General features: G+C 64.9%; 52 protein-coding genes and 1 pseudogene (2 of these 53 cut by a window edge). 11 read left to right on the top strand and 42 right to left on the bottom strand.

Annotated features, from left to right (window positions below; genetic code table 11):
* Positions 1-608, top strand: the 3' end of a protein-coding gene (locus tag U873_RS0106080; protein WP_025127392.1) for a RimK family protein. Its footprint begins 979 nt before the window's first position; only the last 608 of its 1,587 coding nucleotides appear in the window; the start codon falls outside the window, past its left edge; its stop codon occupies positions 606-608.
* An 84-nt stretch (positions 609-692) separates the two neighbouring features.
* Here U873_RS0106080 and map read toward each other — a convergent pair whose 3' ends face one another.
* Both map and U873_RS0106070 read right to left on the bottom strand, forming a co-directional pair.
* Positions 693-1,457, bottom strand: a complete 765-nt coding sequence (gene map / locus U873_RS0106075) for a type I methionyl aminopeptidase (protein WP_029978193.1) — start codon at positions 1,455-1,457, stop codon at positions 693-695.
* Positions 1,454-1,654: a ParD-like family protein gene (locus U873_RS0106070; protein ID WP_025127390.1), complete on the bottom strand. Its 201-nt coding sequence runs from the start codon at positions 1,652-1,654 to the stop codon at positions 1,454-1,456. Before U873_RS0106070 ends, map begins: the two co-directional genes overlap by 4 nt.
* A gap of 274 nt (positions 1,655-1,928) precedes the next feature.
* Between U873_RS0106070 and ilvA the strand changes: the two are divergent.
* A pseudogene (gene ilvA / locus U873_RS0106065) lies at positions 1,929-2,966 on the top strand (threonine ammonia-lyase, biosynthetic); the annotation flags it as partial.
* A 144-nt stretch (positions 2,967-3,110) separates the two neighbouring features.
* Here the strand turns inward: ilvA and U873_RS0106060 are convergent.
* Positions 3,111-3,416 (bottom strand): NIPSNAP family protein, encoded by a 306-nt coding sequence (locus U873_RS0106060; RefSeq protein WP_025127388.1) that lies wholly within the window; start codon positions 3,414-3,416, stop codon positions 3,111-3,113.
* A 26-nt stretch (positions 3,417-3,442) separates the two neighbouring features.
* A complete protein-coding gene (gene eco / locus U873_RS0106055) occupies positions 3,443-3,919 on the bottom strand; it encodes a serine protease inhibitor ecotin (protein ID WP_025127387.1) in 477 nt (158 codons plus the stop codon).
* Positions 3,920-4,453: 534 nt separating this feature from the next.
* Here eco and U873_RS0106050 point away from each other — a divergent pair.
* Complete coding sequence (locus U873_RS0106050) at positions 4,454-4,717, top strand: DUF1652 domain-containing protein (protein WP_025127386.1); 264 nt, start codon at positions 4,454-4,456, stop codon at positions 4,715-4,717.
* A 174-nt stretch (positions 4,718-4,891) separates the two neighbouring features.
* Here the strand turns inward: U873_RS0106050 and U873_RS0106045 are convergent, their stop codons facing one another.
* The 17 genes from U873_RS0106045 to U873_RS0105965 all read right to left on the bottom strand — a co-directional run bounded on the left by U873_RS0106045 (position 4,892) and on the right by U873_RS0105965 (position 23,381).
* Positions 4,892-5,146 carry a DUF2790 domain-containing protein gene (locus tag U873_RS0106045; RefSeq protein ID WP_025127385.1) on the bottom strand — a complete coding sequence of 85 codons (255 nt, stop codon included), beginning with the start codon at positions 5,144-5,146 and terminating at the stop codon, positions 4,892-4,894.
* A gap of 179 nt (positions 5,147-5,325) precedes the next feature.
* Positions 5,326-6,105, bottom strand: coding sequence for a ChbG/HpnK family deacetylase (locus tag U873_RS0106040; protein ID WP_025127384.1), 780 nt, complete (start codon positions 6,103-6,105; stop codon positions 5,326-5,328).
* Positions 6,102-7,229: a GNAT family N-acetyltransferase gene (locus U873_RS0106035; protein WP_025127383.1), complete on the bottom strand. Its 1,128-nt coding sequence runs from the start codon at positions 7,227-7,229 to the stop codon at positions 6,102-6,104. The genes U873_RS0106040 and U873_RS0106035 overlap by 4 nt, the downstream gene beginning before the upstream one ends.
* Entirely contained in the window at positions 7,226-7,930 is a 705-nt protein-coding gene (locus U873_RS0106030; RefSeq protein ID WP_025127382.1) for a hypothetical protein, read from the bottom strand. The genes U873_RS0106035 and U873_RS0106030 overlap by 4 nt, the downstream gene beginning before the upstream one ends.
* Complete coding sequence (locus U873_RS0106025) at positions 7,927-9,855, bottom strand: hypothetical protein (protein WP_025127381.1); 1,929 nt, start codon at positions 9,853-9,855, stop codon at positions 7,927-7,929. Before U873_RS0106025 ends, U873_RS0106030 begins: the two co-directional genes overlap by 4 nt.
* The gene (locus tag U873_RS0106020) at positions 9,852-11,162 is read right to left on the bottom strand and encodes an oligosaccharide flippase family protein (protein WP_025127380.1); all 1,311 of its coding nucleotides are present in this window, start codon (positions 11,160-11,162) and stop codon (positions 9,852-9,854) included. The genes U873_RS0106025 and U873_RS0106020 overlap by 4 nt, the downstream gene beginning before the upstream one ends.
* A complete protein-coding gene (locus U873_RS0106015; RefSeq protein WP_025127379.1) occupies positions 11,159-12,157 on the bottom strand; it encodes a polysaccharide deacetylase family protein in 999 nt (332 codons plus the stop codon). The genes U873_RS0106020 and U873_RS0106015 overlap by 4 nt, the downstream gene beginning before the upstream one ends.
* 1 nt (position 12,158) lies before the next feature.
* Positions 12,159-13,295, bottom strand: a complete 1,137-nt coding sequence (locus U873_RS0106010) for a glycosyltransferase (RefSeq protein ID WP_025127378.1) — start codon at positions 13,293-13,295, stop codon at positions 12,159-12,161.
* Positions 13,288-14,253: a glycosyltransferase family 2 protein gene (locus tag U873_RS0106005; RefSeq protein ID WP_025127377.1), complete on the bottom strand. Its 966-nt coding sequence runs from the start codon at positions 14,251-14,253 to the stop codon at positions 13,288-13,290. The genes U873_RS0106010 and U873_RS0106005 overlap by 8 nt, the downstream gene beginning before the upstream one ends.
* Before the next feature lie 174 nt (positions 14,254-14,427).
* Positions 14,428-15,795 carry an O-antigen ligase gene (locus U873_RS0106000; protein WP_025127376.1) on the bottom strand — a complete coding sequence of 456 codons (1,368 nt, stop codon included), beginning with the start codon at positions 15,793-15,795 and terminating at the stop codon, positions 14,428-14,430.
* Positions 15,792-16,889 (bottom strand): glycosyltransferase family 4 protein, encoded by a 1,098-nt coding sequence (locus tag U873_RS0105995; RefSeq protein WP_029978188.1) that lies wholly within the window; start codon positions 16,887-16,889, stop codon positions 15,792-15,794. Before U873_RS0105995 ends, U873_RS0106000 begins: the two co-directional genes overlap by 4 nt.
* Before the next feature lie 11 nt (positions 16,890-16,900).
* The gene (locus U873_RS0105990) at positions 16,901-18,493 is read right to left on the bottom strand and encodes an LPS biosynthesis protein (protein WP_025127374.1); all 1,593 of its coding nucleotides are present in this window, start codon (positions 18,491-18,493) and stop codon (positions 16,901-16,903) included.
* Between the two features lie 11 nt (positions 18,494-18,504).
* Positions 18,505-19,527, bottom strand: a complete 1,023-nt coding sequence (locus U873_RS0105985) for a polysaccharide biosynthesis/export family protein (RefSeq protein ID WP_025127373.1) — start codon at positions 19,525-19,527, stop codon at positions 18,505-18,507.
* Positions 19,528-19,549: 22 nt separating this feature from the next.
* A complete protein-coding gene (locus U873_RS0105980) occupies positions 19,550-20,194 on the bottom strand; it encodes a CpsD/CapB family tyrosine-protein kinase (protein WP_025127372.1) in 645 nt (214 codons plus the stop codon).
* 1 nt (position 20,195) lies between these two features.
* On the bottom strand, positions 20,196-20,948 hold the full coding sequence (locus U873_RS0105975) for a sugar transferase (RefSeq protein WP_025127371.1): 753 nt from the start codon (positions 20,946-20,948) through the stop codon (positions 20,196-20,198).
* Between the two features lie 64 nt (positions 20,949-21,012).
* Positions 21,013-22,032, bottom strand: a complete 1,020-nt coding sequence (locus tag U873_RS0105970; protein ID WP_025127370.1) for an NAD-dependent epimerase — start codon at positions 22,030-22,032, stop codon at positions 21,013-21,015.
* Entirely contained in the window at positions 22,029-23,381 is a 1,353-nt protein-coding gene (locus U873_RS0105965; RefSeq protein ID WP_025127369.1) for a UDP-glucose/GDP-mannose dehydrogenase family protein, read from the bottom strand. Before U873_RS0105965 ends, U873_RS0105970 begins: the two co-directional genes overlap by 4 nt.
* Positions 23,382-24,009: 628 nt before the next feature.
* Here U873_RS0105965 and U873_RS0105960 point away from each other — a divergent pair.
* Complete coding sequence (locus U873_RS0105960) at positions 24,010-25,311, top strand: OprD family porin (RefSeq protein WP_025127368.1); 1,302 nt, start codon at positions 24,010-24,012, stop codon at positions 25,309-25,311.
* A 164-nt stretch (positions 25,312-25,475) separates the two neighbouring features.
* On the opposite strand, the gene U873_RS0105955 is transcribed toward U873_RS0105960, so the two are convergent.
* The 7 genes from U873_RS0105955 to U873_RS0105925 all read right to left on the bottom strand — a co-directional run bounded on the left by U873_RS0105955 (position 25,476) and on the right by U873_RS0105925 (position 33,966).
* A complete protein-coding gene (locus U873_RS0105955) occupies positions 25,476-26,414 on the bottom strand; it encodes a carbohydrate kinase (RefSeq protein WP_025127367.1) in 939 nt (312 codons plus the stop codon).
* Between the two features lie 13 nt (positions 26,415-26,427).
* Entirely contained in the window at positions 26,428-27,927 is a 1,500-nt protein-coding gene (gene xylB / locus U873_RS0105950) for a xylulokinase (protein WP_025127366.1), read from the bottom strand.
* Positions 27,928-28,057: 130 nt separating this feature from the next.
* Entirely contained in the window at positions 28,058-29,542 is a 1,485-nt protein-coding gene (locus U873_RS0105945) for a mannitol dehydrogenase family protein (protein ID WP_025127365.1), read from the bottom strand.
* Between the two features lie 17 nt (positions 29,543-29,559).
* Positions 29,560-30,663, bottom strand: coding sequence for an ABC transporter ATP-binding protein (locus U873_RS0105940; protein WP_025127364.1), 1,104 nt, complete (start codon positions 30,661-30,663; stop codon positions 29,560-29,562).
* Positions 30,664-30,768: 105 nt separating this feature from the next.
* Positions 30,769-31,599, bottom strand: coding sequence for a carbohydrate ABC transporter permease (locus tag U873_RS0105935; protein WP_025127363.1), 831 nt, complete (start codon positions 31,597-31,599; stop codon positions 30,769-30,771).
* A 10-nt stretch (positions 31,600-31,609) separates the two neighbouring features.
* Complete coding sequence (locus U873_RS0105930; protein WP_025127362.1) at positions 31,610-32,536, bottom strand: carbohydrate ABC transporter permease; 927 nt, start codon at positions 32,534-32,536, stop codon at positions 31,610-31,612.
* A gap of 158 nt (positions 32,537-32,694) precedes the next feature.
* Positions 32,695-33,966: a sugar ABC transporter substrate-binding protein gene (locus U873_RS0105925; RefSeq protein WP_256244295.1), complete on the bottom strand. Its 1,272-nt coding sequence runs from the start codon at positions 33,964-33,966 to the stop codon at positions 32,695-32,697.
* A 385-nt stretch (positions 33,967-34,351) separates the two neighbouring features.
* Here U873_RS0105925 and U873_RS0105920 point away from each other — a divergent pair, with 385 nt between their 5' ends.
* The 6 genes from U873_RS0105920 to U873_RS0105895 all read left to right on the top strand — a co-directional run bounded on the left by U873_RS0105920 (position 34,352) and on the right by U873_RS0105895 (position 41,486).
* A complete protein-coding gene (locus U873_RS0105920) occupies positions 34,352-35,374 on the top strand; it encodes an AraC family transcriptional regulator (RefSeq protein ID WP_025127360.1) in 1,023 nt (340 codons plus the stop codon).
* Between the two features lie 534 nt (positions 35,375-35,908).
* Complete coding sequence (locus tag U873_RS0105915; protein ID WP_025127359.1) at positions 35,909-37,573, top strand: AMP-binding protein; 1,665 nt, start codon at positions 35,909-35,911, stop codon at positions 37,571-37,573.
* 14 nt (positions 37,574-37,587) lie between these two features.
* On the top strand, positions 37,588-38,349 hold the full coding sequence (locus tag U873_RS0105910) for an SDR family NAD(P)-dependent oxidoreductase (RefSeq protein WP_025127358.1): 762 nt from the start codon (positions 37,588-37,590) through the stop codon (positions 38,347-38,349).
* 12 nt (positions 38,350-38,361) lie between these two features.
* Positions 38,362-39,552, top strand: a complete 1,191-nt coding sequence (locus U873_RS0105905) for an acetyl-CoA C-acyltransferase (protein ID WP_025127357.1) — start codon at positions 38,362-38,364, stop codon at positions 39,550-39,552.
* 12 nt (positions 39,553-39,564) lie between these two features.
* Positions 39,565-40,692, top strand: a complete 1,128-nt coding sequence (locus U873_RS0105900; protein WP_025127356.1) for an acyl-CoA dehydrogenase — start codon at positions 39,565-39,567, stop codon at positions 40,690-40,692.
* A gap of 20 nt (positions 40,693-40,712) precedes the next feature.
* Positions 40,713-41,486, top strand: coding sequence for an enoyl-CoA hydratase (locus U873_RS0105895; RefSeq protein WP_011061351.1), 774 nt, complete (start codon positions 40,713-40,715; stop codon positions 41,484-41,486).
* Positions 41,487-41,757: 271 nt separating this feature from the next.
* On the opposite strand, the gene U873_RS0105890 is transcribed toward U873_RS0105895, so the two are convergent.
* From U873_RS0105890 to U873_RS0105870, 5 genes are all read right to left on the bottom strand, one after another.
* A complete protein-coding gene (locus U873_RS0105890) occupies positions 41,758-42,909 on the bottom strand; it encodes an acyl-CoA dehydrogenase family protein (RefSeq protein WP_025127355.1) in 1,152 nt (383 codons plus the stop codon).
* A 4-nt stretch (positions 42,910-42,913) separates the two neighbouring features.
* Positions 42,914-44,020: an enoyl-CoA hydratase/isomerase family protein gene (locus tag U873_RS0105885; protein WP_025127354.1), complete on the bottom strand. Its 1,107-nt coding sequence runs from the start codon at positions 44,018-44,020 to the stop codon at positions 42,914-42,916.
* A gap of 165 nt (positions 44,021-44,185) precedes the next feature.
* The gene (locus U873_RS0105880) at positions 44,186-45,595 is read right to left on the bottom strand and encodes a glycosyltransferase family 39 protein (protein WP_025127353.1); all 1,410 of its coding nucleotides are present in this window, start codon (positions 45,593-45,595) and stop codon (positions 44,186-44,188) included.
* A complete protein-coding gene (locus U873_RS0105875) occupies positions 45,595-46,584 on the bottom strand; it encodes a glycosyltransferase family 2 protein (protein WP_029978180.1) in 990 nt (329 codons plus the stop codon). Before U873_RS0105875 ends, U873_RS0105880 begins: the two co-directional genes overlap by 1 nt.
* Positions 46,571-46,984, bottom strand: coding sequence for a GtrA family protein (locus U873_RS0105870; protein WP_051586060.1), 414 nt, complete (start codon positions 46,982-46,984; stop codon positions 46,571-46,573). The genes U873_RS0105875 and U873_RS0105870 overlap by 14 nt, the downstream gene beginning before the upstream one ends.
* Positions 46,985-47,342: 358 nt before the next feature.
* Here U873_RS0105870 and U873_RS0105865 point away from each other — a divergent pair, with 358 nt between their 5' ends.
* Positions 47,343-48,206 carry a LysR family transcriptional regulator gene (locus U873_RS0105865; protein ID WP_025127350.1) on the top strand — a complete coding sequence of 288 codons (864 nt, stop codon included), beginning with the start codon at positions 47,343-47,345 and terminating at the stop codon, positions 48,204-48,206.
* 99 nt (positions 48,207-48,305) lie between these two features.
* Here U873_RS0105865 and U873_RS0105860 read toward each other — a convergent pair whose 3' ends face one another.
* From U873_RS0105860 to arnD, 9 genes are all read right to left on the bottom strand, one after another.
* Complete coding sequence (locus U873_RS0105860) at positions 48,306-49,013, bottom strand: HPP family protein (protein WP_025127349.1); 708 nt, start codon at positions 49,011-49,013, stop codon at positions 48,306-48,308.
* Positions 49,014-49,066: 53 nt separating this feature from the next.
* Positions 49,067-49,483 carry a hypothetical protein gene (locus U873_RS0105855; protein ID WP_025127348.1) on the bottom strand — a complete coding sequence of 139 codons (417 nt, stop codon included), beginning with the start codon at positions 49,481-49,483 and terminating at the stop codon, positions 49,067-49,069.
* Between the two features lie 174 nt (positions 49,484-49,657).
* Complete coding sequence (locus tag U873_RS0105845; protein WP_025127347.1) at positions 49,658-50,173, bottom strand: GNAT family N-acetyltransferase; 516 nt, start codon at positions 50,171-50,173, stop codon at positions 49,658-49,660.
* Between the two features lie 42 nt (positions 50,174-50,215).
* A complete protein-coding gene (locus U873_RS0105840; RefSeq protein ID WP_025127346.1) occupies positions 50,216-51,841 on the bottom strand; it encodes a glycosyltransferase family 39 protein in 1,626 nt (541 codons plus the stop codon).
* A complete protein-coding gene (locus U873_RS0105835) occupies positions 51,842-53,206 on the bottom strand; it encodes a UDP-glucose/GDP-mannose dehydrogenase family protein (RefSeq protein WP_025127345.1) in 1,365 nt (454 codons plus the stop codon).
* Positions 53,203-53,616 carry a 4-amino-4-deoxy-L-arabinose-phosphoundecaprenol flippase subunit ArnF gene (arnF, locus tag U873_RS0105830; protein WP_025127344.1) on the bottom strand — a complete coding sequence of 138 codons (414 nt, stop codon included), beginning with the start codon at positions 53,614-53,616 and terminating at the stop codon, positions 53,203-53,205. The genes U873_RS0105835 and arnF overlap by 4 nt, the downstream gene beginning before the upstream one ends.
* A complete protein-coding gene (gene arnE, locus U873_RS0105825) occupies positions 53,613-53,957 on the bottom strand; it encodes a 4-amino-4-deoxy-L-arabinose-phosphoundecaprenol flippase subunit ArnE (protein ID WP_025127343.1) in 345 nt (114 codons plus the stop codon). Before arnE ends, arnF begins: the two co-directional genes overlap by 4 nt.
* The gene (gene arnT, locus U873_RS0105820; protein ID WP_025127342.1) at positions 53,954-55,603 is read right to left on the bottom strand and encodes a lipid IV(A) 4-amino-4-deoxy-L-arabinosyltransferase; all 1,650 of its coding nucleotides are present in this window, start codon (positions 55,601-55,603) and stop codon (positions 53,954-53,956) included. The genes arnE and arnT overlap by 4 nt, the downstream gene beginning before the upstream one ends.
* Positions 55,600-56,240: the 3' portion of a 4-deoxy-4-formamido-L-arabinose-phosphoundecaprenol deformylase gene (gene arnD, locus U873_RS0105815; RefSeq protein WP_025127341.1), read on the bottom strand. It continues 244 nt past the right edge of the window; only the last 641 of its 885 coding nucleotides appear in the window; the start codon falls outside the window, past its right edge; the stop codon is at positions 55,600-55,602. The genes arnT and arnD overlap by 4 nt, the downstream gene beginning before the upstream one ends.

The following is a 56,240-nucleotide window of genomic DNA, read 5'->3' as shown; positions in this document are numbered from 1 at the left end:
AGGGGCATCAACTGGGCATGCCCGCCACCGAGATCCTCTACAAGGAGCGACCGCAGGATTTCGAGCGGGTCGGCGAGCGCCTGGGCTTCCCCCTGGTGCTGAAGATTCCCGACGGTTGTTTCTCCCGCGGGGTGATCAAGGTCGAAAGCCAGCAGGCATTGCTGGAGGCCACCGCCGAGCTGTTCGAGCATTCGGTGCTGCTGCTGGCCCAGGAGTTCTTCTACACCGAGTACGACTGGCGCATCGGCGTGCTCAACCGCAAGCCGATCTTTGCCTGCCAGTACTTCATGTCCAAGGGCCACTGGCAGATCTACAACCACAAGGCCAAGGGCCAGGACATCAATGGCGAATGCCGCACCCTGGCGATCCATGAAGCGCCGCGAGCGGTGGTGGAGTTGGCGGTGAAGACCGCCAACCTTATTGGCGACGGTCTCTACGGGGTCGACCTCAAGCAGTCGGGCGAGCAAGTGGTGGTGATCGAAGTCAACGACAACCCCAACCTCGACGCCGGCATCGAGGACGCCTACCTGCAGGACGACCTGTATGCCCTGGTGCTGGAGGAGTTCGTCCGCCGCTTGGAACTCAAGCGTCGCGGCCAGGCCTGGTGAAGCGCCTGGCCGCTGTTGCAGGTCTTGGTGCGCTGGCAGGGGCCATGCCCATGGCGCGGCGCCGCTGCCAGGCGGCCATAGGTCCTACTGCGGTTGCAGGGTCAGCACTTCGTAGCCGTCCCGGGTGACCGCTATGGTGTGTTCCCATTGGGCGGAGAGGGCGTTGTCACGCGTGACCACGGTCCAGCCGTCCTTGAGCCCGCGCACCCGGGCGCTGCCCTGGTTGAGCATCGGCTCGATGGTGAAGACCATGCCTTCGCGCAGTTCCAGGCCGGTGCCGGGACGGCCGAAGTGCAGGATCTGCGGTTCTTCGTGCATCTGTCGGCCAATGCCGTGGCCGCAGTATTCGCGGACCACGCTATAGCCCTTGGCCTCGGCATGGGACTGGATGGCGTGGCCGATGTCGCCGAGGCGGGCGCCGGGACGCACCACCTGGATCGCCGCCCACATGGCCTCGAAGGTGCTGGTCACCAGGCGCTGGGCCTTGGGACCGACGCTGCCGATCAGGTACATCTTGCTGGAGTCGGCAATGTAGCCGTTCTTTTCCAGAGTGATGTCGATGTTGACGATGTCACCGTCCTTGAGCACTGCCTTGGCGTGGGGCATGCCGTGGCACACCACCTCGTTGATCGAGGTGTTGATGCAGTAGGGGTAGTTGTATTGGCCCTTGCTGGCCGGGCGCGCCTTGAGTTCATGGCGGATAAGGTGCTCCACCGCAGCGTCCAGCTCCAGGGTCGACAGCCCGGCGGCGACAAAACCATCGAGGAAGGTGAACACCTGGGCCAGCAGGCGCCCGGACTCGCGCATCAGCGCCAGCTGTTGCGCAGACTTGATCAGCGCCTGGGTCATGGGCGCCCCCTGAGCAGGTCGGGTTTGTTCAACAGCAGCTTGTTGACCAGATCGTTGTAGGTCAGGTGCGGGTTGAGCTCGGCCAGCAGGCCGATCTTGATCCAGAACTCGGCCTGGGCGTTGATCGAGCGGTCCATGGCGGCACTGGCCATGCGCAGTTGTTCGTGCAGTTCATCGGAGATCTTGACGATGCCCATGTGACGGAAAACCCTCTGGAGTGAATATACGAATCATATATGAATCGTATAATTCAGCTCAAGCGGCGGGCGGCGAGCGGCAAGAAAGAGGCTTGCGGCTGGACGCTGGATTCGCTAGTTTCTGCCCATGACTTTCCAAGCCTTTCGTTCCCAGCCAAGCATTATTACCGCCATTCCTTATTGGCGGGCTTGCTGACGACTGCACCCAACCCGCCCTGGAGGCGGGTTTTTTCTCTCTGTCTCCCGGGCTTCGAACACAGCCAGGAGAACCCTCATGAACCGCCCCAGCCGTCCCGCCAGCACGCCCCAGCCCTCTGCCGACATGGCCTTGCTGGAGCGCTACGTGAAGATGATTCTCGCCGCGCCGGTCTACGACCTGGCGCTCTGCACGCCGTTGCAGGCTGCACCGGCACTGTCGCAGCAACTGGGCAACCAGGTGCTGCTCAAGCGTGAAGACCTGCAGCCGACCTTTTCCTTCAAGATCCGCGGTGCCTACAACCGCCTGGTGCAACTGAGCGCCGAGCAGAGGCAGCGCGGGGTGATCACCGCGTCCGCCGGCAATCATGCCCAGGGCGTGGCGCTGGCGGCGCGTGAGCTGGGAATCAAGGCCTGCATCGTCATGCCCGCCAGCACCCCCGAGCTCAAGGTGCAGGGGGTGCGCAGTCGCGGTGCCGAGGCGCTGTTGCACGGCGAGAGTTTCCCCTTTGCCCTGGCCCATGCCCTGAACCTCGCCGAGCGCACGGGCAGCACCTTCGTCTCACCCTTCGATGACCCCCATGTGATTGCCGGGCAAGGCACCGTGGGCATGGAGATCCTGCGCCAGCAGCAAGGCGCGCTGGATGCGATCTTCGTCCCGGTGGGCGGTGGCGGGCTGATCGCCGGGATCGCCGCCTACGTCAAATACCTGCGTCCGGAAATCCGCATCATCGGTGTCGAATCCGAGCACTCCAACTGTCTGCAGCAGGCGCTGGCGGCGGGCGAACGGGTGATCCTGCCTTCGGTGGGCAGCTTTGCCGACGGTGTCGCGGTGGCGCAGATCGGCGAGCACGGTTTCCAGGTCTGCCGGCACCATGTGGACCAGGTGATCAGCGTCAGCAATGACCAGCTGTGTGCGGCGATCAAGGACATCTACGACGATACCCGCTCGATCACCGAACCCTCCGGGGCCCTGGCGGTGGCCGGGATCAAGGCATACGTCGCCCAGACCGGGGCGCGGGGGCAGACCCTGGTGGCCATTGATTCGGGGGCCAATATCAACTTCGACAGTTTGCGTCATGTGGCCGAGCGCGCCGCCTTGTGCCGTTCCCAGGAGCTGGCGCTGCAGGCTTGAGGCAATCTCTGTGGAGGCTGTGCCGTGTGCGGAGGGCAGGGCTGGCCAAGGCGCTCCTCGCGGGTGCCCGGCTGGCCAGTGCATGGCTGGCAAGCCGGAGCTCGGGCCTGTGCCTTCAGCGGCGGGTCAGGACAGCAATGGCCGCAGGAAGCTGCGCTCGTAGCTGAGGATGAATTTCTTCTCCACCACAGAAGCCACCAGGGCCACGCGTTCGGCGTCGCTCAGGGCCGCCTGGCGATAGGCTTCATAGTCTGCCAGCGAGGGAAAGCTGAACAGGCAATAGGCAATGTTGCTGGCGCCTTCGGAGGGCAGGAAGTAACCATGGTGGGTGCCACCAAGGCGCCTGACCACGGCGATCCAGGCTTTGGAATAGGCCTCGAACTCGGCCAGTTGGTAAGGATCGATCACATATCTGACGTGGCAGGTAATCAAGGGCGAGCTCCTGGCATGAGAACGGGTTATTCCTGGCGGGCCTGCTGGACCTTGTCGGCAGCGCTCCACAGGCGATAGCGCACTTCCACGTCCTTGGGCGCATAGATCACGATCGGCAGTTTGCTGTTGTAGCGCAGGACAAAGCCGTCGCCGATCACCGGCACCAAGTCCTGGCGAGTCTGGCCATCGGGGCAGGCCATCTTGGTGCTCACCGGGCCGCTGACCTGCTCCAGGCGATAGTAGGGATAACCCCAGCCTTCGAGGTTCTTTTCCTCCAGGTTGCCCCCCAGACGCTGTCGGTTGCAGTCCACGGTGAGGGTCTTGCCGGCGAGAATCTCGACCTTGTAGCGGTCTTCATGCTGCTGCTTGGGCAGGTGGATGACCTGACGGGTGAAACCGTCCTCGGCCTTGGGGTAGGGCGCGGTGTCTTCGAGCGTGGCGGCCAGGGCCTGCACGGACAGGGCCGAGAGCAGGGCCGCGGTGGTAAGGGCAATCGGACGCATGGTGCCTCCTGGCTGATGGAATCTGGAACAGTGAACAGCGTTTGCACCCGATCGGGTGCCATTCGGGTGAGAAATTGTCCCGGGCATTCTGCAGGGCGCCGTCGCCTTCCTGCAAACGCAGGTTGCGTGACAGGGCATTTTGCCCGGCTGACGGGGGCATTTCTTGCACTTTGCATGGGCACTGCCGCAGCGAATTTGCTCAACACCTTGATTTGCCTGGTGGTGTCGCCAAGGGCAAGGCAGGCACGTTTCCTGCCTCTTCAACCCAAGGCCCGGTGGTCGAACACCGCTTTGCAGAGCCTCAGCTGGCACGCAAATGGATAGGTGGTTGATGGCCTCCGCCGATTCAAGCCGTAAAGCCCGGTGCTCAGAGCGAAATCGAATTTAGCAGGGTCGGCAAAGCGGCTTAGTCTGTAACTTGGCTTGGTCTGCAAGGAACCCAAGGCCGAGCCGGGAACACCCACGAACACGGACGTCACTGCTGTGCAGCGGTTTGCCAATTATTGGCCGTCTCGAGAAAAGGAGAGAGTCGCCATGTTTTTATCTGCCCTGGAATTGCGCAACATCATTGAAAGCAGCTTTCTGCCCAAGCGCTGTCAATGCACCTTGAGTCCAGACCTGTCGATGACGGTGAAAGTCTTCGCAGATCAAAATACCGACCGGGTCGACCTGCTGGTCACCGGCATCGATGCTTCGCTGCTCAATGGCTGTCGCGAGATCAACGAGCTGATCGCCGAGTTGCGTTACGACCTGGCCCATAATCCCAGCTTGCTGGCCGCTGCCAGGCGCGTGCACTGACCGCGTTGCTGTTGCCGGAAAACAATCCTCTTGCAAGCGGCCACCGCAAGCGTACCTGCGGTGGCTGGGGATCGTGTGCTGGCAAGGTGGTCACGGGCCCGGCACGTGCCCGGGCAGACCAGCCTGCCCTGACCAGGAGGGAGGTGACGGCAATACGCCCTCCAGCGACCGGCTTCAGTTCTGGTAGTCGCAGGCCTGGGACATCTTGCGATAGGTGATTTCCTCAGCTTTGCCCGTATTGTCGATGTACTTCATGTCGGCGGTGATGACCTTGCAATCAGCGGTATCGGGCTCGCTCATCGAGATCACCTTGGCCACGTGCAGCGGCATGCCGTAGTGGTAGGGCACGGCCACCGTGCTGTCGGCCTGGGCCAGCCCGCTGAGGGCGCTGAGCAGCAAGGCAGCGGTCAATCCGGTACGCAGATTCATGGCGGTTCTCCAAGACAGACTGAACGTCAGTTTTGCGCCCGAACAGGCACAGAACTTGCCGCGCAATGCGTCAGAATATTCTGAGTCAGCGCGGTCAAGCTCAGTGTCGAGCGGCAGGATTAACCGTCGATTAATTTCAGTAGGGAGCTAATAATCTTTTCCTGCCTTCTGTTCGTCCTTTATCGCTCGCTGTAGGCAATCCGTTGATGGTGGGGCAAGGCCTGGTTGAGCAACTGTTCCAGGGATTGTTCAGGCGGAAGATAGTCGTCGCCGAAATCGCCATCGGCCCATTGCGTTGGGTGGGCCACCACTTCCACCAGCCCTGAGGGGCGAAAGCCCTCCAGCAGGTCCCGGGGCGTGCATACCGCGCTTGGCGGCTGCCCGGACAACCAGCGTATACGCCGGTTCAAGGCACTCTTGAACAGCCATTTGAGCGGACCGATATTGCCGCCCACGTTGCGTGCCAGGCGTACCGGCACCCCTTGCCGGGCGGCGAAGCGTGCGACGATCGGGGCAATCGGCCACAGGTTGTGCACGTGCTGGTGGGAGTCGATATGGCTCGGGCGCAGGCCCTGGTCGAGACAGCGCTGCCACTGTGCCTGCAGTTCCTGCTGCACCGCCTCGACCGCCGCCGCCGGCAAGCGCAGGGCCGAGCGCGGCACTTCCAGGTCGAACTGGCCCTGGGCATTGCAGAACAGCGGCTGGGCACGGATGGCCACGCTCAGGGGCGCGCCGTAGGTCAGGTTGAAATGCAAGCCGATACGTCCCAGCAGCGCATGCTCGTGGACCAGGCGACAGGCATCCTCGAAGGCCGGCATGTTGGCCATCAGCGTGGCGGAACTGATGACCCCGCGCTTGAACGCGCGCAGGGTCAACTGGTTGTAGTCCGGGTCGAGGCCGAAGTCGTCGGCGTTGACGATGACGCGGTGCGCGTGGCTGGCAGCCAAGTTGTGTTTCATGGGCGAGCCCCTTGTTCAGTGATGGCCTGACGCCGGTCGCGCCAGGCCTTGAGGCGAGGTTTGAGTTGCTGCCACAGGCGTTCGGCGACGCCCGCCAGCAGGCCCCGGGGGCGCCAGGAGTAGAAGCTCCAGCGCTGGTGCTCGACCACGCCGCTCATGCGTTCATGCAACTGGTGGCTGGAGCGGCTGAGGCTGACCCGGGAGGCGTCGACCCACTGCCAGCCTTCGTCCAGGCCCCAGCGGATCCATTCGTCCAGCAGCAGCCGGCCGCTGCCCAGGTTGGCGTAGTCGGCCAGGAAGGCGATGTTGTAGTCATACAGTCGGCCCTGTTCCAACAGGCCCAGGCGATAGCTGATGCAGCGCCCCTGGTGCTCGAGCATCACCACCCGGACGCAGCCTTCGACAGCCAGGCCGCACAGGGCCGTGTGCATCCATTGCTGGCGCTGCTCGCCGGAGAAGATCCCCAGGCCGTCGGCGCCTTTCCAGCTGGCCTGTTCCACTTCGCAAAGCCTCTGCAGGACGCTGTCCATGGCATCGGCCTGGGGCGCCAGGCGCACCACCCGGGCGTCGATTTCCCCGCAGCGCTTCTTCGCCCGGCGCAGTTCATAGCGCAAGGTGCCGGTGGCTTCCCCGCGGTCACTGTCGACAATCAGGTGCTCCGGTGCGCGACAGCTCAGGGATTGGTCGCTGTAGCTGCTGGCCCGGCACCAAGGCGCCAGCAGGCCCTCGGCCTGCACCAGCTCATGCAGTTGCAGCAGGTCGTGGGGCAACTGCCGGCGGATCCTGCGCAGCGCCTCGGGCATGGCGTCGTGCGCCGGGTCTGCCACCAGCAGCGCCAGGCGGTCGCTCAGGGGATGCCCCAAGTGACGCACCACTTGCAGCGCCAGGCCGGCCCTGGATTCGCGGCTGCGCACCAGCGGCAGGCAGAGCACCAGGCGCTGCTCCTGCCAGCCCAGCAAAATCTGCAGCTGCTGCGAGGGGTTCAGGGCCTGCTGGGCGCCCCGCAGCCAGCTCAGGCGGTTGAACGGCGTTGCCTGCTCGACCCCCTGGCGCAGCTGTTCATAGGCGCCCACGGGAAAATCTTCGGCGGTGAGGCTTGTACACCATTGCCAGCGCAGGTTCACGAGTGCTCCTTGTCGGACTGGCTGGCCGCGCCCTGTGGCGGGGCCAGGCGCCCACGGCGCAGGTGATGCAGGCGCGTCTGGTGATAAGGGCGGCGGCGGTGGAAATGCAGGCAGCGCAGCAGGCAATAGACATGCAGGGATTCGCCGACCTCCTGGAAGCCCAGGCGCATGTGCATCTTCAGGGCCGGCTCGTTGCGCACGTTGACCAGGGCCCGGGTAGCCTTGAAACCGCGCTCGCGGTACTCGTCCCAGAGCATCTTCTGCGCCAGGATCACCACCCCCGAACCGCGGAACGGTAGCGCGCATTCACCGGCGAACTGGTACAGGCAGCCGGGCGGTATGCGCATCCAGCAGCGGTACAGTTGATCATCGTAGTAGTCGCGTTCACTGATCCAGACCATCATCATCACGTTGCCGTCTTCGTCCAGGTGCGCGCTGCCGCGGCTGCCCTTGTCGAGCAACCCGCGGATCGCCGGCAACTGGGCCTTGAAGTACTTGTCGAAGGCCGGCAGCAGCTCCCTGGTGATGCGCACCTGGGGCCAGCGGCTGGGATTGATCGGGCAGGGCACCGGCAAGGCCAGGGAGCGTTCCAGGGTCAGCAGTTCCCAGTGGTAATAGAAGAAGCGTTCACAGAACACCCGCAGGCTGCCACGCAGGCCCTTGCGGCGGATTTTGGCCAGCAGGCCGGTCAAGCGAATCATAGGGTTTTCCAGGTCAAGGCAAACAGGGTTTCACCGGGCAGTTGGAACACTGCTCGGCCATCGCTGCACTGCACCTCAGCGCTGCGCCTGCGACCGTCGGGGCCGAGCAGGGCAAGGCTCGGGCCGGACTGGCAGATCTGCAGCGCGCCGCTCAGCGCGATGGTCTGGGCGCGGGGTGTCTTGGCCACCCCCAGCAGGCTGTGGCGCCGGCCATCCTGCAGGGCCAGGGCGTCGACTTCGAAGGCCGGGTTGTCCAGGGCCTGGACCTGCGCCAGCCAGTGCTGCTGGATGAACTGCTGAGCCACCGCCACCGGTTTCAGGCTGAAGCTCTGGCCGTTGCGCTGGGCCAGCATGCCCTTGGGGTACTCAGGCTCATCGGCGGCCTGGAACCAGTTGAGCATGTCCAGCAGGCCATCCTGGGAGGCGTTGATCACCACCGAGGCCCACCACAGGGCGGCATAGTGAGTGTCTTGCTGATAGGGGCTGAGGTCCGGGCCGCTGGAGATGTTGGTCTGGCTCAGCAGCAGGGCCTTGCGCGGCCGGCCCTGTTCGTCGAGCCCCACCAGGTCGGCGGCGGCGCGCACGCTGTTGCGGTAGCGGCGGGTGGCCAGCAGGTCGCGGACCATCCATTCATGCCAGGCCAGGGCATCGATGTCGTGGCCGTGCTCGGCCAGCAGTTGCCGCGCCCAGTCGATGCCGCGGCGCTGCCCGGCACCGATCCGGAACGGCCCGTCCAGCAGCCGGGAACTCGCCGGCATGGCGATCCGCACGCCGGCCGCCCGGGCCTCGGGGTTGGCCTTGGTGTGCTCCAGCATCCGCGTGAAGTAGCTGGCAAACGCCCCATAGCTGGGGTAGTTGAGGTTGGGCTCGTCGGCGAAGGCCAGGTAGTGCAGGCCCTGGTTGCCCAAGCGCACACTGTCGGCCAGCCAGGCGTCGAGCCCGGCGAAGCTGGTGCTGTCGGCATCCAGCACCGCACGGCGTCCGGTGCCCGCCAGCAGGGTGATGTCGCGATCGATCCCGAAGGTTTCGCGGTACAGCTTGCGAAAACTCAGCTCGCGTTCGGGCTCGGCCTTGATCACATCGACGAAACTGTAGAAGTTGGCCGCCCGCGGGCCGAGGGCGCGCAACAGTTCGAAGGTCGACGGTGGTGGTTCGGCGTAGGGCAGGGCGATCCCCAATTGCGGGCTGGGGCCACGCACTTGCGGTTTGAGGCTGAGCTCGACCTGCGCCGGGGTCCATTGCAGCGGGTGCAGTTGGCGCAGGTCCTGGGCGAACAGGTTGGCGCTGCCGTCGAGCCAGAAGCCGACCTTGCCCGAGCCACCCAGGGACAGGCGCCAGATTTCGTCCTGCGGGGCCTCGGGCAGCGCCACCTGGTCGAACTCGCCGTATTGCGGGTGTTCTTCGAGCTGCAGGCGCACCCGCTGGCCGTCACTCAGCCGGACCGCCTGCAGCACGCTGACTCCGCCGTAGTATTTGCCGGCCAGCACCGCTTGCTCACCTGCAGCCACGCGAAAGTACAGCTCGACCCCGCTGGGCACGTCGGCACTGAAGTGCACCTTGGCCGGCTCGAACTGGGCACGGGTGGCGCTGTCGTGGAACACCTTGAAGTTGCGGAAGCTATAGCCTGGCACCTGCAGTCGGTAGTCGCCCTGGGCGGCGGGGAGCGGCACGTCGCGCTGGCCGTAGGGCTGGTCGGCGCGAATCTCCAGCTGTTGCAGCAACTGGCCGTCTGGGGCCAGCAGGTACAGCTGCTCCTGGTTGGCGTCGCTTTGCCAGGCCGGGCTCCAGCGCAGTTGCAGGGTGTCGGCGGTGTCGGCCTGGAGGTACAGGCTGCCGTCGCGGATGTCGCCCCATTGCATGGGCGCCGCGTGCAGGGATGAGGCTGCCCAGAGCCATGTCAGGGCGAGCAGGGAACAGGGTTTCATTGACGCTTTTCCTTAGGGCGCAGTAATTGGCGCAGGTAGACAAGGTCCTCGGGCAGCAGGAACAGGGTGCGATACCAGGCCACCCCGCTGAGCTGGCAATACAGGCCGAGCATCACCAGGCTCACCGCCAGGTAGGCGATGGACGAAGCCAGGCCGGCGCCGACGATGCCCAGGTGGGGAATCAGCAGCGCGTTGAGGGCCAGGTTCAGCAGCGCGCCGCCGGCCAGCAGCAGCGACAGGCTGCCGGGGCGCTGCTTGCCCAGCAGGTCCAGGCGCAGGATGCTCGCGTAGCACAGGCCGAACAGCCCCGGCAGCAGGGCCAGCAAGGCGTTGTAGGCCGGGGCGTAATCGGCGCCGAACAGGGTGACGATCAGCCATTGGCCGATCAGCGCCATGCTCAGGCAGGCGCCGAGCATCACCGTGGCGGTCAGGCGCAGTGCCAGGGAGGTGAGCTGCTCGATACCGGCGCCCTGTTGCAGCAGGCGCTTCATCAGGGGCGTGGTCACCGCTTCGGGAATGATCAGCAGCAGTTCCGCGGCGGCACTGGCCATGGCATACCAGCCCAGGGCGGCCGGGTCGAGGAGGGCGCCGATAAACAGATAGTCCGAGCGCAACATCAGTTGCTGGGACAGCACCCCCGGGTGGCTCTGGGCGCTGTAGCGCAACAGCTTGCCTTGTTCCCCGGTCTGCCAGCGCAGGCGCAGGTCATGAAAGCGCGCCAGCCAGCACCAGCCGACCACCACCACCAGCAAGGTACCGCCCAGCCAGCTGAGCACGGCGGCCGACAGCGGCTGGTCGCGCCAGATCCACCACAGGCCGACGAACAGCAGCAGCGGCACCAGGGACTCCAGCAGGCGCAAGGCGTTGAAGGCCTCGACCCGGCCATCGGCGTTGTGCAGGGTCAACAGCCCGCTCTTGAGCACGGTAATCGGCACTGCCAGCAGCAACAGCCAGGCCAGGTCCCCCAGTTGCAGGCTGAGGTCCCACTGGCTGCCGACGGTGTTCATCAGTGCCAGGCCCGCCAGGGTCAACAGGCTGGCCAGCAGGCAGCCATAGACCAGCACCTGGGTCAGCAGCAGGCCCATGGGCCGCTGGCGCGCGGCGTCATAGCCAACGGCGGTATTGAGGCCGCCGCTGGTGAGGGCGGCGATCAGGTCCGGCAGGGTGCTGAGCAGGGCGAACAGGCCACGGTCCGCCGGCCCCAGCAAGCGCGCCAGCAACACGTTGCGCAGCAGCCGCAGGCCGATCATCGCCAGGCGCGTGCCCATGCTCAGCGCCAGGTGCCACAGGTAGCCGCCGCGCTTCATGCCCGTGCCCCCTGGAGCAGGCGCCAGGCCAGGAGACCGGGGTGCGCGGCGCTGGCGTGACTGACATCGATACGGGGCAGGGCCAGCGCCGGATTGCCTTCGGCCTCGATCAGGCCGGGCCGGGTGCCCAGGGCGTAGCGATAGCCCAGTTCGGCCACCGCAGCGCGCACCTCAGGGCTGTGGTCGCCATTGGGGTAGCAGTAGACCGCCAGCGGTGCCTGGCAATGCTCCCGGAGTGTGGCATGGGAGCGCAGCAGGTCGGCGCGCAATGCCGCTGTGTCGAGGCGGGTGAGAATGCCGTGGCTGGCCCCATGGGGCCCGAAGCGCACCAGCCCGGAGCGCTCCAGGCGCTTGACCTGGGCCCAGTCCAGGCTCTGGGGGGCGCCAGTGTCGGGGCAACTGTCGGCGAGGGTTTGCAAGGTTTCTGGCGCCAGGCCTTTGAGGCGCTGCAAGTAGCTGGCGAGCGCACGGCTGCGCGCATCGCTGGTGCCGGGCTGCAGCAGGCTCGGCGGTGGCGTCAGTTGCAGCTCCTGCAGCTGCGCGAGCAAGGGCTGGAGGGCTGCGCCTTGGCCCGGCTGCCACAGGGTTTCGCCGATGGATTCCCACCAGAAGCCCTGGTGGCTGCCGATGAAATCGGTGGAGAGGAAGATGCTCGCCGGCACTTCGTAGCGTTCCAGCAGCGGATAGGCGATGTCGGCGTTGTCGCGCCAGCCGTCGTCGAAGGTCAGCGCAACCTGCGGCCGGTCGCCGCCGGGGAGCTCCAGGAGCTGCTGCAGGGGCACGCAGTCGAAATGCCGGCGCAGCCAGCGCAGCAACTGTTCGAACTGTTTCTGGCCGACGCACAGGGCAGCCCGGTGGGGCTTGGCCGCGGCGCTGGAATCGGCCAGCACCCGGTGCAGCATCAGTACCACCCCGGCATCGCTCAGGCGGGCGCGCCCGAGGCTGTGCAGGTAAGCGCTGCCGAGCACGCGCTTGAAGGATTGTTTGAGGGTCATGTCAGCGGTTCTGTTGTGGGTTCCACTGGGCGTAGTGCTGCCCGCGGAGAAATTGCCAGAGGCCCACACTCATGCCGGCCAGGGTCACCAGCACGAAGCCGGCGAGACGAAACACCTTGGGCAATCGCCCGCGACTGTCCAGCAGCCCCAGCACCCCGGCCCCGTAGCCCAGCACCTGGGCGATCAGGCTGAGGCTGTAGAAGGCCCCAGCGTTCCACAGCAACAGGCTGCTGAGCAGCAGCGGCAGCAACAGCACCGGTGCCAGGCGGCGGATCAGCTTGTGACTGATCAGGGCGATGGCATAGGCGCCGTGACGCCAGGGATTCATCAGCTCGCGGCGCTGGGCCAGGCTCTGCAGGCCCCCGACCGTGACCCGGATGCGCCGGCGGAACTGCTTGCCGGCTTCGTCTACGCCCTGGTCCAGGACCTGGGCCTCTTCCACATAGACGATGCGCTTGCCCGCCACCGGGGCGCAGGTGCTGAGGAAGAAGTCATCGTTGACCTGTGGCGGAATCCGCTGGAACAGCTCCCGGCGCAGGGCCAGCAGCGCGCCGTCGGCCGAGACCATGCAGCCGGTGCGGTTTTCCGCTTGGCGCAGCCAGGCTTCGTAGTGGCGGTACAGGCTGTCGCCCAGGCTCAGGTTGTGCCCCGGATCGGGAATGATCATGTGCCCGCCACAGGCCCCGACCTGGGGGTCGGCCAGGGGCGCGAGCAGCTTGCCCAAGGTGTCGTTGGACCATTGATTGTCGGCATCGGTGAACACCAGGATGTCATTGCGCGCCAGTTCCACCGCGGCGTTCAACGCCCCGGCCTTGCCCACCCGAGGCAGGTCCAGGACCACTACCCGCGAGTCGCGCACGCCCAGGGCCGTGGCCACGGTGTCGTCGCTGGAGCCATCGCTGGCGAGGATGATCTGCAGGTCCGTGGCCGGGTAGTCCTGCGCCAGCAGGGTGCGCAGCTTGTGCTCGATGTGCGGGCCTTCGTTGTGCGCGGCGATGATCACGCTGACCGACAGGGGCGGCCCCTGTTCCTCGGGGCGGCGCTTGACGAACAGGCTGAGCAGGGCCAGCAGCAAGGGGTAGCCGACCCAGGCATAGACGGGCAGTAGCAGGCACAGCCAGAAAATTGTTTTAGCCACGGTCAGGTCTCACTGCAGAACGGTTGAACAGACCCTGAACCAGGGCCGCGGCGCCCAGGTGCAGGCGCACCCAGTGCAGCAGCCAGAGTTGCAGGACGAATAGCGGGTCGCGTTGCCGCAGGCCCTGGCGCAAGGCCAGGACCAGGGGCGCCAGAGCGCCGCTCAGCAGGCACAGAGCGGCCATGCCCGGCCGGCCCAGCAGCAGGCCGAGCAAGGCCAGCGCACTCAGGGCGGCGCAGGCCAGGCACAGCAGCGGGAAGCGCAAGAGGCGCCAATTGAAACCGCTGCCCTTGAGCAGTTGCACATGGCTGCCCTGGCGCCAGCGTTCCTTGCCGGCCCATTCACCCCAACTGCCTTCGAAGCCCCAGTGCAACACCTGGGGCTGTGGCAGGCTCAACTGCCGGGCGCCAGCCGCGTGCAGGCGCAGGCCAAAATCCTTGTCCTCGCCGGTGCGCAGCTGTTCATCGAAGCCGCCGACACGCTCGAACCAGATGCGTTGCAGGCACAGGTTGGGGGTCGGCATCCATTGCAGCAGGCGCGCCTGGCCGCCCGCAGCCAGGCTGCGACGTTGCCAGGCCCGGGCGAACCAGGGCGCGCTTTCGGGGGCGGCGCAATCAAGGGCGAAGACCTCCGCGCGCTGTTGCTCCAGGGTCTGCTGCCAGAGTTGCAGCCAGTTGCCGGGGACCTCGATGTCGGCATCCAGAAACGCCAGGCAGTCGCCCGTGGCCACCGCGGCCCCGCGATTGCGCAGGGCACCGATGCTGATGCCGGGGCACAGCAGGACCTGCGCCCCCCGTTCCCGGGCCTGCTGCGGGCCGCGATCGGTGGAGCCGTTGTCGACCACGATCAATTCGCAGTCGACGGCGGCGGCCCTGGCCGCGCGAATCACGCTGTCCAGGGTCCGGGTGATGTGACGCGCCTCGTTGTACATGGGCACTATCACGCTGATCCTTTGCATCTTTGCCTCCCTTGGCCAGATTGCGTTGTTGTCATGGGCGCCGGGTCACGGCGCTGGGTTCTGCGGTCTGCTTCCTGTGCCTGCGGCCGTTGCCGAGGGCGTGCCCGACCCCCAAGGGCGCTAGGCCGGGCGGGTGTGGAGGGCGCTTGGCCCGCGGCCACGGGGCGCGCCGGATCAGCTAGGGCCGGGATGCGTCGAGGCTTGCTCGGCCTGCACTCGCAGCACGCTGGACAGGGCCAGGAAAATCCACAGGTACTTGTGGTTCGGCGCACTGAGAAACAGCAGGAAGACCGCCAGGGCCAGCAGGCTCAGGCCCAGGTGGGTGGCGATGTCGGCCTGTTCGCGCTGGCCCCGGGCGAGGAATGCCAGGCGCGCCCGCTCGAAGTTGCGCAGGCCCATGAGCATCAGCGCAACAAAGCTCAGGCCGCCGGGAATGCCCAGTTCGCTGAACAGTTCCAGGTAGGTGTTGTGGGCCCGGCGGAACAGGTCCGGCTCGTTCATGTTTTCCGAGAAGCTGCTGGCGAAACCGGTCTGCGCGTAGTGGATCGGGAAGGTCCCCAGGCCCGAGCCCAGCAGTGGGTTTTCGCGGATCATCTGGCCGCCCACCACCAGGTAGGAGGTGCGCCGGCCCAGGGAGGTGTCCGCGGAATGGGCGCCGGACTTGAGCATGCCCAGGGACTGGATCCGGGCCACGTAGTCCGCCGGCAGCACGGCAATCCCAACCGGTACGATGATCGCCACGGCGAACATGGCGAACCCCAGGTGCTTGGGCCGCAGGCCCTTGAGCCGGTCGCGGTAGTGCCAGGCACCGATGGCGAGGGTGAACAGCACCACCAGCAGCCCCGAGCGCGAGTCGGTCTTGGTCATCCCGGCCATCAGGGTCAGGCTGATGCCGATCCAGAACAGCCGCACCGGCCAGTAGGGTGAGCGCAGGGCGAGGAAGATCGCCGGCGGCACTGCCATGGCGATCAGCAAGGCGAAGTAGTTGGCATCCTGCAACAGGCCGATGGCGCGGCCGCCGACCTGGTACTTGGCGGAAACCAGGGCGATCACGCAGGTGATCGCCACGCTCACCGCCAGCAGGCGGCAGAGCATCAGCAGGTTGACTTCGCGGGCGATCAGCAGGGTGACGAAGAACAGCACGAGGCCTACCGCCAGCTCCCGCAGGCTGTCCAGGGACACCAGCAGGTTCTCGCTGTACATCAGGCTCAGCAGCAGGCACAGCAGGAACGGGCCGAGGGCCCGCCACAGGTTGCTGCGCAGTCGGGTGTCGGGGATCTGCCGCAACAGCAGCTTGAACAGCATGATCAGGATCAGCGAGGCGCCCAGCAGCTTGGCCCCGGAAAACGCACTGTCCTTGAACAGGCCTTCGAAGGGCACCAGGGCGCAGATCCCCAGCAGGCCCCAGCCGGGCCGGCGATAGAGCAGGGCCAGGCCGAACAGCCCGACCACCACCAGCGGCGCCAGAAACGGCCAGGGGCTGGCGAGCAGCAGCAAGCTGGCGAGGCCCAGCAGGAGCCCGAGAAAAGGTGCGGCGATCATACCGGGGTGGCCTCTCTGGCAACGCGGTACAGCTCATCCCAGCGTTGCGCCAGGGTCGGCAGGTGATAGTGCTTGCGCTGCGTGGCGCGGGCGGCCTGGGCCAGTGCCTCGCCCAGGGCCGGGTCATCCAGCAGTTGGCCGATCTGCCGCTCCAGGTCGGCACTGTCCTCGGGTTTGGCCAGCAGGCCGTTGTGCCGGTGCTGCAGCACATCGGGAATCCCGCCCACGGCGAAGGCCACCACCGGGGTGCCGGCCTGCATGGCTTCGAGCAGAATCATCGGGGTGCCTTCGGTGCGCGAACTGAGCACCAGCACATTGAGGCGCTTGAGCCAGGGCTGCATGTCCTGCTGGTACCCCGGCAACAGGATCCGCAGGGCCAGCCCGGCCTCTTCGATACGCTGGCGCAGGGCCTGGTTCTGCTCGCCATCCCCGAGCAGCACGGCCTTGAGCTCCGGGCGCTGGTGACACAGTGCGATCAGTGCGTCGAGGAACAGGTCCGGGCCTTTTTCCGCACTCAGGCGGCCGACAAACCCCACCAGGGGCCCCAGTTCCTCGCGCCGTACTTCACTGCGCAGCAATGGCGCTGCAGGGGCCGTGGGCAGTTCCACCGCAAGCTCCGGCAGGCCATTGGGGATCACCAGCAGTTTGCTCTCGGCCACCCCAGCCTGCAGGTGCAACTGGGCGATGCTCTGGGCCACGCAGGCGACCCGGCGTACCTGCCGGCTGCGGCACAGGCGCAGGCTGGTCCAGGTGTAGAGCTTCTGTTTCAGGCTGCGCGGGGTAAAGCCGTGCTGGGTCAGGACCAGGGGCAGGTGCAGGCGTCGGGCGCAGACCCAGGCAAACACCTGGGCCTTGAAGTTGTGCGCGTTGAGCAGCCCCGGCTGTTGCCGCAGGTGCGCCAGCAGGCTCTTCAGGCACCGGCAGTTGTGGCTCGGTACGCCGGCATCGGTGAAACGCGCCAACAGGGCATCGGGGGCGTTGAGGAACACCACCCGGTGCTGCCCCGGTGTGACCCGGCAGTGATCCAGCAGCATGCGTTCGGCACCGTAGAAGCCGCCACTGTGGATCAGGTGCACGATGGGCTGTGCGGCCATGCTCAGGTCGCTCACTGCTTGGCCCAATACCAGGCCCAGCGCCAGGTCCAGCGCGGGTAGGGGTTGACCTGCTGCTCCTCGACCGCATTGAGCACCATCAGCACCGGCAGGCCGAGGTGATCACTGACCTGGGCCGGGTGCTTGAAGCGGTGGTCGAAGAACTCGTAGACATAACCCAGGGCGATGGCCAACAGCAGGCCGGTGAGCAGGCCCAGGGGAATGATCAGCATCGGCTTGGGAAACGCTGCTTCGCTGGGTTCGTAAGGCTGGCTGAGGACCCGCGCGTTGGACAGCTCGCCACTGATCATCCGTTCGCCACGGCTCTCTTCGTAGCGCTGGGTGTAGGTGAAGAAGGCTTTGTGCAAGGCATCGATTTCAGTGTCCAGCTGGCGCAGCTTGCTCAGGACTTCTTGCAGGTCGCGCACCCGGGTCTTGTATTCGTTGATTCGCGCCGTCTTCTGGGCAATGACCGATTGGGTGATCTGCAGGTCGCTGCTGCGCTCGCGCACACGGTTTTCCACGACCTTGAGGAATTGCGCGCGGGCCCGGGTGATCTGCTCGCGCTGCTGCTGCATCGGCACGCTGTCGGCGCGATAGGTATCGGCGGTGGTGCCGTACTGGCTGACCAGGTTGGTCAGTTGCTCGCCCAGTTGCTTGATCTCACGGTCTTCATAAGCCACGTTGTCCACGGTGTTGGCGAAGGCAAAGGGGAAGGTGTAGTCGGTCAGGCTGCCCTTGCGCGCGGCGGCCAGGTTCTTTTGCAGGTAGTCCAGGCGACGCTGGTTCTCCAGGGCCTGGTCGCGGTAGCCGTTGAGGGATTGTTCCTCGGTGTTGATGGCGTTCAGGCGGAAGGTGATCTCTTCCTTGGGGTCGGAGGCGTGGGCCGCTTCCAGCAGGGCCTGGCGCTTGCCTTCCAGGTCATCCAGGCGCGACTGGTACTGGGCCTTCTTCTGTTCATAGAAGGCTTCGGGCAGTTCGTTGGATTGCAGGTCCTGGCGGTTCTTCAGGTAGTTGGCCAGCAGGCGCTCGACGAAGCGCGTGCCTTCGGCGGCGTTGGGGCTGGCGTAGACGATGGAGATCACGTTGGAGCCGGGCAGGGTGCCGATCTTCAGGTCCTTGACCGCCTGGTCGGTGAAGGCATCCAGGCTGGTGTCGCGCACCGGGTCCACGGCCAGGCCGAAGAAGCCACGCACCGGGTTGATCACATGGTTGCGCAGCGGGTCGATCAGGCCATTGCGGATCGGCTTGACGATCAGCCGGGTCAACAGGCCCTCGCTGCCACCGAACTGGCCCTCGCTACGCAACTGGTCGATGGTGGTGCGGATCAGGGTCGGCGAACGCAGGATGTTGCTCTCGGTCTCCATGTCGGCCAGGGATGGCGGAATGAACTTGTCGCTGTCCGGGGTGAGCATGGTGTTGGCGTCGGTCTGGGACAGTTTCTTGGACTGCACGATGACTTCCGCGGTGATCTCGAAGCTCTGCTTGAGTACCAGCGGCAGCAGCAGCGCGACCACGGCGAAACCCAGGAACACCCGCTTGATCAGGCGCCGATTGACAAAGAACACGAGCAGGAACTCGTGCAGGTAGTTTTCGATCTTGGTCATCAAGAGGGAACTCAGTTGTTGTTCGTTTCTTTGTTGTCGACGCGGTAGCCGAAGCTGAACCCGACACCCTGGAACATGATCACGTCCGCCAACTGCTTGCTCAGGGCCCCGGCCTTGGCCAGGCGGGTCTTGGGCACGTAGAGCATGTCGTCGGGCTGCAGGTAGGCGAACTGCAGGGCCTTGCCGTCCAGCGCCGCATCGGCGTCATAGACCCGGGCTTCGACCTGGTTGCCCTTGCGCCGCATGATCACCACCGAATCCAGGCGCGCGGTGGGGCCGGCGCCCTTGGCCAGGGTCAGGGCTTCAAGCACTGAAATCGGCCGGCGGATCGGATAGGCCCCCGGCTGGCCGACTTCGCCCATGACGAACACCTCGTTGGCGGCGGTGGTCTTGAGCAGCACATCGACGCTCACCGGGCCGACTTCCTTGGCATAGCGCTGGTTGATCAGGCGCTGCAGCTCGCTCAGGCTCTTGCCCTGCAACGACAGGCTGCCCAGCAGCGGGAAGCTGGCGCGGCCGTCGGAGCCGACCACGATCTCGCGGCTCAGGCCGGTGGCCGGGTTGGTCAGGCTGGTGCGCAGGTTGTCCAGCTGGGCCATGGCGTGGGAGATCGAAAAGGTGATCTGCGGCTTCTTCAAGACCTTGGCGTACTGGGTTTCCAGGGCCTGGCGCGCCTGTTCGGCGGACAACCCGGCGACCTGGATATTGCCCACGTAGGGCATGTCGATGCTGCCGTCGGGCAGCACCAGCTTGCTGCCGCCCAGTTCCGGCGCGGTGAGGAAACTCACGTCCACCTGGTCGCCGGGCTGCACCAGGTAGCGCTGCTGGCTGGTGGTGCCGATGTGGAAGATCACGTCGAGCACGTCCTGGGGCCGCAGCACCTGTTCGATGGGCATGACTTCGGTGAGCTGGGCCTGGTCGGCCGGGGCGCTGAGGATCTGCACCGGCATTTGCTGCGGCTCGCGGTTGACGCAGCCGCCGAGGGCCGCCAGCAGCAGCGACAGGCTCAGCAGGGAGAGCGTTGGCTTGTTCATGGTTACACGGTCCTTGTGCCGGTCAGAGACGGTCATAAACCCACTTGGGCATGTAGTACTTGCGGGCGTTGAACACGCTGCCGATCAGCTTCGCCTCGGCCTGGATCAGCCGTTGCGCGGCAGCCTGGGCCACCTCCCAGCGGGTTTCCTCGCTGCGCACCACCAGCACCACACCGTCCACCTGAGTGCTCAGGGTGAGGATGTCGCCGCTGCTGTACACCGGGTCGCCGTCGATGATCACGAAGCGGTATTCCTCGGCCAGGACCTGCAGCAGTTCGCGCAGCAGTTCCGGAGTCAGGCGCTCGCTGTACTGCTGGCGGCGGCCCAGGGGCAGGAAATCGAAATCCAGCGCTTCGCTGCGCTCGATGCACGAGGCCAGGGAGGGCGGGACATCGGCCAGGGCCAGGTCGAGGAAACCTTCGCGCTCGCCCAGGTCCAGGCGCCGGGTCAGGCTGTTTTCCGAGAGGCTGGTGTCCACCAGCAACACCCGGCCGCGACTGGTGCGCGCCAATTCATTGGCCATGCTCAGGCTGCTGCTGGTGATGCCGCTGTTGCGGTTGGCCGCCGTCAGCAGGATCACCCGCAACTCCTGGTCGAGCACGGTGACTGCCAGGTTGCTTTCGCTGGGGCTCTGGATGTTCAGACTGGCTAAGGTTGCTGCCGCCATTTCAACTTGCTCCATGGCCGTTGAGGACCTTGAAAGGGGTTTTGATCAGGATCTTCAGGTCGAGCCAGGGGCTCTGCCGGAAGATGTACGTCATGTCGAGGGTCACCCGGCCGTCGAAGTCCACATCGCTGCGCCCGGAAACCTGCCACAGGCCAGTGATCCCGGGGTAGATGCTCAGGCGGCCGAGGTGATGTTCCTTGTAGGTCTGGGCATGGAACGAGGTGGGGCGCGGGCCGACGATGCGCATCTGGCCGAGTACCACGTTGATCAGGTTCGGCAGCTCGTCGAGGCTGGTGCGGCGCAGGAAGCCGCCGATCCCGGTGATCCGCGGGTCGCGGTCGATCTTGAAGTCCACCGAGTCCGGGCCGTGCTTGTTCAGATGGCGCACCGAATCCTTCAGGGCTTCGGCGTTGACCACCATGGTGCGGAACTTGTACATGCCAAAGCGCCGGCCACGAAAACCGGTGCGCAATTGCACGAAGAACACCGGGCCCGGGCTGGTGAGCTTGATCAGCAGGGCCACACCCAGCAGCAGCGGCGACAGCAGCACCAGCAGCAGTGCCGCCAGCAGTGCCGAGGTCAGGCGCTTGCTGCGTGACAGGGTCCAGGAGCGGCCGCCGTTGCGACCGCTGATCCAGCCGTGCTGCTGCAGATCGATGGCGGCCTGGACCTTGCGCCGGAACGAATCGTTGCGGCGATCGATGCGCGCCGGTGCAGGCGCCTCGGTTGCAGGCGCGGAGAAGGGTCTTTCCATATCCACCGGAAGTACTTCCATTGCAAAGGGTTGGGAGAAAACGGGCAGGGGGGCGAGCCGCGGCTCAGGAAGCGCCGCGCTGGTAGTAGCCCTGGTACCACTGGACGAAATGGCTCAAGCCGTCTTCCAGGGGCACCTGCGGGCCGAAACCGGTGAGGTTTTCCAGGGCGCTGACATCGGCGCAGGTGTTGAGCACGTCGCCAGGCTGCAGGGGCAGGTATTCCACCTGGGCCTGGTGGCCGAGGAGCTTTTCCAGGGTCGCCACGTAGTCCTTGAGTTCCACCGGGCGCTGGCCGCCGATGTTGAACAGGCGCCAGGGCGCCATGCTGGTGGACGGGTCCGGCTGTTCGCGGTCCCACAGCGGGTCGCGCGCTGGCGGCTTGCCCAGCAGGCGTACCAGGGATTCGACGATGTCGTCGATGTAGGTGAAGTCGCGCTGGTGCATGCCGTAGTTGAACAGTTTCAGCGGCCGGCCCTGGCTGATGGCGTCGGCGAACAGGATCGGCGACATGTCCGGCCGGCCCCAGGGGCCGTAGACGGTGAAGAACCGCAGGCCGGTGGCGGGTACGCCGAACAGGTGGCTGTAGCTGTGGGCCATCAGTTCGTTGGCTTTCTTGCTCGCGGCGTACAGCGACAGCGGGTGGTCGACGTTGTCGCTGACCTTGTACGGGGTCTGCTGGTTGGCGCCGTACACCGAGCTTGAAGAGGCGTAGATCAGGTGCTGCACCGGGTAGCGCCGGCACATCTCCAGCAGGTTGAGAAAGCCGGTGAGGTTGCTGTCCAGGTAGGCCTTGGGGTTCTCCAGGGAGTAACGCACCCCGGCCTGGGCGGCGAGGTTGATCACCACCTGGGGACGGACTTCGGCGAACAGTCGCTCCAGGCCCTCGCTGTCGGCCAGGTCCAGGCGCAGCAGGGGAAAGTGCCCCACCTGCTGTTCCACCCAGCGCACCCGGTCGTGCTTGAGTTGGGGGTCGTAGTAGTCGTTGAAGTTATCCAGCCCGGTGACCTGGTGCCCATCCTTGAGCAAACGCAGTGCGGTATGGGCGCCGATAAACCCGGCGGCCCCGGTGATCAGGATATTCATGCGCTCAGAGCCTCGGGCACACGGTAGGGCAGGCCGATGCTCAGGTAGTGCAGCCCGGCATCCGCCGCTTGTTGCGGGTTGTAGAGGTTGCGTCCGTCGACGATCAGGCGATCGTTGAGCTTGTCCCGCAGCAGCTTGAAGTCGACCACGCGAAAGGCCTTCCACTCGGTGCAGATCACCAGGGCGTCGGCGCATTGCAGGGTGTCGTCGCGGGTTGCACACAGGTGCAGGTCGTCGCGGTAGCCGTACAGGCGCCGGCATTCGGTCATGGCTTCCGGGTCGTAGGCATAGACCTTGGCCCCGGCGTCCCACAGTGCCTCCATCAGGTAGCGGCTGGTGGCTTCGCGCATGTCATCGGTGTTGGGCTTGAAGGCCAGGCCCCAGAGCGCGATCACCTTGCCCTGGAGGTTGTCGCCCAGGTGCGCCTTGAGCTTGCGAAACAACACATGGCGCTGCTGCTCGTTGACGTCGCGCACGGTCTTGAGCATGTGCGGCTCCAGGCCGTGGCTCTCGGCGGTGTGGATCAGCGCCCGCAGGTCCTTGGGGAAGCACGAGCCGCCGAAACCGGCGCCGGGGTAGATGAAGTGGTAACCGATCCGCGGGTCGGCGCCGATGCCCTTGCGCACGGCGTTGATGTCTACCCCCAGGCGTTCGGCCAGGTTGGCCATCTCGTTCATGAAGCTGATGCGCGTGGCGAGCATGGCGTTGGCCGCGTACTTGACCAGCTCGGCGCTGCGGTTGTCCATGAACATCAGGCGGTCATGGTTGTGGTTGAACGGCGCGTACAGTTCGCTCAACTGCTGGCGCGGCTGCTCGTGGGAGCAACCGACGATGATCCGGTCCGGGCGCATGCAGTCGGCCACGGCCGAGCCTTCCTTGAGGAACTCCGGGTTGGAGACCACATGCACCCGCAGCTCGGACTTGCCCAGATCGGCCAGTTGCTCGGCGACGGTCTCGATCACCAGGTCGGCGGTGCCCACCGGCACCGTGGACTTGATCACCAGGGTCTTGTCGCTGAGCATCAGGCAGGCAATGTTGCGGGCCACCGCCAGGACATGGTCGAGGTCCGCCGAGCCGTCTTCGTTGGAGGGGGTGCCGACTGCGATGAAGATCACTTGCCCATGGCTCACGGCGTCGCTGGCCTGGGTGGTGAAATGCAGTCGGCCGGCTTTTTGATTCTCTTCGATCAGGGTCGCCAGGCCCGGTTCGTGAATCGGTGGAATGGCACGCTGCAGTTGGGCGATCTTGTGGCTGTCGATATCGACACAGACCACGTTATGCCCAACATCGGCGAGAGCGACTGCTTGTACCAGACCGACATAGCCAGTACCAAAAACGCTGACTTCCAAGGAAATGACCTCGTCCATGATGAGTGTTGGGTGAGGACATCGCTCACCGTTCTGAAAGGGTTATGGCACAAGGCCGCTATCACGCTCTTTTTTTGACACTATCACAAGGATGAGGCGGTTAATTGACGTTTTTCCGTGTTACATAAATGACACTGCTGTTTTGTTTAATTTTCGTTATGGATAAAATCCTTATAAAACAATGAGTTATATCTATTCATGATGGTTATCATGGAAAGCGTCAAATACTTGTTTACAGCGTGAGAAATCTAAAAAAAACCGACGAATGGCAACATTTTCGACCTGAACGGTGATGTTTTTTTGCCATTGTCGACTAGCGAGGCACCATTCATAGTGTTGATTATGATCGAGCAGGGGGGGTTATTGACGCCTTGAGAAATCAGTAAAAACTGTTGAAATTGATAGGTTTTTTGTGATTTTTACCAGGCTTATCGAGGTGCTGCTCAGGCCAGGTCCGACTAAAGTCGGGTTGGGCAGGGCAAGGCGATCTGCCACCATTTTCGGTCTTCATTGATTCAATCAATTCAACTTGCACTCTTTGATTTGCAGGGTGAATTTCCCCTGGGTCTTTCTTTACCGCGCGTCACTGATTTTCTGCTGGAGCCTGTTCATGCGTCCCCCTTTCCCTTTACTCAATCCGTGCCCGCTGCTGGGGCTCGGAGCCGCCGTCCTGTGCGCAGGTTTTGCCCCGCAGGCCAACGCCGATGGCTTTTTCGAGGACAGCAGCGCCAAGCTGGAGTCGCGTACGATCTACTTCAACCGGGATTTTCGTGACGGCCACACCAGCACCGACCAGGGGGCGTCCAAGCGTGAGGAGTCGGCCCAGGGCTTTATTCTCAACCTGCAATCGGGCTACACCGAGGGCACTGTGGGTTTCGGCCTGGATGCCCTGGGCATGCTGGGGATCAAGCTCGATTCCAGCCCCGATCGCAGCAACAGCGGCTTGCTGCCTTCCAGCGGTCATGACCCGCGGGGTTCGGCGGACCAGTACGCCAAGCTGGGGTTGACCGCCAAGGTCCGGGTCTCGCAGACGGTATTCAAGTACGGCGCCCAGCTGCCGGACCTGCCGCTGCTCAAGTACAACGACGGGCGCCTGCTGCCCACCATGTTCAACGGCGCGCTGCTGACTTCCCGGGAGGTCAAGGACCTGACGCTGACCGCGGCCCGCTTGAACCGCTACACCGCACGTGACTCCAGCGATGCCCAGGACATCCGCGTGCACTGCAAGAACAAGCGCTATGCCTGCAACACCACGGCGGATCACTTCGACACCTATGGGCTGGACTACAAGTTCAACGACCGCCTGACCGGCCAGTACCACTACGCTGAGCTGGAAGACATCTACCGTCAGCATTTTGTCGGCCTGCTGGCCAACCAGCCCCTGGGGCCCGGCGTGCTCAAAGGCGACCTGCGCCTGCTCAAGAGTGCCGACACTGGCGCCGAGCGCGCCGGCGGCATCGACAACCGCGCCCTGAGCACCATGCTCGGCTACAGCGTGGCTGGGCACGTGTTCAGTGCCGGCTGGCAGCGCATGTACGGCGACAACTCGATGCCTTACCTGGATGGCAGCAACCCGTATCTGGTGAACTACGTGCAGGTCAACGACTTCGCCGCGATCCAGGAGCGTTCCTGGCAACTGCGCTATGACTATGACTTCAAGGCCATTGGCCTCAATGGCCTGAGCTTCCTGACCCGCTACGTCAGCGGCGACCACATCAAGGTCCCGGGCAGCCTGCGCGAAGGCCGCGAATGGGAGCGCGACAGCGAGCTCAAGTACGTGGTGCAGAGCGGCACGTTCAAGGACGTCAGCCTGCGCTTGCGCAATGCCACCTACCGCAGCAACTACCAGAAGATCGCCCGCGACATGGACGAGACCCGGCTGATCGTCAGCTACAACTTCTCACTGCTCTGACCGCCGACTCCTGCAGCGGCGCAACGGAGATGCCCCTTGTAGGAACTGGCTTGCGCAGGGGCTGGCTTGTGTAGGAGCTGGCTTGTGTAGGAGCTGGCTTGCCAGCGAAGACGGCATCCGCAATTGCGCAAGGCTCGCGGGCCTCTTCGCCGGCAAGCCGGCTCCTACGGGAGTTGATGCCGGTACGGCAGGTCCGGGCCGGTGCGGGTGCAGGTCTGGGCCGCGGCGTTGACGGCGAAACGCAGCAGGGCATCGATCTGTTCGCGGCTCAGCTGTTCCAGGCCCTGGGGCGAATCCAGGCCTTGCTCGGTCAACCAGGCGATCAGCGCTGCCTGGAAGGTGTCGCCGGCCCCCACGGTGTCGGCCACCTTGACCTGCTGCGCCGGCACCGACCAGTGGCCGTGACGGCGACTGAAGACACTCGCGCCTTGCCCGCCCCGGGTCAGGAACACCAGTTGGCAGCGCTGCTGCAGCCAGCCCTGGATCAGGGTTTGCGGCGCTTGCCCGGGGTACAGCAGGTCAAGGTCCTCGTCGCTGACCTTGATCAGGTCGGCATGTTTCACCAGTTCGCCAATGCGTTGGCGCCACAGCTGGATATCCGGTTGCGGGTTGAGCCGAACATTGGGATCGAGGCTGATCAGGCGTCGCCCCTGCTCGCGGCGTACCAGGGCCAGCAGGGTGTCGGCGATCGGCTGCACCACCAGGGAAAAAGAGCCGATGTGCAGCCCGCGTATCTCCTCGCCCAGCAGTGGCAAGTGCGCCTCCAGCAACTGCCGGTCGGCGCAGCCTTCGCCGCGGAAACTGTAGTGGGGCGAGCCGTCGCTGCCCACGGCCACCATCGCCAGGGTCGTGGGGGCGTCGAAGGTCTGCAGGTAGTCGGTGTTCACGCCCTCGGTGTCCAGCACCCGCCGCAAGCGCTGGCCCAGGTAATCGCTGGACAGGCCGGCCAGTAATCCGGCATCGATGCCCAGTCGGCGTAAACCCACGGCCACGTTGAACGGAGAACCCCCGGCAATGGCGCGGAAATCCACGGTGTTTGCCTGGGTACTTGCCTGATCCGCGCTGAAAAAGTCGAACAGCGCCTCGCCACACACCAGATACATAGTCATTCGCTCTTCAAAGGGTTGCCAGATGCTGTCGATAGCGTTCATACACCGGCCCGTAGGCCTTCACGTGCTCGGGGACGGGCCAGGTTTGGCTGGCCGGGTCGAGGCTGACACAACGTTCACAGAGTGACGCCAGGTCCAGGCTCGGGTCGCTTTCGCGGCCGTGGCACCAGGCGGCCTGGATCGCTGCGCCCAACGCCGCCGCTTCGGCCTGCCCGGTGCAGATCACCGGGGTGTCCATGATATCGGCGACGATCTGTCGCCACAGCGGACTTTTCGATCCGCCGCCAATCAAGCGGATGCTGCGACTGTGCAAGCCATTGGCGCGCAGCAGGTCGAGACCATAGCGCAAGCCGAAGGTAGTGCCTTCCACCACCGCCCGGCACAGGTTGGCCTGGGTCAGGTTATCCAGGGTCATGCCCAGCAGGCTGCCCTGGGCATGGGGCAGGGCGGGCACCCGCTCGCCGTTGAAAAACGGCAACAGGCACAGGCCCTCCGCGCCGATCGGCGCTTGCCCCAGCCGCTGGTTGAAGCTCGCCAGGTCCAGGCCCAGCAGCTCGCGCACCAGAGTCGTGGCATTGGTCAGGTTCATGGTGCAGATCAGTGGTAGCCAGCCGCCGCTGGAGGAGCAGAAGCTGGCCACCGAGGCCTGGGGGCTGGCTGGCGGTTCATCGGCGTAGGCGTACACGGTGCCGGACGAGCCCAGGCTCATGGTGATGAGGCCAGGTTGGATATTGCCCGTGCCGATGGCCCCCAGCATGTTGTCGCCACCGCCGCTGGACACCAGTGCCCGTGGGTTGATGCCCAGCAGCCGGGCAATCGGCGGACGTATCCGGCCGACGGGCTGGTGGGCTTCGATCAGCTCCGGCAGGGCCTGTTCCAGGCGTCCCTCGGGGTCGATGTGGGCCAGCAGCGCGCGGTCCCAGTCGCGGCTGCGAACATTGAAATAGCCGCTGCCGGACGCGTCGCCGTATTCGCTGCAGCAACGCCCGGTGAGCCAGTAGTTCAGGTAGTCGTGGGGCAGCAGGACCTGGGCGATGCGCTGGAACAACTGCGGGTACTGTTCCCGGGTCCAGAGCAGCTTGGATACCGTGTAGCCCGGTGCAATGACCACCCCGAGGCGGTCCAGGGAGCCCTGTTCGCCGCCCAGGTAATCCAGCAGGCGCTGGTTTTGCGCCAGGGTTTCGGTGTCGCACCAGAGCTTGGCCGGGCGCAGCACCTGGCCCTGGTCATCGAGCAGCACCAGGCCGTGCTGCTGGCCGGAGACGCCGACCCCGAGAATCTGCTGGCCATCCACGCCGGCCGCCTGCAAGGCCTGCCGAGTAGCGTCGATGCAGGCCTGCAGCCATTGCCCGGTGTCCTGCTCACGGCGGCCATGGGCGCCGCTGATCAGGCTGTGGGGCGCGGCGCCTAGCCCCAGGACCTGGCCGCTGTGACTGTCGAGGATCAGGGCCTTGGTGCCTTGGGTGCCGCAGTCGATCCCCAGGTAAAGCGTTGCTGTGGTCTTCATTGGTTGCCGATCCCTGTCGCCATTGCTGCGCTGGTTTGAGGTGCTAAGGCCTCGCGGGTTGTGCCAGGTACCCGCTGCCGGATCCGACGGCGCTCCCTCAGGCCAGGCGAACCTGGCCCGGTGGCGCGCTTCAGGCGGCCTGCCTGGCCAGCAGACGCTCCAGGGTAGCGCTCACGCCGTGCTCGCGCAGGCTGTTGAAGCACTGTTCGAAGGCTTGGACAAAGGCGCTGGAGTGGCGGATTGCCGGGCCGAAGATTTCCTCCACCGCCAGCAACCGCTGGGTCAGCAGGCTGTCGTCGGCCACGAGGGCCTGGCAGAACTCGGCCCGGGGATCGGGGATCCGGTACTCCAGGCCATTCTCGTCCACGCCCCTGAGGTACAGGGCCCAGGCCGCTACCACCAGGGCCGCGCGTTCAGTGTCGCGGTCATCGGCGATCAGGCGGTTGAGGGTCGGCACGATGAATTTGGGAAACTTCGACGAACCGTCGCTGCACACCCGCTCCAGTTGGTCGGCGATCGCCTGGTTGGAAAAGCGCTGGACCAGGGTGTCCTTGTAGGCCGCCAGGTCGATGCCCGGCACCGGCGCCAGCTGTGGGGTGACGTCGAGGTCCATGTAGGCACGCATGTAGGCGACGAACAGCGGGTCGTTCATGGTCTCGTGGACGAAGCGGTAGCCCTTGAGAAAACCCAGGTAGGTCAGGGCCAGGTGGCTGCCGTTGAGCAGCTTGATCTTCATCTCTTCATAGGGCGTGACGTCATCGGTGAACTGTACGCCGACCTGTTCCCAGGCCGGACGGCCGTTGACGAAATTGTCCTCCAGGACCCACTGCACGAAGGGTTCGCAGACCACCGGCCAGGCATCGTCGATGCCGTGCTGATCGTGCAACTGCAGGCGGTGGGCGGTGCTGGTCATGGGGGTGATGCGGTCGACCATGGCATTGGGAAAGCTCACCTGTTCGGCGATCCAGTCGTGCAGGTCGGCGTCACGCCGGGCGGCGAACGCCAGCAACGCCTTGCGGGTCACCGCGCCGTTGTGCGGCAGGTTATCGCATGACATCAGGGTAAAGGCGCGGATCCCCGCGGCCCGGCGCCGGGCCAGGGCGGCGCAGAGGAAACCGAACACGGTACGCGGCTGCTGGGGATGGGCCAGGTCGTGCTGGATCTGCGGCAGGTGGATCATGAACTCGCCGCTGCTGTCGTCGATGCAGTAGCCGCCCTCGGTGATGGTCAGCGAGACAATGCGGATCTGCGGGCTGGCGAGCTTGTCGATCAGCGCTTGGGCACCGTCCTCGGCCAGCAGCATTTCGCTGATGGAGCCGATCACCCGCACTTCATGGTCGTCGCCATCTCCCAGTTCGAACAGGGTGTAGAGGTAGTCCTGGCCCGCCAGGTCGTCCCGGGCGCGGCGGTCCTCGGGGCGCAGGCCAAATCCGCAGATGCTCCAGTCCAGGCCCTGGCCCTGGTTCATCAGGGCGTCGGTGTAATAGGCCTGGTGGGCCCGGTGGAAGCCACCGACGCCGATGTGCACCATGCCTTGGCGAGTGTCGGCCGCAGCGTAGGCGGGCAGCCGCACCTGGGGCGGCAGTTGGCTGAGGTTGAAGCGCTTGAGTTTCATGCAGGGGCTCTCTGGGATCAGGCAGCGGCGCGCAGGGCACGCGGGATGGCGACACCTTGGGCATCGAATAAGTGGCAGTGCGCCGGGTCCAGGTGCAGGTTCAGCTGTTCGCCGTAGCGGCTGGCCAGGTCACCACGGATGCGCAGGGTCAGGGCTTCGCCGCACGCGGTGCGGACATGGCAGAAGGTGTCGCTGCCCAGGCGCTCGGCGACGTCCGCGGTGACTTGCAGGCTGCCAGGGCCGGTGGCTCCCAGCTCCAGGTGCTCGGGGCGGATGCCCAGGGTCACCGCGCTGCCCACGCAGAGTTGCGCGCCACTCTGCGCCAGGCGCAGGCGCGCCCCGGCCTGCAGTTGCACCTCGCAGCCCTGGCCGTCGGCCTGGGTGATGCTGCCCTTGAGGAAGCCCATCTTCGGCGTGCCGAGAAAGCCCGCGACAAACAGGTTGGCCGGGCTGTGGTACAGCTCCAGGGGCGAGCCCACTTGCTCCACCCGGCCGGCGTTGAGCACCACCACCTTGTCCGCCAGGGTCATGGCTTCCACCTGGTCGTGGGTCACGTAGATCATGGTGGCCTGCAACTCCTTGTGCAGGCGTGCCAGCTCCAGGCGCATCTGCACCCGCAACGCGGCGTCGAGGTTGGACAGCGGTTCGTCGAAGAGGAAGATCTTCGGGTTGCGCACGATGGCCCGACCGATGGCCACCCGTTGGCGCTGGCCGCCGGAGAGCTGCTTGGGCTTGCGCTCGAGCATCGGCCCCAGTTCGAGGATGCGCGCCGCCTCGTCGACCTTCTGCTGCACCAGGGCCTTGTCGACCCCGGCCAGGTCCAGGGCGAAGGACATGTTCTTGCGCACGCTCATGTGCGGGTACAGGGCATAGGTCTGGAACACCATGGCCAGGTCGCGCTTGGCCGGGCTGACTTCGGTGATGTCGCGACCGTCCAGCTCGATGCTGCCGCTGCTGACCTCCTCAAGCCCGGCAATCAGCCGCAGCAGGGTCGACTTGCCGCAGCCCGAGGGGCCGACGAAAACCACGAACTCCTTGTCGTTCACCTCAAGGTCGATGCCCTTGATGATGGAAAAGCCTTCGAAACCTTTTTGCAGATTGTTGATTTTCAGGTGGGCCATGACGGGCCTCCGCTCACTGTGTAGGTTGCTGGACCGCAGCGTCCGGCGGCATGAGCGCGGAACTGCGGCGACAGGGTCTGGATCAGGCTGGATGGGGCATGCCGGTCATTTCACCGCGCCAAAGGACAGGCCGCGCACCAGCTGTTTCTGGCTGATCCAGCCGAAGATCAGGATCGGCGCACAGGCCAGGGTCGAGACCGCCGAGAGCTTGGCCCAGAACAGCCCTTCTGGACTGGAGTAGGAGGCAACCAGGGCGGTCAGCGGCGCGGCGTTGGAGGAGGTCAGGTTGAGCGACCAGAACGCTTCGTTCCAGCACAGGATCAGCGACAGCAGCACCGTCGAGGCCAGGCCGCCCTTGGCGATGGGCAGCAGCACCCGAAGCATTTCCTGGAGCAGGGTGGCGCCGTCCAGGCGCGCGGCTTCGAGGATGTCCCGGGGGATGTCCTTGAAGTAGGTGTACACCATCCACACCACGATCGGCAGGTTGATCAGGGTGTAGATCAGGATCAGCGCGATGCGCGTGTCCAGCAGGCCGAAGCTCTTGGCCAGCAGGTAGATCGGCATCAGCACCCCTACCGGTGGCAGCATCTTGGTGGAAAGCATCCACAGCAGGGTGCGCTTGGTGTTACGGGTCTCGTAGAAGGCCATGGAGTAGGCCGCCGGGACCGCGATCAGCAGGCACAGGGCGGTGGCGCTGAAGGCGATCACCACCGAGTTCCAGGCGAAGGCCAGGTAGTTGCTGCGCTCGTTGATGTGCAGGTAGTTTTCCAGCGTCGGGCTGAAGATCAACTGCGGCGGCGTGGCGAAGGCGTCGATCTCGGTCTTGAAGCTGGTCAGCACCATCCAGAAGATCGGGAAGAAGATCAGGATCGCGATGGCCCAGGCCAGGGTGCCCAGCAGCAGGCTTTGCAGGCGTCGGGATTGTTGCAGGGTCATGGCGCGCACCTCAGGGCTGGTCAGTCAGGTTTTTGCCGATCATCCGTACCAGGATGATCGCGGCGATATTGGCGATGACCACGGCGATCAGGCCGCCGGCCGATGCCATGCCCACGTCGAACTGCACCAGCGCCTGGTTGTAGATCAGGTAGGCGAGGTTGGTCGAGGCATAGCCCGGGCCGCCGTTGGTGGTGGTGAAGATTTCGGCGAACACCGAGAGCAGGAAGATGGTCTCGATCATCACCACCACGGCAATCGGTCGCGCCAGGTGGGGCAGGGTCAGGTGCCAGAAGATCGCGATGGGCCCGGCGCCGTCCAGGCGCGCGGCTTCTTTCTGTTCCTGGTCCAGGGACTGCATGGCGGTCATCAGGATCAGGATGGCGAACGGCAGCCACTGCCAGGACACGATGATGATGATCGACAGCAGCGGGTAGTGGGCCAGCCAGTCCACCGGCTGGGCACCGAACAGCTTCCACACGGCTGCGAGGATCCCCGACACCGGGTGGAAGATCAGGTTCTTCCAGATCAGCGCACCCACCGTCGGCATGATGAAGAACGGCGAGATCAGCAGCACCCGCACCAGGCCGCGGCCGAAGAACTCGCTGGCCTCCAGCAGGGCGCTGATCAGCACCCCGAGTACCACACTGATCAGCAGCACGCTGCCCACCAGCAGCAGGGTATTGGTGGCCCCGGGCAGGAAGCCCGAGTCGGTGAGGAAGTAGCTGAAGTTCTCCAGGCCGACGAACTGGTTTTCGCCGGGGTAGAGCAGGTTGTAGCGGATCAGGGAGAAGTACAGGGTCATGCCCAGGGGCACGATCATCCACAGCAGCAACAGCGCCACCGAGGGGCTGACCAGGAACCAGCCGGGGTTGGCCAGGCGGCTTTTGCGGGGCGCCGCCTGCGGTTGCACATGCAGCTTGGCAGTCGAGGTATTCATGAGGGTCACAACCAATTGGGTACAAGGGGCGCGCGACACCGCGCTGGCATTGTCGGCGGAGGTAGGAGCTGGCTGGGGCCAGCGAAAGCGTCCGCCAGGACAGCACAAGGCTCAAGGGCCTCTTCGCCGGCAAGCCGGCTCCTACAGGGACGGCCGGGCTATTTGGGGTAGCCGGCGCGTTTCATTTCCCGTTCGGTGGTCTGCTGCGCCGCAGCCAGGGCCTGATCCACCGTGGTCTGGCCGATCAGCGCGGCGGAGAACAGCTTGCCCACCTGGGTGCCAATGGCCTGGAACTCGGGAATGGTCACCAGCTGGATACCGATGTAGGGCACCGGCTTGAGGGTCGGCTTGCTCGGGTCGGCGACCTTCAGCGATTCCAGGGTGACCCTGGCGAACGGCGCGGCCTGCATGTAGGCCTCGCTGTAGGTGGAGGCCCGGGTGCCCGGCGGTACATTGGCGATGCCGTCCTTCTCGGCCACCAGGGCCGCGTACTCCCTGGAGGTGGCCCAGGTGGTGAAGGTCTTGGCCGCCTCCTTGGCCTTGGAGCTGGTGGGGATCGCCAGCGACCAGGAGTACAGCCAGGCGCTGCCCTTGTCGGTGACCTGGTGCGGCGCGTAGGTGAAGCCCACATGCTCGGCGACCTTGCTCTGGCTCTGGTCGGTGACGAAGGAGCCGGCGACGCTGGCATCGACCCAGATCGCGCACTTGCCGCTGTTGAACAGCGCCAGGTTTTCATTGAAGCCGTTGCTCGAAGCCCCCGGGGGGCCGGATTTCTTCATGTTGTCGACGTAGAAGGTCAGCGCGTTCTTCCACTCCGGCCCGGTGAACTCCGGTTGCCACTTCTCATCGAACCAGCGCGCCCCGTAGCTGTTGGCCAGGGTGCCGATCAGCGCCATGTTTTCGCCCCAGCCGGCCTTGCCCCGCAGGCACAGGCCGTATTGCTCCTGGTCGGGCTTGTTGAGCTTGGCGGCGAATTCGCCGATCTGCTCCCAGGTCGGCCGCTCGGGCATGCTCAGGCCGGCCTCCTTGAACAGGTCGGTGCGGTAGTAGGTCATGGAGCTTTCGGCGTAGAACGGCAGGGCATAGAGCGTGCCCTTGACCGACAGGCCTTCGCGCACCGAAGGGAAGACATCGTCCAGCTCATAGTTGGCCGGCAGGTCCTGCATCGGTTGCAGCCAGCCCTTGGCGCCCCAGAGTGCGGCTTCGTACATGCCGATGGTGAGCACGTCGAACTGGCCGCCCTGGGTGGCGATGTCGGTGGTCAGGCGCTGGCGCAGCACGTTCTCTTCCAGCACCACCCAGTTCAGCTTGATGTCCGGGTGCTCGGCCTCGAAGGTCTTCGAGAGTTTCTGCATGCGGATCATATCGCTGTTATTGACGGTGGCGATGGTCAGGGTCTGGGCGCCAAGGGTGACGCTGCTCAGGGTCATGCAGGTGGTGAGGAGCAGGGCTTTGCTGCAGGGTTTCATCGTTCACTCCTGTCCTGCGCCGCTGAGGGCTGCAGAAGGACGGTTATTGTTGTTATGTCTTCCGGATGCCGGGAAGAATGTGGGCTGATTACAGCCCTCAAACGCGGTGCTGACAAATCATCCCTGACACTTGAATTGATACTTTTTTGCACTGGCCTGCCACAGGGGCCTTGGCTTGGGCAGACGCTCTGCGGGACTCGCTGGCGCCTGGGCCTGTTCGCGACCTTGCAGATGCGTATTGGTTTTGCCCCGCAGGAGGGGTTGCCACTTAGCCCAAAGCCCACTGGCTTTTTCCCGGTCACTGCCTAAGATGGCCGTCCCAGGACTGAGTAAACCGTTGGCCGCGATGTCGGAAAAAGACACCATCTCCATGCAACTGGTGCGCGAGGCGCTGCTGCAAAGCTGCGCGCCGGGCGCCGCCACCGATGAAGTGCTGAACAAGGTCGGCATCGATCCGGCAGGCTTGCAGCAGGGCACAGCGCGGGTTCCGGCCAGTGCCTACGCACGGCTCTGGCGCCTGCTGGCGCGGCGCCTGGACGACGAATTCTTCGGCATGGACCCGCGCCGCCTGAAATCCGGCAGCCTGGCCTTTCTCTGCCGCTCGGCCATGGCTCAGCCGACCCTGGCCAGCGGGTTGGACTCGGTGCTGGGTTTTCTGACGCTGATGTTCGAGCGCATGCCGGCGCAACTGGTGCACCAGCAGAGCCTGGCGGAAATCGTTTTGCTGGAGGTTGAACACGAGCCGCGGCGGGCCTTTACCTACTTCACCTACTGGATGATCGTCCACGGCGTGGCCTGCTGGCTGGCGGGGCGGCGGATTCCGATCCTGGCCATCGAGCTGCGCTGCCCGCAGCCGGATTTCTGCGACGACTATCGGGTGATGTTCTCCGACAACCTGCGTTTCGAGCGGCCACGCACGCGGATGATCATTGCCGCCGACTGCCTGGACCTGCCGATCAAGCGCAGCGAGGACGAGCTCAAGCGTTTTCTGGCCCATGCCCCGGCCAACATCCTGGTCAAATACCGCGACCCCGAGAGCCTGGCCAGTCGTATCAAGCACCAGTTGCGGCAACTCCCCGGGGAGCAGTGGCCCGAGAGCGAAAGCCTGGCCCAGAGCCTGTGCATCTCCGCCTCGACCCTGCGCCGGCGCCTGGCTGAAGAAGGCCAGAGCTACCAGGCGCTCAAGGACAGCGTGCGCAAGGAACTGGCGATCGTCTGGCTGGCCGAGCCGCAGATCAGCTTTGCCGAGATTGCCGGGCGCCTGGGGTTTGCCGACACCAGTTCGTTCTACAAAGCCTTTCGCAAATGGTCGGGCTCCAACCCCGGGCATTACCGCAGCCTGATCCTCAACGACCCGCACCTCTCGTAGGAGCCGGCTTGCCGGCGAAGAGGGCCTTGAGCCTTGTGCCGCCTGGGCGGGCGCCTTCGCTGGCAAGCCAGCTCCTACAGCAGTCAGATAGACCGTGCGGTTCCCTGTAGGAGCCGGCTTGCCGGCGAAGAGGCCCTTGAGTCTTGTGCCGCCTGGGCGGACGCCTTCGCTGGCAAGCCAGCTCCTACAGCCGTCAGATAGACCGTGCGGTTCCCTGTAGGAGCCGGCTTGCCGGCGAAGAGGCCCTTGAGCCTTGCATCGCCCTGGCCGACGCCTTCGCTGGCAAGCCAGCTCCTACAGCCGTCAGATAGACCGTGCAGCTCTCTGTAGGAGCCGGCTTGCCGGCGAAGAGGCCCGCAAGCCTCGCACCACTCCCGCGGTCGCGGCAATCTCGCTGGCGCCGCTCGGGCTCTTGGCCAAACCGGTCACGCAACTTGATAGCTTTGACCATTGTCCCGCAAGGGCTCTGGCGCCAGTATTTCCCTGATTTTCATGAGGTTCCCATCCTAATAAGAACAGTGAGGGATTCTGGCAATGCGCAACTACCTGTCCGCTATCAAGGAATTCGATTATCAGCACACCATGGAGTCCGCCCTGGCGGGCTCGCTCTCAGCCCTCAATGCCTGTGTCGAGTGCTGCGACCGGCATGCCTTGCCCGGGCGCATCGCGCTGTTCTGGGAGGGCCGGGACGGTAGTAGCGCCACCTATACCTTCACCGAGTTGCAGGACAAGGCCGCACGCCTGGCCAACTTCTTCCTGGCCCAGGGGGTCGGCAAGGGCGACAAGGTCGCCGGGCTGCTGCCGCGCAATGTCGAACTCTTGATCACGGTGCTGGCCACCTGGCGTATCGGCGCGGTGTACCAACCGCTGTTCACCGCCTTCGGCCCCAAGGCCATCGAGCACCGCCTCAACAGCTCCAAGGCCAGGATTGTGGTCAGCGACGCGGTGAACCGACCCAAGCTGGCGGAAGTCGCCGAGTGCCCGACCATCGTCACGGTCGCAGGCGCCAAGGGCCAGGGCATCGTGCGCGGCGATTTCAGCTTCTGGGCCGAACTGGAGCAGTACCCGGCCCAGTGCGAGCCCGTGCTGCTGACCGGCGAAGACCCGTTCCTGCTGATGTTCACCTCGGGCACCACCGGCCCCTCGAAAGCCCTGGAAGTGCCGCTCAAGGCCATCGTTGCGTTCCAGGCCTACACCCGCGACGCCGTGGACTTGCGCCCCGAAGACGCGTTCTGGAACGTCGCCGACCCGGGCTGGGCCTACGGCATCTACTTCGGCGTCACCGGCCCCCTGGGCCTGGGCCACCCGATCACCTTCTACGACGGCCCCTTCACCCTGGAAAGCACCTGCCGGGTGATCAACAAATACGCCATCACCAACCTCACCGGTTCACCCACCGCCTACCGCCTGCTGATTGCCGGGGGCGACCAGGTCGCCCGCTCGATCAAGGGCCGCCTGCGTATCGTCAGCAGCGCCGGCGAGCCGCTCAACCCGGAAGTGATCCGCTGGTTCGCCGAACAACTGGACGTGGTGATCCACGACCACTACGGCCAGACCGAGCTGGGCATGGTGCTGTGCAACCACCATGGCCTGGACCACCCGGTGCATGTCGGCGCCGCCGGTTTCGCTTCGCCGGGCCACCGCATCGTGGTGCTCGATGAGCAGTACCAGGAGCTGGGCGTCGGCCAGCCGGGGATCCTCGCCATCGACCGCAGCCAGTCGCCGATGTGCTGGTTCGCCGGTTACGCCGGGGTGCCGACCAAGGCCTTCGTCGGCGACTACTACCTCAGTGGCGACACCGTCGAGCTGAACCAGGACGGCAGCATCAGCTTCGTCGGCCGCAGCGACGATGTGATCACCACCTCCGGCTACCGGGTCGGCCCGTTCGACGTGGAAAGCGCACTGATCGAACACCCGGCCGTGGTCGAAGCCGCAGTGGTGGGCAAGCCCGATCCGGAGCGCACCGAGCTGGTCAAGGCGTTCGTGGTGCTCAGCGAGCAATACCGCGCCACCGCAGAGCTGGCCGAGGAGCTGCGCCAGCATGTGCGCAAGCGCCTGGCGGCCCATTCCTACCCCCGTGAAATCGAATTTGTCAGCGACTTGCCCAAGACCCCAAGCGGCAAGTTGCAGCGCTTTATCTTGCGCAACCAGGAAATCGCCAAGGCTCAAGAGGCCGCGGCGTCAACAGCTACCGCATGAACAGGATTTGAATGATGCAGATCGAAAACAAGGTGTTTCTCGTCAGTGGCGGCGCGTCCGGCCTGGGTGCTGCCAGCGCTGAAATGCTGGTCGCCGCCGGCGCCAAAGTGATGCTGGTGGACCTCAATGCCGAGGCCGTGGCCGCCAAGGCCCAGCAGTTGGGGTGCCAGAGCGTGGTCGCCGACATCAGCCAGGAGGCCGCGGCCGAAGCGGCGGTGCAGGCCACGGTCAAGGCCTTTGGCGGGCTCAACGGCCTGGTCAACTGCGCCGGGATCGTGCGTGGCGAAAAGGTCCTGGGCAAGAACGGCCCCCATGCCCTGGCCAGTTTCAGCCAGGTGATCAACGTCAACCTGATCGGCAGCTTCAACCTGCTGCGCCTGGCCGCGGCGGCCATTGCCGAGAGCCCGGCGGATGCCGACGGCGAGCGCGGGGTGATCATCAACACTGCGTCCATCGCCGCCTTCGACGGGCAGATCGGCCAGGCCGCCTACGCCGCGTCCAAGGGTGCCATCGCCAGCCTGACCCTGCCGGTGGCCCGCGAGCTGGCGCGTTTTGGCATCCGGGTGATGACCATCGCCCCGGGGATTTTCGAAACCCCGATGATGGCCGGCATGAGCGACGAAGTGCGGGCCGGCCTGGCTGCCGGCGTGCCATTCCCGCCACGCCTGGGCAAACCCGCCGAGTACGCCGCGCTGGCGCGGCATATCATTGAAAACAGCATGCTCAACGGCGAGGTGATCCGTCTCGACGGCGCCTTGCGCATGGCCGCCAAGTAAGGAGGATTCATCATGTCCATTGCCCAAGATCCGATTGTCATTGTCAGCGCCGTCCGTACCCCCATGGGCGGATTCCAGGGTGACCTGAAAGGCCTGAGCGCCCCGCAGCTGGGGGCCGAAGCCATCCGCGCCGCCGTGCAGCGCGCGGGTATTGCCGCCGATGGGGTACAGGAAGTGCTGTTCGGCTGCGTGCTGTCCGCCGGCCTCGGCCAGGCCCCGGCCCGTCAGGCGGCCCTGGGCGCGGGCCTGGACAAGGGCACCCGCTGCACCACCCTGAACAAGATGTGCGGCTCCGGCATGGAGGCCACCATCCTGGCCCACGACATGCTGCTGGCCGGCAGCGCCGAGGTGGTGATCGCCGGCGGCATGGAAAGCATGTCCAACGCCCCGTACCTGCTGGACCGCGCCCGCAGCGGCTACCGCATGGGCCATGGCAAGGTCCTCGATCACATGTTCCTCGACGGCCTGGAAGACGCCTACGACAAGGGCCGCCTGATGGGCACCTTCGCCGAGGATTGCGCCGAGGCCAACGGCTTCACCCGCCAGGCCCAGGACGATTTCGCCGTGGCCTCCCTGACCCGGGCCCAGCAGGCGATCAAGGACGGCCTGTTCAAGGACGAGATCGTTCCCCTGCAGGTGATGGTCGGCAAGGAGTCGAAGCTGATCAGCGACGACGAACAACCGCCCAAGGCCAAGCTGGACAAGATCCCCACCCTGAAACCGGCGTTTCGCGACGGTGGCAGCGTGACTGCGGCCAACTCCAGCTCGATCTCCGACGGCGCTGCGGCCCTGGTGCTGATGCGCCGCTCCGAAGCCGACAAGCGCGGCCTCAAGCCCCTGGCAGTGATCCACGGCCACGCAGCCTTCGCCGACACCCCCGGGCTGTTCCCGGTGGCCCCGGTGGGCGCCATCGAGCGGCTGATGAAGAAGACCGGCTGGTCGCTGAACGAGGTCGACCTGTTCGAGATCAACGAAGCCTTCGCCGTGGTCAGCCTGGTGACCATGAGCAAGCTGGAAATCCCCCACGCCAAGGTCAACGTGCACGGCGGCGCCTGCGCCCTGGGCCACCCGATCGGTGCTTCCGGTGCGCGGATCCTGGTGACCCTGCTCTCGGCCCTGCGCCAGAAAGGCCTCAAGCGTGGCGTGGCCGCGATCTGCATCGGCGGTGGTGAAGCCACGGCCATGGCCGTTGAATGCCTGTAACGAGGAATCCCGATGTTGCCCAATGACGAACAACTGCAGATCAGCGACGCGGCCCGGCAATTCGCCCAGGAGCGCCTCAAGCCTTTCGCCGCCGACTGGGACCGTGAGCACCGCTTTCCCAGGGAAGCCATTGCCGAGATGGCCGAGCTGGGTTTCTTCGGCATGCTGGTGCCCGAGCAGTGGGGCGGTTGCGATACCGGCTACCTGGCCTACACCATGGCCCTGGAGGAAATCGCCGCCGGTGATGGCGCCTGTTCCACCATCATGAGCGTGCACAACTCGGTGGGCTGTGTGCCGATCCTCAAGTTCGGCAACGATGAGCAGAAGGAGCGCTTCCTCAAGCCCCTGGCCAGTGGCGCCATGCTCGGCGCCTTCGCCCTGACCGAGCCCCAGGCCGGCTCCGATGCCAGCAGCCTGAAGACCCGGGCCCGCCGCGACGGCGACCACTATGTGCTCAACGGCTGCAAGCAGTTCATCACCTCCGGGCAGAACGCCGGGGTGGTGATCGTGTTCGCGGTCACCGACCCGGCGGCCGGCAAGCGCGGCATCAGCGCCTTTATCGTGCCCACCGATGCGCCGGGCTATAAGGTCGCGCGCATCGAGGACAAGCTCGGCCAGCACGCTTCCGACACCTGCCAGATCCTCTTCGAGGATGTGCAGGTGCCAGTGGCCAACCGTCTGGGCGAGGAGGGCGAGGGCTACAAGATCGCCCTGGCCAACCTTGAGGGCGGGCGCGTGGGCATTGCCTCGCAAGCGGTGGGCATGGCCCGGGCCGCGTTCGAAGCGGCGCGGGACTACGCCCGTGAGCGCGAAACCTTCGGCAAGCCGATCATCGAGCACCAGGCCGTGGCCTTCCGCCTGGCGGACATGGCGACCCAGATCGCCGTGGCGCGGCAGATGGTGCAGTACGCCGCAGCCCTGCGCGACAGCGGCAAGCCGGCGCTGGTGGAAGCCTCGATGGCCAAGCTGTTCGCCTCGGAAATGGCCGAGAAGGTCTGCTCCGCCGCCTTGCAAACCCTGGGCGGCTATGGCTACTTGAGCGACTTCCCGCTGGAGCGCATCTACCGCGACGTGCGCATCTGCCAGATCTACGAAGGCACCAGCGACATTCAGCGCATGGTCATTTCGCGCAATCTCTGACTTTTAGCAGGAGCTGATTCATGAGCTACGAAACCATTCTGTTGGACATCAAGGGCCGGGTCGGCCTGATCACCCTCAACCGTCCCCAGGCGCTGAACGCCCTCAACGCGCAGATCGTCGGCGAGGTCAACCAGGCCCTGGATCGCCTGGAGGCCGACCCGCAGATCGGCTGCATCGTCATCACTGGCTCCAAGAAAGCCTTCGCCGCCGGTGCCGACATCAAGGAAATGGCCGAGCTGAGCTACCCGCAGATCTACCTCGACGACCTGTTCAGCGACAGCGACCGCGTGGCCAACCGGCGCAAGCCGATCATCGCCGCGGTCAACGGTTTCGCCCTCGGCGGCGGTTGCGAACTGGCGCTGATGTGCGACTTCATCCTGGCCGGCGACAACGCCAAGTTCGGCCAGCCGGAAATCAACCTCGGCGTGCTGCCGGGCATGGGCGGCACCCAGCGCCTGACCCGCGCCGTGGGCAAGGCCAAGGCCATGGAAATGTGCCTGACCGGGCGTTTCATCGACGCCGTGGAAGCCGAGCGCTGCGGCATCGTCGCGCGCATCGTGCCGGCCGATGAACTGGTGGAAGAAGCCCTGAAAGTGGCGGCGGTGATTGCCGGCAAATCGATCCCGGTGAGCATGATGATCAAGGAAAGCGTGAACCGCGCCTTTGAAGTCAGCCTGTCCGAGGGCGTGCGCTTCGAGCGCCGGGTATTCCACGCCGCCTTCGCCACCCAGGACCAGAAAGAAGGCATGGCCGCCTTCATCGCCAAGCGCGACCCGCAGTTCAAGGATCAATAACCACCCCGTCTGCACCGCGTAGGAGCTGGCTTGCCAGCGAAGGCGCCCGCCAGGACAGCACAAGGCTCAAGATCCTCTTCGCCGGCAAGCCGGCTCCTACAAGGACGACGCTGCTATCGCGCCGGCTGTAGGAGCTGGCTTGCCAGCGAAGGCGTCCACAAGGGCAGCACAAGGCTCAAGGTCCTCTTCGCCGGCAAGCCGGCTCCTACAAGAGCATGTCGCAAAAAAAATCGCAGCCTGGGCTGCGATCTTTCAGCTCAAGCGGCCCCCATCACAGCTGGTAATGCTTGAGCTCGCGAGCAATCAGCAGGCGCTGGATCTCGCTGGAACCTTCGTAGATCTGGGTAATTCGCGCATCGCGGTAGTAACGCTCCACCGGATAGTCCTCCAGGTAGCCGTAGCCGCCGTGGATCTGCATGGCCGAGGAGCAGACCTTTTCGGCCATTTCCGAGGCGAACAGCTTGGCTTGGGACGCTTCCGACAGGCACGGCTGGCCGGCGCTGCGCAGGCGCGCGGCGTGGAGGATCAGCAGGCGTGCGGCATTCAGGCGGGTGTGCATGTCGGCCAGCAGGTTGGCGATGCTCTGGTGTTCGATGATCGGCTTGTCGAACTGCACCCGTTCCCGGGCGTAGGCCAGGGCTGCTTCAAACGCGGCGCGGGCAATGCCCAGGGCCTGGGCGGCGATGCCGATGCGCCCGCCTTCGAGGTTGGACAGGGCGATGGCCAGGCCCTTGCCCCGTTCACCCAGCAGGTTGGCCTCGGGGATGGTGCATTGGTTGAGGGTCACGGCGCAGGTGTCGGAGGCGCGGATGCCCATCTTGTGTTCGGTGCGGTCGACGATGAACCCCGGGGTGTCGGTGGGCACCAGGAACGCCGACAGGCCTTTCTTGCCCAGCTCCGGATCGGTCACGGCGAAGACGATGGCCAGTTGCGCGCGCTTGCCGTTGCTGACGAACTGCTTGGCGCCGTTGATCACCCACTGGCCATCGCGCAGTTCGGCGCGGGTGCGCAGGTTGTGGGCTTCGGAGCCAGCCTGGGGTTCGGTCAGGCAGAAGCAGCCGATGGCTTCACCACTGGCCAGGCGTGGCAACCATGCCTCTTTCTGTGCCTGGCTGCCGTAGTTGAGGATCGGCCCGCAGCCCACCGAGTTGTGGATGCTCATCAGGGCGCCGGTGGCGCCATCGCCGGCGGCGATCTCCTCGACGGCCAGGGCGTAGGCCACATAGTCCAGGTAGCTGCCGCCCCATTCCTCGGGCACCACCATGCCCAGCAGGCCCAGTTCGCCCATCTTGCGCACCAGGGCGTCGTCGATCCAGCCGGCCTTTTCCCAGGCCTGGGCATGGGGCGCGATCTCGCCTCGGGCGAAGTCCCGGGCCATGTCGCGGATCATCACTTGCTCTTCGCTCAGTTCAATGTCGTGCATGTATTCAGCTCCCGCTGCCGTCAAAACCGCTGAAGAAGCTCGCCACCCGATCGGCGTCGAGGGCCGCCAGGGTGGGTGGATTCCAGCGTGCAGTCTTGTCTTTGTCGATGATCAGGGCGCGTACGCCTTCCAGCAGATCGCCACGCTCGAACCACTGCCGGTCCAGGTGCAGTTCCAGGGCGAAGCATTGCTCCAGGTTCAACTGGCGGCCGCGGCGCAGCATTTCCAAGGTCACGGCCATGGCCAGGGGCGACCGGGTCTCCAGCAGGTCGGCGGTGGTTCGTGCCCATTGCTGACTGTCGGCCACGGTGACCGTGCGCAGTTGCTCGACGATGCTTGGCATGTCGGGCAGGGCAAAGAAATGGTCGATGGCCGTACGCAGGGTTTCGAGCGGTGCGTCAGGCAAGGTCTGCACCGCAAGCTTGGCCAGCAGGCCTTGCAGGTCCTTGAGGGGCGAGTCGCTCCAGTGCAGGCGGTCCAGGCGCTGGTGCAGCAGGTCCAGCTTGCTGCTGTCCAGGTGCCAGTCGGCGAGGCCGCAGTACAGGGCATCGGCGGCGCGGATCTGTACGCCGCTGACGCCGAGGTAGATTCCCAGCTCGCCGGGGATGCGCGACAGGAAGTAACTGCCGCCGACATCAGGGAAGTAACCGATGGCCACTTCCGGCATCGCCAGGCGGCTGCGCTCGGTGACTACCCGCAGGTCGGCGCCTTGCACCAGGCCCATGCCGCCGCCCAAGACAAAACCGTCCATCAGCGCCAGCACCGGCTTGCGGTAGTGGTGGATCGTCAGGTCAAGGGCATATTCCTCGACAAAGAACTCTTGGTGCAGGGTGTCGCCGCTGTGGTAGCTGTCGTACAGCGAGCGGATATCGCCGCCGGCGCAGAAAGCCTTGTCGCCCGCGCCACGCAGGACAACGGCGTGGATCAGCGGATCCTGGGCCCAGCGGTCAAGGCACTGCTGCAAAGTACGGACCATCGACAGGGTGATGGCATTGAGGCCGGCGGGGCGGTTGAGGGTCAGGTGGCCGATGTGGTTGCGCACCTCGACCAGCACATCCTCTTGAGGGGTGTCGCAATCCCGTGTGGCCTGGGATGAAACCTGAGCAGTCATCACTAACTCCCTGCTTTTATTGTTTTTTATAAGACGCTCGCGCACGAGCATCGCTGGATCGTAACAGTGCAAATTTGCCTAATACAACCCCAAAAACTGCAGGTTGGCTGTGCATTTTTACCTCAAGAACAGCCCACCTCCGTTTTGTGGCAGGCACTGGCCTGCTCAGCGCCCGGCACAGCGCAACAGCACGCTCCGGCTGGCCCGCAACTGCTCACTGCACTGCAGCGGCGCCAGCTCGTTACGCTCCGGATCCAGGTCCTTTTCCCGGCGCACCAGATAATACGGACCATGGTCCGGCAGTGCCGTGAGCGCCTCGATGTGCCGGGCCTGACCTGCGCTGTAGAACTCTGCGGAGTACGAACGCCGCCCCCAGTAGTACAGCGCACCGGGCTGGCTGGCCTGGAGTTTTTTCCACGCAGCGACCAGGGGCTGCTGATTGTTCGGGCGCTCGAACAGCGCGCCCTGGAGCGCCGCCAGCACCAGGACCACGGGCAGCAACAGCGAGCTGCCCAGGGCTCCGGCCTGTGCTACCAGGCCCGGCTCGGGCTGACGGGCGTGCAGGGCGCTCGCCAGCAACAGGCTCCAGGCGGGCAGTGCCGGCAGGACGTAGGTCCAGAGAATGTTTCCCGACAGAGTGAAGAAGGCTGGGGTGATTAGCGCCCACAAGGCCAGGAAGCTGTAGTACCGGGGCAGGGCCCGGTAGTGCCGGCGCTGCAGCCACAGGATCGGCAACCACAGGCTCCAGGGGAACAGGGCCAGCAGCAGGTCGAGCCAGATGCTGCCCGGCGGGCGGGCGTGGGCACTGCCATACAGGTCCCCGGCCCAGTCGCTGACCACGTAGCGCTTCCAGTGCTCGCCCACCAGGAAGTAGTCGAGGAAACCCGGCGTGCGCAGTTCCGCCAACCCGTACCAGGGCACGGCCACCAGCAGCATCAGGCCCAGGCCCGACAGCCAGGGCAGGCGCCAGAAGGCCTGCCACTGGCGGTTGAGCAGGGTCCAGAGCCCCGCCTGGGCTCCGACCAGCACCACCACCAACGGCCCTTTGGCCAACAAGCCCAGGCCCAGGCCGAAAAAACCCGCCAGGGCCCAACGCCGGTCGCCATGCATCATTGCTCGCCAAAAGCCGTAGCTGGCCAGCAACAGGGCAAACCCCAGGGCCGGGTCAGTCAGCACCACACCGGCACCCAGCAGGCCCAGGGTAGTGCTGGAAAAGATAATCGCCGCATATAAACCGCTGCGCAGGTCACGCTCCTCGCGGGCAAACCGCAGGATCAACAGGCAACTGCCCAGATGAAACAACCAGGCCGGGAAACGCGCCGCGAACTCGTTGACCCCCAGCAACTGCATGCTCAGCGCCTGGCTCCAGAACGCCAGTGGCGGCTTGCCCCAGAACGGCACGCCGTAATCGAACATGGGGGTCACCCAGTCATCGAGCTCGAGCATCTTGCGGGCCATTTCTGCATAACGGGCCTCGGAGGTGTCCATCAGCGGATACAGCCCGAGGCTGAGCAGGCGCAAGCCGAGAATGGCCCACAGCAGCCACCACAACGAACCAATGGAAAGTCGCTTCATCAGTTTTTCTCTTCCTTGCCCAGCCGTGGCGTCGTGGGCGCCGCCAGGCGCTTGGCCAAGCCACCGAAGGTGCTGCTGAGCAGGTACACCGGCCGGCGCTTGACCTCGCTCAGGGTGGCCCCGATGTATTCGCCCACCAGGGCCACACCCAGGGACAGCATGGCGCCGACGCCGAGGATGAAGTCATGAATGTTCAGGCTGCCGGTACCGATCTGCCGAGCGATATAGATCAGGGTCAGCAAAAAGATCCCGGCGCTGAGCAGGCTGAACCAGCGCAAGGGCTTGCGGGAAAAGGCCACGATGCCCTCGATCGCCAGGTCCACCAGGGCCAGTGGCCCCCACTTGGACTGGCCGGCACTGCGCGCCGCACGGTCATAAGGCAGCTCCACGGTCTTGAACCCCAGCCAGTTGACCATGCCCTTCATGAACCGCGCCCGCTCGGGCATGGCCCGCAGCGCCCGCAGCGGTGCGGGACCGATCAGGCGGAAGTCGCTGACGTCCTGGGGGACCGCGTACTTGTCCACCAGGACCCGCAGCAGGCGGTAATAGAGCATGGCGCTGATGCGCTTGCCGGCGGTATCGCTGCGTCGGTCGCTGCGCTGCATGTTGACGATGTCGCAACCGGCCAGCCAGTGTTCGACCATCTGCGGGATCAGTTCGGGAGGGTCTTGCAGGTCGGCGTCGATAAACAGGATCGCCTCGCCACAGGCGTGGTCGATACCGGCCGCCATGGCCGACTCCTTGCCGAAGTTGCGCGAGAGATTAAGGCAGCGCACTTCGGGCGATTGGCAAAAGCCGTCGAGTAGCGCCAGGCTGCCGTCGCTACTGCCATCATTCACATAAAGTACTTCATGGCGAATCGACAGTTGGTTGATTGCCGTCATCAACCGGGCATGGAACTGCGGCAATACATGGGCCTCGTTATAACAGCAGATCACCACGCTCAAGAAGCGGGTCCCGGGAACAGTGAATTCTTCAGTTGGGTTCATGTTTGAACGTCCAGGCGCGGTGGGTCCAGTAAGTCATCAGCGTCAGGCTGGCGCTGCAGAACAATTGCAATTGAAGGGGCGACTGTGGCCAGTGATCCAGTAACAACAGCATCATCGCGGCATTGCCGAGGTTGTAGCCCAGGGCCGTAATGGCAAACCGCATCAACTGCCCGTTGCCGCTGGCCGACCGGTTCTGGGCAAAGGTCCAGCGGCGATTGCCCAGGTAGCTGAGCAGGGTCCCGGCCAGGGCGCCAGCGAGGCTGGCAGGCAGAGGCCCGGTAAGGCCGATCAACAGCAGGAAGACGCCATAGTGACTGGCAGTGGCAAAACCACCCACCAGCAGATAACGCGGGAGTTGGATGACATGTTGTCGTTGAACTTTGTTGGAGAGGCGCAGCATTAAACACTCCTGCCTTGGCAGATTGTATTGTCCGAGTTTGAAGTGGCGAGAATCCTTGAATCAAAGATGTCATTTGCCGAGGCAGGATTTGTGAAAAATATGTTGGTCGCTGCGATTAAATGTTTCAAGATTTATAGTTTCAATATTGTTATCTTTTTATTCGGAAGTTTGTCTCGGGCGTTTAATAAAGTTGCAACTCGTTAGTTGTCAGTTAAATGACGGCGTCGTTATCCAGTTGTTATCCACGCTATTCATTGTTGTGGGTCCGCAGCGCTCATTCTGTTCATTGCCACTTCAATGGCGCGGCTGGTGAACGTCGCCGCTACAATGGCGCTCGACTTTCCAATGACGAGGCACCATGGACATCGAACTGGCCCGTACCTTCCTTGAAATCGTCCGCAGCGGCAGCCTGGTGGCTGCGGCCGAGCGCCTGCACCTGACCCAGACCGCCATCAGCGCCCGGGTGCAGAACCTGGAGAGCCAGCTCAACTGCAAGTTGCTCGTGCGCAACCGCGCTGGCGCCCGGCCCACTGCCGATGGCGAGGCTTTCATCACCTACGCCAACCAGCTGGTGCAAACCTGGGAAGCGGCCCAGCGCGATCTGCCTCTGCTGGCGGGCTACCGCAATGTGTTGCACATCGGCGGCGAACTGAGCCTGTGCAATCCGTTGATGCTCAACTGGGTGCGGCGCCTGCGCCAGGCCTTGCCCAACCATGCGCTGCGTACCCAGATCGGCGACGGCGCGAGCCTGCAGCGCCAGCTCGAACTTGGCGTGCTGGACGCCGCACTGGTGTTCCAGCCGCTGTACTCGCCCGGGCTGCAAGTGGAGCAACTGCTCGAGGAAAAGCTGATCCTGGTGCGCCTGGCCGGCCGCCCCGAGCCCTATGTGTACATCGACTGGGGCGAAGGCTTTCGGCGCCAGCACGACGCGGCACTTCCTGAACAGGCCAGGGCAGCGGTGGGCTTCAACCTCGGACCGCTGGCCCTGCAGTTCATTCTCGAGGCCGGCGGCAGCGGCTATTTCCGCACCCGGGTGGTACAGAGCTACCTGGACAGCGGCGTGCTGGAACGGGTGGAAAAAGCCCCGGAGTTCAGCTTTCCCACCTACCTGCTGTATGCCCGCGAGCGGGATTCACAACAGTTGCAGCAGGCCTTTGCAGTCCTGCGCGACGTGATCGAGCACGACAATGACTGGTCCCAGCGCTGGTCGCCGATGGTCTGAGCAGCCGGCTGCTCGACGCTGAGCAACGGCGCCAGCGCCAGTACCGGTTGAACCATGAGCGCCCTGGGTGGTTTTCAAGCGGCCCTGGCTGCGCCTGGCTCAGGTGCGCGAGGACAGCACCTGGCCGATGCTGCGGCGTCGGGCATGGACCTCGCTGGCGTGGATCAGTTGTTCCAGGTCTTCGGGGGTGACATCGAAGAACTCTTCCATCTCCGCCAGGGCCAGCTTCAGGTCCTGGGCGGTGATTGCCAGGCTGTCACCGGATGCCTGGGAGGAGGCCAGCACGGCGGGGAGGTCGCCGGGGCCCTTGGGGTAGCGAATTCGCGTCAGGTTGTTGTAGGCCAGGGCAGACAGCAGCAGGCTGGCGGCCGCCAGCATCACCGGCCCCAGCTCGCGCCATTCCAGGCTCATGGTGGCCGGGTCCGCCAGCACCAGGGTCAGGGCCAGGGCCCCGGCCGGTGGGTGCAGGCAACGCAGCCAGCACATCAGCACCAGAGCCATGCCGGCAGCCAGGCAGGCGCTGCCCAGGGTTCGTCCCAGCAGTTGGGCCACCAGCAGCGCGACCACGGCGGCGCACAGGTAGCCGCCGAGGATCGACCAAGGCTGCGCCAAGGCCCCAGAGGACACCGCGAACAGCAGCACCGCTGAAGCCCCCAGGGGGCCGATCAGGTGCACCGCTACCGGCATGCTGAACACCTGGGCGCAGAACCAGACACTGAACAGGGTGCCCAGGGCCATGCCGATGGCGGCGCGACTCCATTCCAGGGGGCGGGTATTGATGGCGGCGGGTTTCCAGCGGGCAAACATCGGCAGCAACGATCCATTTCCAGAGAGCGGGAAAAAAGAAGGGCTTGCCTGGATCACCAGAAAGCCCTTGAACGTTCCAACATTTGGGGGAGGAACCGGCACAGTGTGCCGAGGAACCAAACACCTGACAAATTCATAATAATGCTACTTAAGTGCATTATTTTTGGATCCTGTGCTGCGCCCGGCTTGCGCTTCGGTAGCACTGGCAGCCCCCAAGGGCCCTCAGGCCGGCGAGGACGTGGAGCATGTTCGGTGGTGCACTGCGGGTCAGCAGGTCGCCACAGATGATAGGGCTCAGGGCGCCGGTTCTGCGCGCCGTAGCAACTGCCGCGCAACGCTTCGCCGGCCAGGGTGTCGGTGAAGAGGAATTGCGCCGGGTAGATGATCATCTCGCCAAGGGTCAACAGCCCCATCGCCAGGTACCGGCCCAGCAGGCTCTCGACCAGGCTGACGCTGATCGGCCCGGGCATAAACAGGCCGCAGCCGGCAAGGATTCAGTGGCGCAGGTGCTCGCGTTTTAGCAGGCGCCCGACCGGGTGCTGCAGCATCCCCCACAGGGCATTGCCGGCCAGCAGGGCGGCCAGGGCTTGCCGCCGGGCCTGGCTGACCATCAGCTGCTGCGACAGCTACAGGGTGAAGCGCCCCTACAGACTCAGGCGCATGGCGCAGCGCCGCTGCACGGGTAAACCATGGCGCGCTTCATCGGCCAGGACCCGGCGCAGGCGCGAGTCCAGTTGTGATTCTTCCAGGGTGACGAAGCCCTGGCGCTGATAGAACGGCTCGTTCCATGGCAGCTCACGGAAGGTGCTCAGGGTCAGGGCCTGCAGTCGCTGCTGCCGGGCGTATTTGCGTGCCGCTTGCAGCAGGCGCCTGCCGATGCCCCGGCCCTGGTGGTGGCTGGCCACGGAAATTTCCCAGACATGCAGTTCGCGATCACAGACCTGGGCGTTGAGAAAGCCGCAGCGCTGGTTGTCAGCGGTCACTGCGACCCAGACGGGGTGGCGCTGGATGTTGTCCTGATGGCTGGCGGCGTCCGCCACTTCGGCCTCGGCCAGCCAGGCCAGTTCCGGGTCCAGGCGGAACAGCTCGGCAGCCGAGGTTTCAATTGCGGGAAGAAAGGCCGCATCGGGCTCCTGCGCCCGACGAATCTGAATGGTCATGGGCGCGAGTGTAAGGAGCGGGCGGGGGGCCGCGCAACGGTTTCAGGGTTGCGCAGCGCTGGTCTTGGGCAGGTGCAGGAGGATGAAGTCGTTCTTGTCGAAACGCCCGCTGAGTACCGGGGCCAGCTGTGCCAGGGGCGTGCCCTGCAGGCTCGGCAGGTCGCTCTGGTCGAGGATCACCCAGGCCGGCCCCGGGACCTGGGCCAGGGCTGCCGGCTGGTCGGTGAACTGCGGTTGCAGGTCGCGGTCCAGGTTGACCATGAACTTGATCGCCTTGGCATCCTTGCCCATGCGGTGCAGGACCACCGGCGCCGGGTCCGCTTCGATCAATTGCATGGCCGCGTGGCTGAATGCCCGAGTGTCATAGAGCTGGTGCTCCACCGGCTCGAACACCCCGATGTAACAGGCCCAGACCGCCGCCACCGCACTGTAGGCCAGGCCCACGGCGCGCCACTGGCGTTTGCACAGCAGCCCCAGGGACAGCAGTTGCAACAGGCCCAGTATCAGCAGCATTGGGGTGAGGTCGCTCAGGTGCTCGGGAAACCTGCGGCGCAACACTATCAGGCCGATGATCAGCAGCCCTGGCAGCAACAGCCACAAGCCCTGGATCAACCCGCGCAGCCAGCCCATGAGGCGCTCTCGGCCGGCCTGGAACGGATAGGCTGCAATGATTGCCGCCATGGGCAGCATCGGCAGCAGGTAACGGGCCTTTTTCGCCTGGGGAATCGACAGGCCGATCATCACCACCAGGCCGGCGGCAGTGCACAGGCGCAGCAGGTTCAAGGCCGGGCTGGGTTGGCCTGGGCGCTTCAGCAACACCACGATCCACGTGAGGATCGCCAGCGGGTAGGCCAGGGCGTAATTGCCCAGGGAACTGGTGAAGTAATAGAACACCCCGCTGGAGCCTTCGCTGCCATCCATGCGGCCCATGAACTGCATGCGGATCACATCGTCGACAAAAACCTGGCCGCCGCTGAGTTTGGCCAGCCAGAGCAACAAGGCAACGCAGGCACCTAACAGCAACAGGGCACTGAAACCGACGCTGAACAGGCGCCGCCACTGGCCGGCCATCAGGTAGTAGCTGCACAGCATGCCGGTGGGGATCACCAAGCCGATGGGCCCGCGAATGGCAAAACCCAGGAGCAGCAGGAGGAAGATCCAGCCCAGGCGCCGTGGAGCGCCGAAGTGGTCATGGGCATAACCCAGGTAGAACACCGCCAGGGACACCGCGGCGAGCATCTGGTCCAGGGACACGGCGCGGGTTTCGCTGATGAAGGTGTTGCTGAGCAGGAGCAAGGCAATGCTCAACAGCGCCCAGGTCCGGGAATAGGGGGCCAACAGGCGATAGACCAGGCTGACGATCAAGGCCGAGGCGATGGCCGTGGGCAACCAGGCGCTAAGACTGCTGACCTGGCCCGAAGGCAGGGAGAACAGCCAGACCAGCAGGGTCGAGGCGCTGGAATAGTCGGCATAGGGCTGGCCATAGGTGGTGGGGAAGAACCCCGGCCCGTGGCGCAGCATTTCCTTGGCAAAGAGCACGAAGCGCGAATCGAAGCCGATCGCCGACTGATGGTCGGCACCGGCGCAGAACAGCAGCAAGGCCAACAGCCCCAGCCCCAACGATTGCCAGAGAAGTGTGTTCGAAGGGGAGCTGGGGGAGGTGTTCATTCAGGCCTCGGGAGTCCACTGCTGGTGAGGAATCGGCAGGTTGCGCGATTCACCGCGACCGATCGGGAAGTAGGTGAAGCCATTGCGCGCCAGGCGTTCGGCGTCGTACAGGTTGCGCCCGTCGAAGATCACCGGGGATTTCAGGCGCTGCTCGATCAAGTCGAAATCCGGCGCCTTGAACTGCTGCCACTCGGTGCAGATGATCAGTGCGTCGGCACCCACCAGCACTGATTCCGGAGTGCCCATGAGCATCAGCTTCGATTCGTCCGGGTAGAGCTTTTGGGTTTCCTGCATGGCTTCCGGGTCGAAGGCACGGACTTCGGCCCCGGCGGCGAACAAGGCATCGAGCAGCACCCGGCTCGGCGCATCACGCATGTCGTCGGTGTTGGGCTTGAACGCCAGGCCCCAGACGGCGAAGGTCTTGCCCGCGAGGTCGCCCTTGTAGAAGGCGTTGATGCGCTCGAACAGCTTGTGTTTCTGCCGTTCGTTGATGGCTTCCACCGCTTGCAAAAGGTCGCTCGAGCAGTGGGCCTCCTGGGCACTGTGGATCAGGGCGCGCATGTCCTTGGGAAAGCACGAGCCGCCGTAGCCGCAGCCCGGGTAGATGAAGTGATAGCCGATGCGTGAGTCGGCACCGATGCCCAGGCGCACCGATTCGATGTCCGCGCCCAGATGCTCGGCCAGCTCGGCGATCTGGTTGATGAAGCTGATCTTGGTGGCCAGCATGCAGTTGGCCGCGTATTTGGTCAGCTCGGCGCTGCGCAGGTCCATGAACATGATGCGGTCGTGGTTGCGGTTGAATGGCGCATACAGGTCGCGCATCACCTCACGCACTTCCTCGCGCTCGCAGCCGATGATGATCCGGTCCGGACGGCGGCAGTCGCTGACGGCCGAGCCTTCCTTGAGGAATTCCGGGTTGGAGACGATATCGAATTGCAGCGCACGGCCGTCGAGGGCCTTTTCGATGTGCGCCTTCAAGGTATCGCCAGTGCCCACCGGTACGGTGGATTTTTCCACCAGGATCGCCGGCTGCTCGCGGTGGCGGGCCACCGCATCGCCCACCGACAGCACGTAGCGCAGGTCCGCCGAGCCGTCTTCGCTGGACGGCGTGCCGACGGCGATGAACAGCACCTGGCCGTGCTGCACCGCGAGTTTTTCATCGCTGGTGAAGTGCAGGCGCTTGGCCTCGAGGTTTTCCTTCACCAGGCTCGCGAGCCCGGGCTCGAAGATGCTCACATGCCCCTGTTGCAGCTGTTTGACCTTTTGCTCATCGATGTCCATGCAGATGACATCGTGGCCGACTTCAGCCAATACGGCGGCTTGTACAAGGCCGACGTAACCACTTCCAAATACGCTGATTTTCATGGGGTATTCCTGGGACTTGTCGCGGGTGCAGGTCGAGAGTTGATGGTAATGACCCCGAGGATGACCAAGGCCACCCCGAGGGTTTTGGAAAGCGTGAACGGTTCGTTGAACAGCGGCAGGCCGGCGGCCAGCAGGTAGACCAGGGCGTAGCTGATGCTCAGCAACGAATAGGCCCGTCCCAGCGGCAGGTCGCGCAGGGCCAGCAGCCAGCAGAGCATCGACAGCGCATAGGCGCCGATGGCCGCGATGACCACCGCCAGGGCCGCGAGATCGACGCTGCCGGCACTCAGCGCCGCCAGCCACTGATCCGGGGCGGGCAGGCGGGTCATGCTCCAGCGCATGCCCAGCTGGGCGCCGCTGACCAGGGCCACGCTGCCCAGGGCGAAGGCGAATCCCTTGGCCCGGCTCATGCGTGGCGACTCAACAGCAGCACACCGCCAATCACCAGGGCCACGCCGAACCAATGGCGACGGTCGATGGGCTCGTGGAAGACGAAGCGGGCAATCAGGGTAATCAACACGAAGTTCAGGCTGAGCATCGGGTAGGCCACGCCCACCTCCATCCGTTGCAGCACCAGCAGCCACACCAGCAGGCCCAGGCCGAGGCTGAACAGGGCCAGCCACAGCCAGCCCGAGCGCAGCTTGTGCAGCAGGCTCGACGGCTGGTCGCGCCAGCTTTCCACGGCGAACTTCTGCGCCACCTGGCCGAGGCAGGTCAGCCCGCAGGCCAGGAGTAGAAGCACCAGGCTCATGGCTGGCTCTGGGGAATGATGAAGATCACGATATTGCCTTGCTCGTAGCGCTTGGCATCCTTGGGCAGCAGTTCGACTTCGTGGATCTCGTCACTGCTCTTGACCCGCATCACCACGCCGATGGAACCCTGCTTGCGGGCTTCGGCGATCCACGGCTGGACCTGGTTGAGGTCGACCTTGCGCTGGATCGAGTCTGCATAGGCCAGGCCGTATTTCACCTCGCCGGAGGTGTTGTACAGGGTCACGTCGGGACGCCGCAGGCGCCAGGCCAGGGCCGAAGCCGCGCCCAGGTCATTGCTCAGCAACGCCTTGGCCTGCCCCAGTTCGGCCACGTGATCGATGATGAACTGGTCGGGAATCTTGTTGTAGACCACCGAGTTGGGCAACGCCGCCGGGGCCAGGGCCACCAGCAGGAAACTGCCCAGGGCCGGTGCGGCCCACAGGGTCAGGGGGCGCATGGCCTGCAGCAGGTTGCTGAGGATCCAGCCCAGTAGCAGCACGTACACCAGCACCAGATGCTGCGGCTCGTTGACGAACACCGGCTTCTTCATCTGGAAGTACACCAGGGCCAGCAGGGCCAGCACCCCGACCAGCAGATTGAGCAGCCCGTTGAGGCTGACGATCCGGGTCTTGCCGGCGGCCAGGCGGTCGATCAGGGCGTTGCCCATCAACAGCGCCAGCGGCAGCAGGCACGGCAGGATATAGGCCGGCAGCTTGCCCTTGCTCAAGCTGAAGAAGGCCAGGGGCAGGACCAGGCACAGCAGCAGAAAACCGCTAGCGGGAGTGCGTCGGTCCTGCCAGGCCTGCTTGAGGCCGACCGGCAGCAACAGCACCCAGGGCACGCAGAACCCCACCAGCAGCGGCAGGTAGTACCACCAGGGCGAAGCGTGCTGGGCATCGTCACCGGCGAAGCGGCGGATGTGTTCGTGCCAGAAGAAGAACCGCCAGTAATCCGGTTCCTGGGCATGCACCGCCAGGGCCCAGGGCAGGCTGATGAGCACCGCCACCAGCACACCGATGCCGCCGTACACCAGCAGCGCACGCAAGCGCTTCTGCCAGATCGCATAGGGCAGGGCCACCAGTACCGGCAGCAGCCAGGCAAGGAAACCCTTGGTCATGAAGCCCATGCCGCAGGCCAGTCCCAGCACCACCCAGGCCATCAACTGGCCGCGCCGGGTCTGGCAGTCGAAGGTGAACCACAGCGCCACCAGGCTCAGGTTGACCCAGAAGGTGAACTGCGGATCGAGGTTGGCGTAGCCGGCCAGCAGCGCGACCACGGTGAAGCTCATGTAGAGCAGGGCACAGGCCAGGCTCTTGCGTGGATCGTTCCACAGGCGCCGGGCCAGCAGGTACACCAGGATCACGCTGAGGCCGGTGCTCAGGGCCGAGGCCACGCGCACGCCGAACAGGTTGTCGCCAAACAGCGCCTGCCCGATGGCCATCATCCAGTAGCCGGCCACGGGTTTCTCGAAATAGCGGATGCCCATGAAATGCGGCGACGCCCAGTGGCCGCTCAGGAGCATTTCCTGGCTGATCTGCGCGTAGCGGGTTTCATCGGGAATCCACAGGCCGTGGGTGGCCATGGGCAACAGGTAGAACAGACCGAAAGCGATCAGCAACAGCGGCAGGGCCCAACGTCTGGTCATGTGCCTTGCACTCCCAGCCAGCCTTCGCGGCCTTCCAGGGCGCCGCGCACCACCTGGCCAACAGGCAGGCTGGCAGGGTTGGCCGGGAGCAGGTCCCCCAGGGGCTGGAAGTGGATGTCGCGCTGCTTGGCACTGGCCAGCAGCTGGCGGAAATCATTGGCCATGAGAATCCCTTCTACTTCGGCATGCACCGTATAGACGTTGAGTTTGTCCGGGCTGAACCGGTCAAGGATGAAGCGGTTGAAATCATTGGCGGCCACCACCGGCCCGACCACTTCGTCGAAGGTCGGCAGGTCCACCGGAATCTGTGGTGCGCCCAGGCTGCCGTCCGCCAGGCGCGGCTGGAACAGGCTCTGGCCGCGGCAATCGCTGTTGTAGCGAAAGCCGAATTGTTGCTTGGCCTCGATGACGCGTTCATCGGCGCGCCAACCGGCGGACGCCGAGCAGCTCACCGCTTGCCCGAGAATATCGTTGAGGCAGTCGACGCCCAGGCGGATCTGTTCGATCAGTTGTGCCTGGCTCCAACGCCCGGTATTGGCCTGCCAGCCGTGGTGATCCCAGGCGTGCAGGCCGACTTCATGGCCGGCGGCCAGGGTCTGGCGCATCAAGTGCCCCAGGTCCCGGCCTATGGGTTTGC

It is taken from the genome of Pseudomonas sp. PH1b (genome assembly GCF_000633395.1).
Classification (GTDB): Bacteria; Pseudomonadota; Gammaproteobacteria; order Pseudomonadales; family Pseudomonadaceae; genus Aquipseudomonas.
The sequence above is the reverse complement of the archived record's forward strand: the minus strand, read 5'-3'. Positions and strand labels throughout refer to the sequence as shown.

Excerpts from the sequence above, each read along its gene's own strand:
- U873_RS0105845 (WP_025127347.1), bottom strand. The coding sequence starts at position 50,173 with ATGACCATTCAGATTCGTCGGGCGCAGGAGCCCGATGCGGCCTTTCTT.
- U873_RS0105930 (WP_025127362.1), bottom strand. The coding sequence starts at position 32,536 with ATGAATACCTCGACTGCCAAGCTGCATGTGCAACCGCAGGCGGCGCCC.
- arnT (WP_025127342.1), bottom strand. The coding sequence starts at position 55,603 with ATGACCAGACGTTGGGCCCTGCCGCTGTTGCTGATCGCTTTCGGTCTG.
- U873_RS0105970 (WP_025127370.1), bottom strand. The coding sequence starts at position 22,032 with ATGAATATCCTGATCACCGGGGCCGCCGGGTTTATCGGCGCCCATACC.
- U873_RS0105990 (WP_025127374.1), bottom strand. The coding sequence starts at position 18,493 with ATGACCAAGATCGAAAACTACCTGCACGAGTTCCTGCTCGTGTTCTTT.
- U873_RS0105980 (WP_025127372.1), bottom strand. The coding sequence starts at position 20,194 with ATGGCGGCAGCAACCTTAGCCAGTCTGAACATCCAGAGCCCCAGCGAA.
- U873_RS0105890 (WP_025127355.1), bottom strand. The coding sequence starts at position 42,909 with ATGCACGACATTGAACTGAGCGAAGAGCAAGTGATGATCCGCGACATG.
- U873_RS0105835 (WP_025127345.1), bottom strand. The coding sequence starts at position 53,206 with ATGAAAATCAGCGTATTTGGAAGTGGTTACGTCGGCCTTGTACAAGCC.
- U873_RS0106045 (WP_025127385.1), bottom strand. The coding sequence starts at position 5,146 with ATGAATCTGCGTACCGGATTGACCGCTGCCTTGCTGCTCAGCGCCCTC.
- U873_RS0105855 (WP_025127348.1), bottom strand. The coding sequence starts at position 49,483 with ATGCCCGGGCCGATCAGCGTCAGCCTGGTCGAGAGCCTGCTGGGCCGG.
- U873_RS0106005 (WP_025127377.1), bottom strand. The coding sequence starts at position 14,253 with ATGCAAAGGATCAGCGTGATAGTGCCCATGTACAACGAGGCGCGTCAC.
- U873_RS0105925 (WP_256244295.1), bottom strand. The coding sequence starts at position 33,966 with ATGACCCTGAGCAGCGTCACCCTTGGCGCCCAGACCCTGACCATCGCC.
- arnE (WP_025127343.1), bottom strand. The coding sequence starts at position 53,957 with ATGAGCCTGGTGCTTCTACTCCTGGCCTGCGGGCTGACCTGCCTCGGC.
- arnF (WP_025127344.1), bottom strand. The coding sequence starts at position 53,616 with ATGAGCCGGGCCAAGGGATTCGCCTTCGCCCTGGGCAGCGTGGCCCTG.
- U873_RS0105860 (WP_025127349.1), bottom strand. The coding sequence starts at position 49,013 with ATGTTTGCCCGCTGGAAACCCGCCGCCATCAATACCCGCCCCCTGGAA.
- U873_RS0106030 (WP_025127382.1), bottom strand. The coding sequence starts at position 7,930 with ATGATTCGCTTGACCGGCCTGCTGGCCAAAATCCGCCGCAAGGGCCTG.
- U873_RS0105895 (WP_011061351.1), top strand. The coding sequence starts at position 40,713 with ATGAGCTACGAAACCATTCTGTTGGACATCAAGGGCCGGGTCGGCCTG.
- U873_RS0105910 (WP_025127358.1), top strand. The coding sequence starts at position 37,588 with ATGCAGATCGAAAACAAGGTGTTTCTCGTCAGTGGCGGCGCGTCCGGC.
- U873_RS0105920 (WP_025127360.1), top strand. The coding sequence starts at position 34,352 with ATGTCGGAAAAAGACACCATCTCCATGCAACTGGTGCGCGAGGCGCTG.
- map (WP_029978193.1), bottom strand. The coding sequence starts at position 1,457 with ATGACCCAGGCGCTGATCAAGTCTGCGCAACAGCTGGCGCTGATGCGC.
- U873_RS0105945 (WP_025127365.1), bottom strand. The coding sequence starts at position 29,542 with ATGAAACTCAAGCGCTTCAACCTCAGCCAACTGCCGCCCCAGGTGCGG.
- U873_RS0105900 (WP_025127356.1), top strand. The coding sequence starts at position 39,565 with ATGTTGCCCAATGACGAACAACTGCAGATCAGCGACGCGGCCCGGCAA.
- U873_RS0106025 (WP_025127381.1), bottom strand. The coding sequence starts at position 9,855 with ATGAAACCCTGTTCCCTGCTCGCCCTGACATGGCTCTGGGCAGCCTCA.
- U873_RS0105940 (WP_025127364.1), bottom strand. The coding sequence starts at position 30,663 with ATGGCCCACCTGAAAATCAACAATCTGCAAAAAGGTTTCGAAGGCTTT.
- eco (WP_025127387.1), bottom strand. The coding sequence starts at position 3,919 with ATGCGTCCGATTGCCCTTACCACCGCGGCCCTGCTCTCGGCCCTGTCC.
- U873_RS0105875 (WP_029978180.1), bottom strand. The coding sequence starts at position 46,584 with ATGAACCCAACTGAAGAATTCACTGTTCCCGGGACCCGCTTCTTGAGC.
- U873_RS0105865 (WP_025127350.1), top strand. The coding sequence starts at position 47,343 with ATGGACATCGAACTGGCCCGTACCTTCCTTGAAATCGTCCGCAGCGGC.
- U873_RS0105880 (WP_025127353.1), bottom strand. The coding sequence starts at position 45,595 with ATGAAGCGACTTTCCATTGGTTCGTTGTGGTGGCTGCTGTGGGCCATT.
- U873_RS0105985 (WP_025127373.1), bottom strand. The coding sequence starts at position 19,527 with ATGAACAAGCCAACGCTCTCCCTGCTGAGCCTGTCGCTGCTGCTGGCG.
- U873_RS0106015 (WP_025127379.1), bottom strand. The coding sequence starts at position 12,157 with ATGACCCTCAAACAATCCTTCAAGCGCGTGCTCGGCAGCGCTTACCTG.
- U873_RS0105885 (WP_025127354.1), bottom strand. The coding sequence starts at position 44,020 with ATGACTGCTCAGGTTTCATCCCAGGCCACACGGGATTGCGACACCCCT.
- U873_RS0105935 (WP_025127363.1), bottom strand. The coding sequence starts at position 31,599 with ATGACCCTGCAACAATCCCGACGCCTGCAAAGCCTGCTGCTGGGCACC.
- U873_RS0105955 (WP_025127367.1), bottom strand. The coding sequence starts at position 26,414 with ATGTATCTGGTGTGTGGCGAGGCGCTGTTCGACTTTTTCAGCGCGGAT.
- U873_RS0105905 (WP_025127357.1), top strand. The coding sequence starts at position 38,362 with ATGTCCATTGCCCAAGATCCGATTGTCATTGTCAGCGCCGTCCGTACC.
- xylB (WP_025127366.1), bottom strand. The coding sequence starts at position 27,927 with ATGAAGACCACAGCAACGCTTTACCTGGGGATCGACTGCGGCACCCAA.
- U873_RS0106020 (WP_025127380.1), bottom strand. The coding sequence starts at position 11,162 with ATGAAGCGCGGCGGCTACCTGTGGCACCTGGCGCTGAGCATGGGCACG.
- U873_RS0105840 (WP_025127346.1), bottom strand. The coding sequence starts at position 51,841 with ATGAACACCTCCCCCAGCTCCCCTTCGAACACACTTCTCTGGCAATCG.
- U873_RS0106050 (WP_025127386.1), top strand. The coding sequence starts at position 4,454 with ATGTTTTTATCTGCCCTGGAATTGCGCAACATCATTGAAAGCAGCTTT.
- U873_RS0105960 (WP_025127368.1), top strand. The coding sequence starts at position 24,010 with ATGCGTCCCCCTTTCCCTTTACTCAATCCGTGCCCGCTGCTGGGGCTC.
- U873_RS0106040 (WP_025127384.1), bottom strand. The coding sequence starts at position 6,105 with ATGAAACACAACTTGGCTGCCAGCCACGCGCACCGCGTCATCGTCAAC.
- U873_RS0105995 (WP_029978188.1), bottom strand. The coding sequence starts at position 16,889 with ATGGCCGCACAGCCCATCGTGCACCTGATCCACAGTGGCGGCTTCTAC.
- U873_RS0106070 (WP_025127390.1), bottom strand. The coding sequence starts at position 1,654 with ATGGGCATCGTCAAGATCTCCGATGAACTGCACGAACAACTGCGCATG.
- U873_RS0106000 (WP_025127376.1), bottom strand. The coding sequence starts at position 15,795 with ATGATCGCCGCACCTTTTCTCGGGCTCCTGCTGGGCCTCGCCAGCTTG.
- U873_RS0105870 (WP_051586060.1), bottom strand. The coding sequence starts at position 46,984 with ATGCTGCGCCTCTCCAACAAAGTTCAACGACAACATGTCATCCAACTC.
- U873_RS0105975 (WP_025127371.1), bottom strand. The coding sequence starts at position 20,948 with ATGGAAAGACCCTTCTCCGCGCCTGCAACCGAGGCGCCTGCACCGGCG.
- U873_RS0105915 (WP_025127359.1), top strand. The coding sequence starts at position 35,909 with ATGCGCAACTACCTGTCCGCTATCAAGGAATTCGATTATCAGCACACC.